We start from the raw sequence: 54,868 nt of genomic DNA, 5'->3' as shown, positions 1-54,868 counted from the left end.
CTCAGGCCGTCGAAGAGGAGTGCGGTGATGCGTACCGCGTCGGCTCGTCGGCCCTCGGTGGCGTGCATTCCGCAGGATGCCGCCCGGCGCACGCAAGACCGTCCTCCCGCGGACGCCGCCGAGCTGGAGCCCGGAAGCTCGTTCTGGCACCGGATGCTCGGCGACGCGATCGAGAAGTCGGCAACCCACCCCTTCCTGCGGATCGACGGATCCCCGGTGTTCGTGATCCAGCTGGCTCCGGAGCGTGTCCCGCCGCAATGGCCGGACGGCCGCTCCCAGCAGATGCACGTCGATCTGACGGTGGACCACCTCGTGGCCGCAGACCGGCTGGCGCTCGAAGCCGGCCCTCGTCGGCTGCGGCCCACGGACGGGGTCGATCCCTCGGCCGCCGGGGCTCCCGGGCGTACTCCAGCCCGGCCGGGCATCCATTCTGTATCCGCTCTGCCTGACCTGGACCCGCCTTTGCCCTGCCGATCCCGCGGCGCGACACAGTTTCCCCGGCGCACGATGATCTGCTCGCCTTCTTCGACGGGCGGGCAGTTCCGTGAGCGCGCCTACTGCTCGCCGGAGGCTGTGAACACGTAGGGGGCATGGACCACCCTGTCCATGCCCCCTGCGCAGGGCGGCCTACGGTGCGTCCACCACCGTGCCTGTCAGCACGGGACGGCCGGGAAGCGGTTCCGCGTTGTCGTCGGTCAGCGCGAGGCGTACCGACTCGGCCAGTCGGTCCGTCACCGTCGGCACGGTGAAGTCGGCGGTGGTGGTCCCGGCCGGGATGTCCGTCCACACCCACAGGTTCGCCCGGGAGAGTGCGCGCTCCGGGTCGGGGAGCTCACCGGCGTAGTCCATCAGCCACCGCGGGTCCACGTCCTTGGTGGACAGCTCGGCGCCCTCGGTGACCGGAAGCACCCGGACCGGCTGCGAGATGTCCACACCGGCGGGCTCGGAGAGGGTGATCCGCCACTTCAGCGTCCCTCCCTCGATCACCCGGTCCGTGACCGGCGTCAGGGTGACCGACGGCGCGGGGTCGTCGTTCACCGCGGTGACCCCGCCCCGGTACGAGCCGATGACGGCGCCGTGCACGGCCTTCGCGACGACGTCGTACTGCTCGTCGTAGCCGAAGCGCGTGTCGCCCTTCACCTCCACGGGCAGCTCGATGGGGTCGCTGCCCGGTCGTACCGTGACCAGTTTGTCCTCGGCCTGTCCGGTGTCCGGGTCGAGGACGGAGAAGCGGACCTTGCCGCTGCCGTGCCCGGAGACCTGGACGGGGATGTGGTAGGTGAGGGTGCCCGAGTCACCCTCCTTGACGGTGAGTCGGCCGATGCCGACGCGCGGCAGCGTCGCGGCCCTGGCCACCGGGGTACCGGGGGCCCAGCCCCAGGCATCCATGAGCCAGGCCTGTCCTGACTGTGAACGCGGAGTCAGTTCAAGGGACTTGACGTGCCTCAGGTCGAGGCCGACGCGAGAGGCCGCGGTCAGCGGGACGCGCAGCTCGCGCGCCCAGTAGGAGGCGGTGCGCTCGGTGCCCGGCAGCCCGTCGAGCTGGACCCGGCCGAGCTCGGCCCGGCGGCCGTTGGAGTCGGTGACGGCCACGTCCAGCTCGGTGCCGGTCGTGTTCGGCGGCCTGTGGGTTGCCTGTGCCAGGGAAGTGTGCCCGCGCAGGACAGGAATCGGGTCACCGGGACTCCCCGCGCGGACACCGGCGGCTCTCACGACGGGCGGAACTCCTACTCTCCCTGGGGGACTTGGCGGCCGTGCGGTCGATGAGGCGATGGGGAAGGCCCGCGCCGGTATGACGTCACGGCCTTGAGCGGACCACGCCCAGCGTCACATAGCCCTCGCCGGGGCCAGGCGGCCGGTTCCAGGGCCGGGTCCGGAAGCTGTGGAGGCGTCCGCGTCCGAGGGCGAACCGGGGCAGCCGGACGCCGTACTCGGCGGCAAGGGCCTCCAGGGCACGGCGCTCGCCCAGCCGTTCGGCGTGCGGGTCGTCCCGCGGGAAGAGACGGTCCGGGTCAAGGGCGGCCGGCACGGACCCCCGTCTGCCGACCGAGGTCCCCCGGACGGTGAACGCGTACCGCTCCTCGCCGTTCTCCGAGACGGACAGATGGAAGACACCGGGACGGAGGGGGCCGGGCGGCTCGCTCCACACCGTCACCGCACGGGTGCCCCGGGAAGCGGCGACGCCCGGGGAGACGAACCGCTGCTCGTCGAACCTCCCTCCCGGCGCCGCCTCGAAGGCGAAGCTCCAGCCGGGGCCGGCCCGGCCGACGGCGGCCAGCGCCTCGTCCTCCCACGTCACGGTCCGGTTGCCGTGGAAACGCGTGCGCGAGTTCCACAAGGTCGTCGGCGCGTTCAGCACGGCGTCGTCGGGGGTGCCGATACGGCCGGGCAGCTCGGCCGGCGCCACCGACTCCACGAGGAGGAAGCGGTACGACGTCAGGAAGTTGCCGGGATCCCCTTCCGCCAGCCACGCCAGGCCCGGCGGGTCCAGGTCGGCCGCGGGAGCCGGCGCGTCGCCCCACTGTCCGGCCCGGGGCGTGGCCAGCAGTTCCCCGCCCCGCTCCGGGGTGATCAGGGGGCCAAGGAGCGGGTCGGCGCACAGGCCGACCGGCGCCAGGTGCTCGGGGCCGACCGGCCGCCACTCGGGCAGTGCGGCGCGCAGGGTTCGCCAGGCCGTGTCCCCGTCGCCCCAGCGCGCCAGCTCCCGCGCTTCCTCCACGGCACGGCCGAAGGGGCCTTCGGCGGTGTAGCGGAAGGTGCCGTCCCCCACCTGCCGCAGGATCTCGTCCGTCGCCTCGCGCACCTCGTCGGAGGCGCCCCCCAGGTGGCGGGCCGACAACGGGCGGTCCCGGTGATGCCGCACGTCCTCGGCCGCCAGCACGGCCAGAAACTCCGGCGCGTACAGCGGGTCCGCGGTGAGCCCGGGGAAAGACACCATGTACGTCTCCCCGAGCAACCGGCGGATCTGGTCGCGCAGCCCTTGCGCCCGGGGCCTGCCGTACTCGATCGCCTCCGCCAGGGACGCCGCGGCGCGCTCGTACCGCCCGCCCAGCGCGTCCAGCCGCGCGGCCTCGACGGACGCGTCCAGAGCCCTCGTCGTCGCGTTGACGAACTCCACCCCCGCACGCTTCGAGCGGCTCACCTGCAGTCTGTGAAACTCCCGGTACATCGCCTCCATGAACGCGCGGAACGACGCGTACCGTTGCGGAGGACTCGCACGCCACGACGCGTAGCAGTACACAGCCCACTCACCGGCGTCGTCCACGTCCCCCGGGTCCAGCAGCACGTAGACCGCGTCCGACTCCACGTCCAGCTCCAGCGCCCGCCCCCACATTCCGGCGAGCACCACGTCCTCGGGCGTGGGGTCGTCGTCCAGATCCCCGGGAAAGTACTCCGCCAGGCCCGCCGCGTCCTCGTGCCGGCGCACCGCGTCGGTACCGGCGAGCAGCCATACGAAGCCGCCCGCATGCCGCCAGCCGTCGCTCACCGCCAGAAACGTCCGGTACGAGGGCGGCAGCCGGTGCCCGAGCCGCTCCTCCAGGGCGCGGATGCGCTCCTCGGACGCGGGCGGGAACCCCAGCCGGCGCGTACGCAGAGGCTCCTCGTCCCGCTCGGGTCGCTCGCCCGCCGCTGTGCCGGGGTCTTGTGCGTCTGCCCATTCCTGGCTCCAGCGCGCCAGGAAGGACCGCCAGTCGGCCATGATGTCCGTCATGTCGGCGATCCTGCCAGCCACCACTGACAACGCCCCTGCGACGTCAGGCAGTTCGGGTCCGCAGAGCAGGCCTCGGGCCTGGAGCGCCGGAGGACCGGGTCCGGCATGAGCGGGTGCCTCGGGTGTCTCGGGTGCGACGGATGTCAGGCGCCGATGATCAGGGTGAGTCCGTAGACGGCGACCGCCAGGCACGCGCCGAAGCACAGCACCGCTGCCGCGGTGGCCGTCCGGTTGGCGCCGTGGGCGCGTTCTCCGCCCCCGCCTCCGCCCCCGCCCCCGCCACGGGGCCAGGTGGCGATTCCGAGGGAGAACAGCACGACCGTGAGCAGTGTGATCCCGAGGCTCACACCGCACACGCCGGCGAGGGTGGCCCAGTGGATGTCCATCGCCGCGTCTCCTTTCGCTGTCGGCCGGGAACGGCTTTCGCTCCCGGCCCGGAAGGCCCGGCTCTCACGCCGCAGGCTGCTCCACGTGCTCGGACGGCCGGGCGGGCAGTTCGTTGACGTTGTCCGGGGTCACGGGTCGGTGGCGCGACAGCGCCCAGAACCCGGCCGCCGCCGCGGCCGCGACGGCGGCCACCAGGGCCACGCCCGCGGTGCCGTGACCGGCGGTCCAGGCCGCAGCGCCGCCGACGGCCGCCGCCGCGGGCAGCGTGAGCAGCCAGGACAGCGCGATGCGCCCGGCCACGCCCCACCGCACCTGGGCCAGCCTGCGGCCCAGGCCCGCGCCCAGGATGCTGCCGGTGCACACCTGCGTGGTCGACAGGGGGAACCCCATGTGGGACGAGGCGAGAATCACGGCCGTCGCACTGGTCTCGGCCGCGAAGCCCTGCGGCGCCTCGATGTCGGTGAGCCCCTTGCCCATGGTGCGGATGATTCGCCACCCGCCCGTGTACGTGCCCAGCGCGATCGCCATTCCGGAGATGAGTACCACCCACCAGGGCGGCCCGGAGCCGTGGGCGAGCGCCCCGGTGGAGATGAGAGCCAGGGTGATGACACCCATGGTCTTCTGCGCGTCGTTGGTGCCGTGGGCCAGCGCCACCAGCGACGCCGAACCGACCTGCCCCCGGCGGAATCCGCGCCGCGCCTGGTCGTGGTCCGTCCGCCGGGTGATGACGTACGCGAAGTAGGTCGCCAGCAGGGCCACGACACAGGCGACGAGCGGCGAGACGATCGCGGGGATCAGGATCTTCTCGACGATCGCTCCGAACTGCACCGCGGATGCGCCGGCGCCGACCCACACCGCGCCGATCAGCCCGCCGAACAGCGCGTGCGACGAACTCGATGGCAGCCCGGCGAGCCAGGTCAGCAGGTTCCACAGGAGAGCGCCGACCAGCCCGGCGAAGATCATCACCAGGGACACCCTGGCGTCGTCCACGATGCCGCCGGAGATCGTTCTGGCAACCGCCGTGGACAGGAACGCGCCCGCCAGATTCAGCGCTCCCGCGACGGCGACGGCCACCCGCGGTCTCAGGGCCCCGGTGGCGATCGACGTCGCCATCGAGTTGGCCGTGTCGTGGAACCCGTTGGTGAAGTCGAAGGCCAGGGCCGTCAGGACGACCACGACGAGGAGGAACGAGACGGTACCCACGGGGGGACCTCCGAAGAACAGGACGGCCCCCGCGTCCGCCGTGCCGTCCCCCGCCCGGACGTCTTCAACGCTAGGCGGCTCCTCCCGGGCCCGCGACCGGGGGCCCGGCTCATGTGCCGGGCCCTGTCTGCCCCTCCGACGCCGTCGGAGCGGGCCCGGCCGCGCTCGTTGCCTGCCACGAACGGGTCGTCGTCAAGCCGTACGCGCACCGCTGCGTCTCGCGGTCCGTGGCGGACGAACTCCGCGCGGGCCGGGGCCTCGACCCCGTCGGCATCCCGACGGGGCGGCGCGCGAAGGGTTCGCGACCACCGATCCCGCGGCCCGCGCTGTCCGGCGCACCCGCCTCGGCCCGTACATCCTGACCGTCGGCCGGATCGGCCGACGGCGGCGCGTACCGGATCGTTCGAGGCGAAAGCGTGGCCGAGCGCGGTGGCGAAGGCCTCCTTGGGGGAGGGCCGCCCGCCACACCTGGACCGGAGCAGCCGCACGCCACCTGGCGTTCTACCGGTCGGTTACCGGCGGGTCACACCGTAGGGTCGGTTGACGAACGTCGATCTACGGAAGGGTTCACCACCATGGCGCAGGAAGTACGTGGCGTGATCGCCCCGGGCAAGAACGAGCCGGTGCGCGTCGAGACCGTCGTCGTGCCGGATCCGGGGCCGGGAGAGGCCGTGGTGAAGATCCAGGCATGCGGGGTCTGCCACACCGACCTGCACTACAAGCAGGGCGGCATCAACGACGACTTCCCCTTCCTGCTCGGCCACGAGGCGGCCGGGATCGTGGAGTCGGTCGGCGACGGCGTCACGGACGTGGCTCCCGGCGACTTCGTCGTCCTCAACTGGCGTGCGGTGTGCGGGCAGTGCCGGGCCTGTCTGCGCGGGCGGCCCTGGTACTGCTTCAACACGCACAACGCCAAGCAGAAGATGACGCTCAAGGACGGCACCGAACTGTCCCCGGCCCTGGGGATCGGCGCCTTCGCGGAGAAGACCCTGGTCGCCGCCGGACAGTGCACCAAGGTCGACCCCGCGGTCTCCCCGGCGGTCGCCGGGCTGCTCGGCTGCGGGGTGATGGCGGGCATCGGCGCCGCCATCAACACCGGCAACGTCGGCCGCGGCGACTCCGTCGCCGTCATCGGCTGCGGTGGCGTCGGCAACGCGGCGATCGCCGGAGCCCGGCTGGCCGGCGCCGCGAAGATCATCGCCGTCGACATCGACGACCGGAAGCTCACCACCGCCTCGAAGCTCGGCGCGACCCACACCGTCAACTCCACCTCGACCGACCCCGTCGAGGCGATCCAGGGACTCACCGGCGGCTTCGGCGCCGACGTCGTCATCGACGCGGTCGGCCGCCCGGAGACGTACAAGCAGGCCTTCTACGCCCGCGACCTCGCCGGCACGGTCGTCCTCGTCGGCGTACCCACCCCCGAGATGAAGCTCGAACTGCCGCTCCTCGACGTCTTCGGACGCGGCGGCGCCCTCAAGTCGTCCTGGTACGGCGACTGCCTGCCCTCCCGTGACTTCCCGATGCTCATCGACCTGCACCTCCAGGGGCGACTGGACCTGGACGCCTTCGTGAGCGAGACGATCGCCCTCGACGGGATCGAGGCCGCCTTCGAGCGGATGCACCACGGTGACGTGCTGCGTTCGGTGGTGGTGCTGTGATGAGCGCCCGGATCGAGCACCTTGTCACCTCGGGCACGTTCTCGCTCGACGGCGGTACCTGGGACGTCGAGAACAACGTGTGGATCGTCGGCGACGACCACGAGGCGATCGTCATCGACGCCGCGCACGACGCCGACGCCATCGCCGCGGCGGTGGGCGACCGGCGGCTGCTGGCCATCGTGTGCACCCACGCCCACAACGACCACATCGATGCCGCGCCCGCCCTCGCCGAGCGCACCGGCGCCACGATCTGGCTCCACCCCGACGATCTGCAACTGTGGAAGCAGACCCACCCCGACCGGCTCCCCGACGCCTGGCTGCAGGACGGGCAGGTGATCGAGGCGGCCGGCGCGGACCTGACCGTCCTGCACACGCCCGGACACGCCCCGGGCGCGGTCTGCCTCTACGACCCGGGCCTGGGCGTCGTCTTCACCGGTGACACGCTCTTCCAGGGCGGCCCAGGAGCCACCGGGCGCTCCTTCTCCCACTTCCCGACGATCGTCGAGTCCATCCGCGAGCGCTTGCTCACCCTCCCCGCCGACACGGTCGTCCGCACCGGGCACGGGGACTCGACCACGATCGGTGCCGAGGCCCCGCATCTGGAGGAGTGGATCGCGCGCGGTCACTGACCGGGCCGGGCCCGTCGCGATACACCAGCGAATCACGACAGGAGATGTCCGGCTTCCGCGGGACTCTCGTGGGGACACATGGGCGAAGGCAGCCCGTGAACGCCACGAGCACGGAGGTCGGACATGCCAGGGCCGTTGGACGGCAGGGTCGCGCTGGTCGCGGGCGCGACCCGAGGAGCGGGCCGAGGGATCGCGGTGGAGCTCGGCGCGGCCGGCGCCACCGTCTACGTCACCGGACGCAGCACGCGCGAACGCCGCTCCGAGTACGACCGCCCCGAGACGATCGAGGACACGGCGGACCTGGTCACGGCGGCCGGAGGCGTCGGCATCGCGGTGCCCACCGACCATCTGGTCCCCGCCGAGGTCGAGGCCCTGGTCGCCCGCATCGCGGGCGAACAGGGCCGCCTCGACCTCCTCGTCAACGACGTCTGGGGCGGCGAGAAGCACTTCGAGTGGGACACCCCGCTCTGGGAGACCGACCTCGACCAGGGCCTCGGGCTGCTGCGCCGGGCCGTCGAGACGCACGCGATCACCAGCCACCACGCACTGCCTCTGCTGCTGCGCACCCCCGGCGGCCTCGTCGTCGAGATGACCGACGGCACCGCCGAGTACAACCGGGACACCTACCGCGTCTCCTTCTTCTACGACCTCGCCAAGGCATCCGTCCTGCGCATGGCGTTCTCCCTGGGCCACGAACTCGGCCCGCGCGGCGCCACCGCCCTCGCGCTCACCCCCGGCTGGCTGCGCTCGGAGATGATGCTCGACACCTTCGACGTCAGCGAGGAGAACTGGCGGGACGCCCTGGAGCGCGTCCCGCACTTCGCCATCTCCGAGACGCCCTTCTACGTCGGCCGTGCCGTGGCCGCGCTGGCCGCCGACCCGGACGTCGCGCGCTGGAACGGCCGCTCGCTGTCCAGCGGGCAGCTCGCTCAGGAGTACGGTTTCACCGACCGCGACGGCAGCAGACCCGACGCCTGGCGCTATCTCGTCGAGGTCCAGGACGCGGGCAGGCCGGCGGATGTGACGGGGTATCGCTGAGATCAGGTGTGGTGCACCGGCTGCAGCGGCCAGCGAGCAGAGTGGCCCGGCGGCAGCGCCAGATCGTCCCGTACGGCCGCGTAGTAGCCCTCGCGTCCGGCGCGCTGCCGCTCCAACAGGGCCTGCCACGCCTGCGGGTCACGTGTCCCCTCGCGCAGGAACTGCTCCATCTCCATCACCCCGACCACCCACGTCCGGGCCCGCTCGACCACCTCCGGACTGCCCAGGAGGATCAGCGTCTCCCCGGACGGATCCCGCGCGAGGGTGGCCTCGGCCAGCAGCGGCTCGGCCTCCTCCGGGGACAAGGGGTGCGGGTGCGGGTCGTTGCCCAGGTACGACGCCACCCGGTATGTCAGAGTGACGCTCTTCTTCAGCGACCGCGCGTAGTCGGCGTACACCGAGAGCCGCCGTTCCTCCCACCGGGCCGCCCGCTCCCGTTGGAAACGGGCCCGATCGCCCCGAACGATCGCCAGATACGAGCCGAGGGCACCGATGACCACGCCGATCAGTGCCGGAAGTTGTTGTATGAACGCGGACATGGGCGCACGGTATCTGTCATGAGGCGCTTTGAAGGATACGGAGTTCTGATCACGGGCGCGGCCCGTGGCATCGGCGCGGCCACCGCCCGCCGGCTGGCCGAGGAGGGCGCTCAGGTGCTCGTCACGGACGTGGACCCGGCCGAGGCGGAGAAGACCGCCGCCTCCATCCGCGAACTGGGGGCGCAGGCCGAGGAGTTGGCGTGCGACGTGGGGGACCGGGCGGCGGTGGAGGCGGCCGTCGCATACGCCGTGGACTCCTTCGGCACGCTCGACGTCCTGGTCAACAACGCGTACGGGTGCTCTCCCGACGCCCCGCTCTTCGAGGACGAGACGGACGAGGTGTGGGCCCGTGACCTCGACCTCACCCTGACCGGCGCGTACCGCTGCAGCCGCGCGGCCCTCCCGCACCTGGTGGCCTCGGGCCGGGGCGCCATCGTCAACATCGGCTCGGTGAACGGCATCCAGGACTTCGGCAACCACGCCTACAGCGCGGCCAAGGCGGGTCTCATGTCCCTCACGCGCACCCTCGCGGGGCACGCGGCCCCCCGTGGTGTGCGGGTCAACCTGGTCGCGCCGGGTACGGTCCGCACCACGGCGTGGGAGGGCCGCGACGACGATCTCGCCCAGGCGTCGGGGGTCCATCCGCTGGGACGGGTCGGTGAACCGGAGGACATCGCGGCCGCCGTCGCCTTCCTCGCCTCCCGGGACGCGGCATGGATCACCGGGACCACGTTGTGCGTCGACGGCGGTCAACACGGCTTTCCGGAACGCGGTCCGACCGTGAGGGCGGCCGACCGCAGGACGGAGAACACCCTCTCGGTGTCGGCCTCCGTCGTACGCCAGTTGCTGAAGGCGGCCCGCAGCCCCTGCGTCCCCGCGTACACGGTCGGCGTCACGAAGGCCTCGCCCGAGGCCGCGACCGCCGCCGCCAGCGCGTGCACCCGCTGCCGCGTGGGCTCGTCCGCGAGGGTGAAACAGACGACGTTGAGCCGGACGGGTGCCAGGAGCCGCAACTCCGGTACCTCCATGATGTGGTCGCCCAGCAGTCGGGCGAGCGCGATGTTCCGCTCGACGATCTCGCGATGCCCCTCGCGTCCGTACGCCATCAGCGAGAACCACGCCGGGAGCGCCCGCAGCCGACGCGAGTTCTCCGGCGTGAGGTGCAGGAAGTCGGGGTCGCCGGTCGGCAGGCCCAGGTACGGGGACTCGTTGTGGAAGACCCGGACCTGAAGGTCCCGGCGGCGCGTGAACTGCACGGCCGCGTCGTAGGGGACGTTGAGCCACTTGTGCAGGTCGACACAGACGGAGTCGGCCGCGTCGAGCCCGTCGACGAGATGCGCGTACGACGGTGACAGCGCGGCGAAGCCGCCGAACGCCGCGTCCACGTGCAGCCAGAAGTCGTACCGCTCCTTGAGCGCGGCGATGGCCCGCAGATCGTCGAAGTCGACGGTGTTCACGGTTCCGGCGTTCGCCACGACGACCGCCGGGCGCCCGTCGAGCGCATCGAGGGCGGCGGCCAGCCGCTCGACGTCGACGGCCTCACGGTTCCCGGACAGTACCGGCACCGTACGCAGCCGGTCCCGGCCGATGCCGAGCACGGACAGCGCCTTGGTGACGCTGGAGTGCGGGGAGCCGGACAGCACGTCGACCGGTCCGAGCGCGGCGGCGCCTTCCCGTGACACGGACACGCCCAGCCGCTCGCCGAGCCACTCCCGCGCGATCGCCAGACCGACCGTGTTCGAGACGGTCGCGCCGGTCACGAACGCCCCGCTGTGCGCCTCGCCCAGTCCGAACAGCTCGCGCAGCCAGCCCACCGTCTCCCGCTCCAGCGCGCTCGCCGAGGATCCGCCGTCGCCGGACACGTTCTGGTCGTACGCGCCGGTCAGCCAGTCGCCGGTGAGCGAGGCGGGGGTGGCGCCGCCGGTGACGAAACCGAGGTAGCGCGAGCCCGCGGAACCGGAGAATCCGGGCGCCCAGCGCTCGGCGAACCGACTCAGCGCCCCCTGCGCGCCGTGCCCCTCGGCGGGGAGGGGCTCCGGGTCGGGCACCTTGCCGGAGTGGGCGACAGGCCGCCCGTCGAGTCCGTCCACCTCCCCGGCGGCGAAGTCACGGGCGGACTGCAGGAGCTCGGGAAGCCGGGAGAGATCGTCGGCGAGTGTGCGATGCATGGCGGCAGCGTAGGTCGGGCGGCGCACCCGGAGCCTGGTCCAATCCGGGGTAACTGGACTGCTCCCGATGTCACCGTTTCGTCGCAGACCCGACAGCCGTACAACGCCTGCGCCCCGACGTGGGTCTAGCAGGCGGAGAACAAGGGAAACACCGGTGAACACGCAGACAGAAGGGCCTGACATGGGGGACATACGCAGACGGGGTGCCGTCGCTCTGGGCATCACCGGACTGGTCGCGCCGCTGACGCTCGCGCTGGGCACGGCGCCCGCGCAGGCCGCGAGCTGCACGACACAGACCGGCCCGTACCAGAAGCAGGTGGAGAAGTTCCTCGGCCGACCGGTCGACGGCCGACAGTCGAGCGCCGACTGCAAGGCGATCCAGGCCTTCCAGACCAAGCACGGCATCACCCCGAACGCGGGCTACGCCGGGTCCGTCACCTGGGGCGTGATGGACCTGATGAACAAGCAGAAGGCCGTCGGCAACAAGCCCAACAAGGACGGCAAGTGTCCCGTCAACAAGGGCCGCATCGCCTGCGTCAACCTGACGCTCCAGCTCAGCTGGATCCAGGACGGCAGCAGGCTCGTCTACGGCCCGGTGCCGGTCCGCACGGGACGCGACGGCTACGAGACCCGCACCGGTCTGAAGAAGATCTACTGGCGGGACATCGACCACGTCTCGAACATCTACAACGTGCCCATGCCCTACAGCCAGTTCTTCGACGGCGGTCAGGCCTTCCACTCGGTCGGCCTGAGCATGTGGAACCCGCCCGGCTCGCACGGCTGCGTCAACATGACCACGACCACCGCCAAGAAGTACTGGTCGCTGCTGAAGAACGGCGACGACGTCTTCGTGTACGGCCGCAAGCCGGGCACCTGACGGCACCCGGCCACGCCAGGGGACCTCACGCCCCGGGCGCGTCCCCGAAGTCCGGGATCTCCAGCCTGACCCCGCCCTGCCGCGCGGACTCGTGCGCGACGATGCCCGGCAGGGTGTAGCGGGCCGCGACCCACGCGTTCACCGACGGCAGCGTCCGGGTGTTGACCGCGGTCACGAAGTCGTCCACCAGGAAGTGGTGGCTGCCCTCGTGCCCGTTGTGCAGGTGGTCGAACTCCCGGGGGAGCCGCGTCCGGTCGTGCACCGGCGCCGACCCGGACGTGAACGCGGCCCGCAGCGCCGGCGCGATGTGCTGGAGCGAGGGATCGTCCGCCGCCAGCGTCGGCTTGGGCTCAAGCAGCTCCGTGATGTCCTGCACCCCCTTCTTGTCCTGCCAGAAGCTCACCGTCGCGAGCTGTTCCATGCTGGCGTCGGTCCCGAAGAACCGGAAACGCGACTCCCGGATGTGCGAGGGATAACCGACCCGCCGGAACTCGTTCGTACGGAACGAGCCGCCGCCCGCCACTTCGAACAGCGCGGTCGCGTTGGAGAAGTCATTGCCGAACTGGCTGACCTCCTTGTCGAACACCCCGTCCCCGCGCTCGTCGCGCACCCCGATCGCGGACACGCTCACCGCGTGCGTACGCCAGGCGCCGAGCACCCCGCCCACCGAGTGCGTCGGGTAGAGCAGTGGTGGATAGCTGGCGGTCGCCTTCCAGTTCTCGCCGCCGCTGTACTGGTAGGCCTCGTAGAACCCGAGATCCATGTCGTGGACGTAGTCGCCCTCGGCGTAGAACAGCCGCCCGAAGGCGCCCTCGGCGATCTGGTTGCGGGCGTGCACCGTCGCCGGGTTGTACTGGCTGGTCTCGCCCATCATGTACGTCAGTCCGGTCGTCCGTACGGCGTCGATGACCGCCGCGATCTCGTCCCTGGTGATGGCCATCGGCACCGCGGAGTACACATGCTTGCCCGCCCGGAGTCCCTGGAGCACCAGCGGCCCGTGGGTCCAGCGCTGGGTGAAGATCGCGACGGCGTCCACCGCCTTCGACTCCAGCATCGCCTCGTACGAGGGGAAGGTGCCCGACAGCCCTTCGGCTGCCGCCAGTTCGTCGGCCCGCTCGGGGAGCAGATCGGTGACGTGGACATCGCCGACGCCGGGGTGGGCGAGGAACAGCTTCGCGAACTGGCCGGAGAACTGGCCGGCGCCGACGATGCCGAGAGAGAACGTCATCTGAGCAACATCCTTCACTGGTGGAGACTTCACGGGTCGGGCTCGTCCTGGACTCATTTACTTTTGATGCGGAACAATCAAGGCGTCAAGAGTCCTGTACGCATCCTTTCCGGCGAACTGCCGTGCCATAGAGTGGCGCCATTACTTCTGAGGCGAAAATAAATCTTGTGGGAGTCCTCATGACCACACGTGCCGAGGCCGGCTGGCCGCCGCTGAGTCCGGGTGAGCGTGCGGTGGTGATCGAGGTGCTCGTGCACGGACCGCTGTCGCGCAGCGAGATCGCGCGCCGACTGAACCTGTCGGCGGGCAGTCTCACCCGGCTGACCAAACCGCTGATCGAGTCCGGCCTGCTGATCGAGGCCGTCGAGTCGTGGGAGGGGGAGAGCGCGGGGGTACGGCAGGGACGTCCCTCGCAGCCGCTGGACATCGTCGCCGAGTCCCGCTCCTTCATCGGATTCAAGATCACCGAGGACATGGTCTACGGCGTCGTCACGACGCTGCGCAGCGACGTCGTGGCGCGTCATGACCGCCCGCTTACCACTCACATCCCGGCCGAAGTCGCCGACCTGCTGGCGGAGATGACCCAGGAACTCACCCGGTCCCTTCCCGCACCGGCCGGCATCGGCATCGGAGTCGGCGGCCGTGTCGAGAAACGATCGGTCGTCGCCGAGTCGGTCTTCCTCGGCTGGACGGACGTCCCGCTCGCCGAACTCGTCGAAACACGCACCGGGTTGCCGGTGGTCGTCGAGAACGACGTCGCCGCCCTCGTGGAGGCCGAGACCTGGTTCGGCGCCGGCCGTGGACTCGACCGCTTCGTGGTCCTCACCATCGGCGCAGGGATCGGCTACGGCCTCGTCCTCGGCGGCAGCCGGGTCGCCTCCGTCGAGGACGGGCGGGGCATGGGCCGCCGCTGGATCGTGAACCCGTACGGCCCTCTCACTCCCGAAGGAGAACGCGGCAGCGCCATCTCCCTGTTGACCATCCCCAGCATCCGCTACCAGGTCAGGGCCGCCACCGGCGAGGACCTGACCTACGAAGAGATCCTCGCCCGTGCCGCGGCGGGTGACCCGCTGCCGGCCCGCGTCCTCGACGAGGCGGCCCGCGCGCTCGGCACCCTCGTCGCGCAGATCGCCAACTTCGCCATGCCCCAGAAGATCCTGCTCGCCGGGGAGGGTGTCGGACTCGTCGACGTGGCGGGCCCGGTCGTCGAGGAGACGATCCTCACACACCGCCACCCGCAGGCCGATCGGGTCGACCTGGAGACGAAGGTCTCCGACTTCCACGACTGGGCGCGCGGGGCCGCGGTGCTGGCCATTCAGGTGCTGGTGCTGGGGACGGGGGAGGGACGGTCAGCAGGTGCGGAGGGTGATCCCACGTAGGACGAGTGATCAGGTTCACGGTCCGTAATGTCGTAAGGCGCACCTTTACTCACATCACCTTCACGCCAAGGCCCGTATGCTTCACATCATGTCCACCACTCCTGAAGCCGACTCCGTGCGGTCCGCCGCCGATGTCAACGAGGAGATCCGGGCCCTCTGGTTCAGGGCCGGTGGGACGCTGAGCATGGAGGAGCGGCGGGAGTACCAGCGGCTCGCCCTGGAGTGGGCGGAAGCCGCCCCCCAGTCGCCCACACAGGCGGCGTGAGCCCGCTCGGCCGCCCCGCGGGCCCGTGACGAACGGGGCGTGACTCCTGGTTGCGCATCTCCGCCCCGTTCCCCGTCCGCAGCCCCGGCCTCAGCCCCAACTCTGCGAGTACTGCCGCCGGTAGCGGTTGCGATCCTGTTCCGTGCGGATGTACCGCGTGGCGACCAGCGCGATGATGCTGCCGGCGATGACCAGCAGCCCCGGACCGATGTTCTTCGGGTCCGTGAGGCGGGTGAGGAGCGGCTCGGAGGGGCCCGAGCCGACCGCCTGGACCGAGCCGGGCGCTGCGGATCCCGGCACGACGGCCGCGCCTTGAGAGGACGCGGGGGCGGGGGACGACTGGGCGGTGGCTCCCGCCGCGCCCTGGGCCGCGGCCCCCGGTCCGGTCAGTTTCACCCCGAGCGCCGTGAGCGCCTTGGTGATCGGCTGGAAGAACGTCGTTCCGCCCGCGGTGCAGTCCCCGTTGCCCCCCGAGGTCACACCGAGCGCGATGCCCTCAGAGAACAACGGACCGCCGCTGTCGCCCGGTTCGGCGCACACATTGGTCTCGATCAGACCGGTCACAGTGCCCTCGGGGTAGTTGACCGTCGCGTTGAGCGCCTTCACCTCACCGTCGTGGAGTCCACTGGTGCTGCCGCTGCGGAAGACCCGCTGGCCGACCGTCGGATCGGCGGCGCCGATGATCTGGACGCCCTTGCCGCCCCCGATCGAGACGACGTTGTTCCCGGTGTCGTTCTGACCGTTGTTGTACTGGATGAGGGAGAAGTCGCTGCCGGGGAACGCCGTGGTGACCGTCTGCCCGAGCTGCTTGGCGCCCTGGTTGTCGCCGAACCAGACGGACCCGGCCGGCCCGCAGTGCCCGGCCGTCAGGATGAACTCGTTGCGCCCGTTGGTCACGTTGTAGCCCGCCGAACAGCGCCCACCGGTCGAGAACATCGGCAGGGCGGCGTTGAGCCGTGTGGTGAACGTGCCCTCGGTCCGTTCCATGCGGACCGAACTGCCCATGTTCTCGGCGAGCTTCTTCATCCGGGACCAGTCGGCGGCGGAGACGGTGCGGTCGGCCTGCACCACCACCTCGTTGTGGACATAGTCCATGGCCCAGGCGGTGCCCGCGACACGTGGCGCCGCCTTCAGCGCCTTGGTCACGGACTTGAGGTCCTCCATGCTGTGACTCACGACCTTGGGGCGGGCGCCCGCTTTCTTCACCTCGGCCGCCGCGGCCGAGTCGGTCACCGCGACCACGGGGCGCCCGTCGGCGGCGATCCAACTGCCCGCCGTACGGGAGGTACCGAGGGTCGACACCAGGCCCGCGCCCTTGCCCGCGGCGGCCAGGGTGGCGCTCTGGGGGGCACGTGACGCGGCGGACGGCTCGCTCGCCATGGCGTGCGTCACCATCAACCCTCCGCAGAGGACCCCGCCGACGGCCGCGAGTCGCGCCCCCCGTCGGACGATCCGTCGTCGTGCGTGCCTCATGCATGGGCTCCCGAAGCCGTACGGTGCGGCGTCGACGCCGCCGGGGCTCCGGTCGTGAGCCCTCCTTCCATACGTGCGCCCGTGCCCCCGCGTTCACCCTCGGCCGTTCTCCGGTTCAGGGTTTGCGGCCCACCCCGCCGAACATGGCCACTTCCGCCGGTTCGTCCCCGTCCGTCGCCTCCGGCCGCCAGCGCGAACAGGAGACGACACCGGGCTCCAGGAGATCGAGACCGTCGAAGAAGCGGGCGATCGCCTCGGGGTGCGCTGGGTGATCCAGGGTGTGCCGTGCTGGTTCCAGTAGGAGACGGCGGCATCCACGTCCGGCATCGCCGGGCTGGTGATCGTGTGCGAGAGGACCAGATGGCTCCCCGAGGGCAGCCCCTCCAGCAGTCGGCGCACGATGTCGTACGCCTCCACGTCGTCGCCGATGAAGATGACGACCCCGAGCAGCATCAACCCGACCGGCTCGCTCAGGTCCAGCGTCCTCGCGGCGCGTTCGAGGATGGCGTCCACATTGCGGAGGTCCTCGTCGAGATGGTCGGTGCGGCCCTCGGGGGCACTGGTGAGCAGGGCGCGGGCGTGCGCCAGGACCAGCGGGTCGTTGTCGACGTACACGATCCGGGCGTCCGGGGCGAACCGCTGCGCCACCTCGTGCGTGTTGTCCGCGGTCGGCAGGCCGGTGCCTATGTCGAGGAACTGGCGTGTTCCGCACTCGGCGACCAGGTGGCGTACGGCGCGTCCCAGGAACAGCCGGTCCGCCCGCGCGTAGTCGCCGATGCCCGGGTGCAGTTGACGGATCCGCTCCCCGGCCGCCCGGTCGACCTCGTAGTAGTCGCCACCGCCGAGCCAGTAGTTCCAGATCCGGGCCGTGTGCGGGCGCGTCGTGATGATCCGGCTGAGCACCTCCTCGGCGGGGAGGTTCGAGGCGGCCGGGTTCTCGGGCACGGAATCAGCTCCTGGGCAATTCCTGAGAGGACGTGGCAACCGGCAATGTAGGCGTCAACAAGTCGGCGGGAAAGGGAAGTTGCCACTCTCTTGTCGGCCGTACCAGTGGCAGCCCCGGGGCCTGCCATGATGTGCGCATGCGTGTGCTGATGCCGGTCCCCGACCACGACTTCGACGTCACCGAAGTGGCCGTTCCCTGGCGGATCCTCACCGATGCGGGGCACGAGGTCGTGCTCGCCACCGAGCACGCGGGAACCCGGCCGGCGGCGGACCCCCGGCTGCTGACGGGGGTGCTCTTCGGACAACTGGGCGCCGCCGAGGAGCCCCGGCGCTTCTACGAGCAGCTCACCGGGGCACCTGAGTTCACCACCACCGTCTCCTGGGCCGATGCCGACGTCATGGAGTACGACGGCCTGCTGCTGCCCGGCGGACACGCACCCGGCATGCGGCAGTACCTCGGCTCCACGGCGCTTCACCAGCAGATCGCCCGCTTCTGGGCCCTCGAACGGCCCGTCGGCGCGATCTGCCACGGCGTCCTGGTGCTCGCCCGCGCCCGCGACCTCACCACCGGCCGCAGTGTCCTGGCCGACCGGCGCACGACCTGCCTGCCCAAATACATGGAACGCACGGCCTACTTCACCACCGCCTGGCGCCTCGGCCGCTACTACCGTACCTATCCGGCGTACGTCGAGGACGAGGTCAGGGCGGCCCTCGCCGACCCGGAAACGCAGTTCGCACGCGGCCCCCGCACCCTGACCCGGCGCGGTACCGCCACCGACGACACGGACGCGTTCGTCGTAGAGGACCGCCGCTACCTCTCGGCCCGCTGGCCGGGTGACGCCTACCTCTTCGCCCGCCGCTACCTCGCCCTGCTGAACGGCACCGCCGAGCGATGACCGGGGCCTGTCCGCCGGGCAGGCCCTAACTGCGCAGGCGGCCGGCGACCTCCTCCGGCGTCAGGTACCTGTCGGTGTGCTCGAATTCCCGCAGGGTCCCCTTCCGGTCGGCGAGGAAGCCGGTGCGCACGAAGTCGTCGCCCGCGACCGCGTTGAGGAACCAGTTGGCGGCCGTGCGGAACCGGGCCGTGCCCGTGCGCAGCGCGTACAGGTGGTATCCACGGGCCACGACCTGCGCGGGCACGCCCTTGAGACCGATACCGAGCGGCTTGGACACCGCGTCGTGGCCGCCGAGGTCGACGACCAGGCCGAGGTCCTTGTGCTTGTACGGCGTCATGGGCTGCCCCCGCAGCAGCGCCGCCAGGTTCTTCGCCGCGTGCCGGCCCTGCCGGGCGGCGTGCTGGGCGGTCGGCGGGCAGTAGGAACCGTCGGCCCTGGCCAGGTCGGGCACGGCGGCCGCGTCGCCCAGCGCGAACACCCCGTCCAGTCCCGGCACCTTGAAGTCCGGCTCGACGAGGACCCGGCCGCGTACGGTTTCCGCGCCCAGCGAGTCGACCAGCGGACTCGCCGCGACACCGGCCGTCCATACCAGCGTCCGTGACGGCAGTACCCGGCCGTCCGTGAGGGTGATCTTGCCCTCCGTGACCGAGGCGACGGTCGTCTTGAGAGAGATCTCCAGTCCGCGCTCGCTCAACAGGCGCAGCGCACTCGCCCCGAGCTTGTCCCCGAGCTCCGGGAGCAGCTTGGGGGCGACGTCCAGCAGGTGCCACTTGATGAGCCCGGGATCCAGGCGCGGGTGGTAGCGCTTCGACGCGGCAGTGGTCAGGCGTTGCAGGCAGGCCGCGGTCTCGGCGCCCGCGTATCCGCCGCCGACCACGACGAACTGCAGTCGCGCCGCCCGCTCGTCCTCGTCCGACGTGGCCGCGGCCAGGTCGAGTTGGGCGATCACATGGTCACGCAGATACACCGCCTGGGCGAGCGTCTTCATCCCGCGCGCCTCGTCGAGGAGACCGGGGATGTCGAAGGTGCGGGTCACGCTGCCCGGGGTGAGCAGCAAGTAGTCGTACGACAGATCGACGAACTCCCCCGTGATCTTGCGTACGACGCACCTCTTGGACGCGGGATCCACGCCGATCACCCCGCCCGGCATGAACGTCGTGCGGCGCAGGATCCGGCGCAGCGAGGGGGCCACGGACTGCGGGGTGACGACACCGGCGGCGACGTGCGGCAGCAGCGGCAGATAGAGCTGGTAGTCGGTGGGGCTGACCAGGGTGATCCGGGCGTCGCCCGGTTGAAGTGCGTGCTCGAGCCCGCGTGCGCACTCGACGCCGGCGAACCCGCCGCCGACGATCACGATGTTCGGTGCGTCCATCCCAGCTGCCTCTCTCCGTGTGCCGACATCGCGGCCCGCCGCCCGCGAGCCCAGGCTCACACGGGATGACCCCGGGTGCCACCCAGCGCCGGAGGGGAGGACGGCGGCCACGAGTTCTTCTACCGATCAGTAACTTCCTCTTCCCTTTTCGTACATCCTTAGGCACGATCATCTGTCCAGCGGCGACGGTCGAGGCACCTCGCCGCTCCGACATGAAAAGGGGACGAGCATGACAGGACGCGGTGTGGGGCGCCGGATCGGCGCGGTCTCGGCGGTCGTGGCGCTGGGCATCGGGGGGACGGTCACCGCTGCGGGGACCGCCGCCGCGGCTCCGGCCCAGACGGCGGTGAGCGCGTCGGCGACGACGGCCGCGGTCGACTACGCCACCTGGCAGAGCGACGTCAAGGCGGTCATCGACCAGGCGCGGCCCTACGTCGAGCAGCGCACCGCGAACGCCGCCGGGCAGAAGCTGGCCCTCGTCTTCGACATCGACAACACCACGCTGGAGACGGACTTCCACCCGTGGTACGAGCTGCCGACCCCGGCGGTCAAGCCCTCGCTCGACCTCGCCCGCTTCGCGCGCTCCCGCGGCGTCGACATCTTCTTCATCAGCGCACGTCCGGGCATCATCTCGTCCTTGACGCAGTGGAATCTGACGAGCGTCGGCTACCCGGTCTCCGGTCTCTACACGCGCGACCTGCCCGACCTGTTCGACGAGGTCAGCGCCTACAAGACCAGCAAGCGCGCGGAGATCGAGTCGCTGGGCTACACGATCATCGCCAATGTCGGCAACAACGACTCCGACCTCGTCGGCGGCCACGCCGAGCGCACGTTCAAGCTGCCGGACTACAACGGCCAGCTGTCCTGAACGGGCGGCCTGGACTCCCGGCCCTGACTGCTTAGACTCCCCGCATGGACGAGACGAAGCTGGACGCGCTTGCTTCAAGCAAGTTCCTGCTGATCACGAGCTACCGCAAGAACGGTACGGGTGTGGCGACGCCCGTGTGGGTGGTCCGGGACGGTGCGGCGCTCGGCGCCTGGACCAGCGCGGACTCCTGGAAGGTGAAGCGGATCCGCAACCGGGCCGACGTTCTGGTGGGTCCGTGCGACGTGCGCGGCAATCCGACCGGCGAGCAGGTCCCCGCCACGGCGGAGATCCTCGACCCGGCCGCCACCGCGCGCTACCGACAGCTGATCGCCGGCAAGTACGGCGTCCTCGGCCGTCTCACCCTCTTCGGCAGCCGTCTGCGGCGAGGGAAGGACGGCACGGTCGGGGTTCGCATCTCCCTGACCGCGTGAGGAGAGGGTGAGGGCCCGACCACCGCCGGGCCCTCACCCCTTCCTGTCCGTGTCACCCGTAGAACGGTCCCGGAGTGCTCCAGGTCGTCGTTCCGAAGACATTCGGGTCGTCGATGCCGATGGTGATGTCGGAGACCTTGAGCCCGAACTGGGTCGGCGTCATGCCGTCAGGACAACTCACCTGTACGGGTGGGAAGTTCATGTAGAACTTCGGCCCCTCGTCCGAGTCGTGGTTCCGGTCCCAGGACAGGATGTAGTTGCTGTCCGGATAGAAGTAGTTGTCCAGGAGCTGCTGTCGCGTGGTGCGGACGACGAAACTCGTACCGTGGTCGAAGGCGCCGTCCGGGCGCAGACAGCCGAAGGTGCGCGCGGTGTCGGCGTACGCGGCGAATCTGCCGCCCACGCTGGTGAGTCCGGCCAGATAGCCGGGCTGGTTGCGCACGTTGTGCAGGACGACGTCGAGCCTGAAGCCGCCGCAGCCCGGGGTCGGGTCGTAGTCGTGGTAGACGACCAGGCATTTACGGTCGCCGAAGTAGGCGGTGGGGTCAGGGTTGTACGGCTGCGGTACCGTCTGCTTGTAGAACCTGACGGTGGCCGAGATGCCTCCGTCGGTCGATGCCGGGATGTCCACGTTGGTCGTGGCCCGAGCGGCGCCGGGCCCGGCCAGAACGAGAAAAGCCCCCGCGACCGATGCGAGGGCCGGGCGGCCCAGTACTCCGGGCACGCGCGTCTTCCCCATGAGCGATTCCCCCTCGTGCACGTGGTGCGCACGCACATGGGCCGTGCACGCACACGAACAGTGACAGGCGCACGCTGGCGTCCCTCGGTCGGCCGATCCGGCGATCGCGCCAACGCTCACAAGCGGAACGTATGCCTGGTCGTCCGGTGGGTGGGGTTGTCGGGGGCCTGTCGGGGTTGTCGGTGACCTGTAGGTGATCTGTCAGCCGCGGTTGCGACCTTGGAGCCGTCCCGTCGCACCCAGCACCAGGAGCCTGCCCCATGTCGTCCATGTCGTCCATGTCCCGTACCTGGCCGTGGGATGTCCGTCGGCTGCCGCGTGCCGACGGCAGCACCTTCCTGATCACCGGCGGCAACGCGGGCATCGGGTATTTCGTCGCCGAGCAACTCGCCGGGACCGGGGCCACCGTCGTCCTGGGCAGCCGGGATCCGGCGAAGGCCGAAGCCGCCATGGGGTCGATCCGATCCCGCGTCCGCGGTGCGCGGCTGCGCCGTCTCCGGTTGGACCTCGCCGATCTGGCGTCGCTCAGAACCTCGGTGGACTCGCTGGATACGGAGCGCCTCGACGCGGTGGTCTGCAACGCGGGGGTGGCGCTCGACGAGCCGCCGCGCCGGTGGACCGGGGACGGCAACGAGCTGATGTTCGGAACCAATCACCTCGGGCACTTCGCGCTGACCCGGTGGCTGGCGCCGCTGCTGTCGGCCGCACCGACGGCTCGCGTCGTGACGGTCGGCAGTTTCGCGGCGCGGTCCGAGCGGCTGGACCTGGACGATCCGCAGTCCGGCAGGGACTACCGGCCGAAGCGCACCTACGGGCGTTCGAAGCTGGCGCAGATGACCTTCGGATTCGAGCTCGACCGCCGTCTGCGGGCGGCAGGCAGCTCGGTGCTGAGTGTGGTGGCTCACCCCGGCGGCGCACTGGACTCCCTGACCCCTTCCCGGCCGCCGGTGCACGTGCGCAGTACCGGTGAACGGCTGCGCGGCCTGCCTGCCGGCCTCCTCGTCCAGGGCAAGGAGGCCGGTGCGTGGCCCGTGGTGCGGGCCGTTCTCGACCCCAGGGTGGGAGGAGGGCAGTTGTGGGGGCCGACGGTCTTCGGCCTGCGCGGCGAACCGAGGCTCGAACCTGTACGGGACCACTTCGCCGACGCCCTGGTCGCGGCCCGGCTGTGGGACCTCAGCCGCGACCTGACGGGAGGCGAGCCCAATTTCGAGCCGCGGTAGACCCACGCGAGCGGGACGACCCGGCCGCACGGCTCCGCTCCTCAGCGGGTTTCGTAGCCGGTCCAGGCGTGGAGCTTGTCGGGGTTGAGGACCATCCACACGTCGGTGATCAGTCCGTCGTGGATGTCCACGGCGAGGACGGCGATCGTGGTGCCGGCGATGCGGACGGTGACGCCGGGGGTGCCGTTGACATCCTCCTCGACGAGTTCCACCTCGGGTTCGTTGCGCATGAGGCCGAGGAAGAGGCGGGCGACCTTGTCCCGGCCGATGATCGGGCGCAGGGCGGCACGGACCTTGCCGCCTCCGTCACTGCGTGACTCGACGGCGGGGTCGAGGAGCGCGACGAGGGTGTCTAGGTCGCCGGTTCGGCAGGCGTGGCGGAACGCGGTGACGATCTGCCGGTGTTCGTCTGCGGTACTGCTGCCGGGCCGCTGGTCGGCGATGCGTCGGCGGGCTGAGGAGGCGAGCTGGCGGCAGGCGGCGGGGGTGCGGCCCACGGTGTCGGCGATCTCGGTGAAGGGCATGCCGAAGATGTCGTGGAGGACGAAGGCCACGCGCTCCGCGGGAGTGAACGAGTCCAGGACCACCAGCATCCCCATGCTGACCGACTCGTCGAGGGTGATCCGGTCGGCAGGGTCGGCCCAGCCCTCATCGCCTGCGCTGGTCCACGCGGCACTGTGCCGGACGGGCTCGGGCAGCCATTCACCGGTGTACTGCTCGCGGCGGACGCGGGCCGAGGTGAGGTGGTCCAGGCAGATCCGGGAGGCGACCCGGGTCAGCCAGGCCAGCGGTGCGACGATCGCCTGCTGTTCCTTCTCGGGCAGGCTGTACCAGCGGGCGTAGGTTTCCTGGACCACGTCCTCGGCGTCCTGCAGGGATCCGAGCATGCGGTAGCCGAGGTTGAGCAGGCGGCGGCGTTCGGCCATGAGGCTGCCGAGGGTGGGGTCCTGGTCGGGTCCCAGGGGTGTGGACACGGGGCCGTCATCCTCCCTGGCGGGCGTGGTGGGCGTGGTGGGCGTGGTGGGCGTGGTGGGCGTGGTGGGCGTGGAGGGCGGTGTGGTGGGTGAGCCATTCGTCGAAGGTCTGGCTGCCGCGGGGGCCGGGTCCGGTGGGGAGCAGGCCGTCGCCGGTCATGGCCGTGCCGGTGGCGCCGGGCATCTTTACGGGCAGCAGCAGCCGGTGCTGGTGGCGGGCCCGCAGCAGACGTCGCGTCATGTCGACGACCTGTTCGACACGCGGTCCGGCGAGTTCGGGGGCCATGCCCTGGGCCGGGGCGGGGACGAGTTGTACGAGGTGCTGCGCGACCTCGCGGGCGGCGACGGGTTGGGTTCGCATCCGGGGTACGACCGCGAGCGGTCCGGGGACCCGGTCGAGGGTCTGCTGGGCGAACTCGTGGAACTGGGTGGCGCGCAGCACCGTCCACGGCGTCCGCCCGCTTCTCAGCACGTTCTCCTGGCGCAGTTTTCCCTGGTAGTAGCCGAGGCCGACCCGGTCGATCCCGACGATCGACAACAGTATGTGGTGGCGGACCCCGGCCTGTTCACCGGCGTCCAGGAGGGCGTGGGCGACGCGGTCGAAGAAGGCGATGGCCTTCTTGCCGCTCGTGGTGGTCACGTTGGTGACGTCGATGACGGCCTCCACGCCGGCCAGGGCCGCGTCGAGTCCGGTGCCGGTCACGAGGTCCACCCCTGTGGACCGGGCCAGTACCACCGGGTGGTGCCCGGCCGCCGTCAGTTCCTCGACCACACACCGTCCCACCAGTCCGGTACCGCCTGCCACTGCCACCCGCACGCCGGGCTCCTCCTTCGCGCTCACGCTGCCGTTGTCGCCGTTGCGGTTGTGGGTCATCGTGCGCGGTCCTGTCGTGCGGGGAGGGCGGGGAGCAGCAGCAGGGCCGCGAGCAGGATGAGTGCGGCGAGGAAGACCACGTTGAGGATCTGGTCGCGGGTGTTGTACATGTCGAGGTGCTGGACGTGGTAGCTGAAGTGCAGCACGTTGAAGAGCAGCCACACGGCACCTGTCGTCTGCACCAGCCGTGTGTTGTGCACGGAGCGCAGGGTGATGACGGTCAGGACGGCCAGGGCCAGGAACATGGCTCCGGCGTCCTTGGCGAGGTGTTCGTTGTAGGGGCCCAGCTGGGGCAGCCAGCTCAGTCCGAGGCCGGGGAAGTTCGCGTACCAGCTCGTCGGGGAGCAGTAGGCCCAGATGCCTGTGTACAGCCCGGTCACGGCCAGGAGACCGAGACCGGCGTACCTGATTTTCGAGTTCATACCTCTATGACGAGACAGCTCTCTCGAATGTGAGGGGGGTTGCCCCGCTCATATGAAGCCGGCCGGCGGCGACCGCCCGGGCGGCCACGACGAGGCCCACGGCGCAGGCACTGCGAGAGGGGTCCTCGGGGCATCCCCGGGGGTGTTGCCCGGCCGTCTCCGCGAGGGCGACGAACTTTCCGTGGCGGGCGGCGACAAGCTCGCCGACGCGCGCCACCTCGGCGGGGAGGAGCCGGCAGAGCGTGGTCGGCTTCACTCCGGACGGATGGTGCGTTCCGTCCCCGGCGACTTCGGGGCCGAGGCCCCGGATCCGTCGGCGATTTCCCGCACGCGGTCCCCCGACGCCGAGGCGGCTCCGAAGACGTCCCGCGTTGAACAACCAAGCCGGGACCATGACTTCATCTGAGGCTGTCAGGTCATGGACAAATCTTCAACCAAGCGTCTCCCGGTCCGGTCAAAGGGTCTACCCGCATAGACGCTCCCAGTGCTGTCATGCCCACGACCGCCCGGAACTCCTGCCGGGCACCACATCGGGAGACCCCCACGATGTCCCGCATATCCCGCCCCCTCATCACCTCCCTGTCCGCCCTCGCCCTCGCCGCCGCCGGCATCACCGTCGCCACCGGCAGCGCTCACGCCGCGACGTGCAGCCAGGCCTACCTTCCCCTGCCGGACCCCGGCTGCCAGCCCGGTGCCCTCAACCCGGACGTCACCCAGTCCACCATCGACTCCACGATCTGTGTCTCCGGCTGGACCGCGACCGTACGGCCCTCCAGCTCGTACACCACCGCTCTGAAGAAGAAGCAGATCGTCGAGTACGGCTACACCGACACCAGCACTTCGGACTACGAGGAAGACCACTTCGTGCCCCTGGAACTCGGCGGTGCCCCGAAGAGCGAGCTCAACCTCTGGCCCGAGCCGCAGTACGGCACCAAGACCGCGGCCAACAAGGACACCGTCGAGAACAAGCTCAAGAAGGCCGTCTGCGCGGGTACGGTCTCGCTCTCCGACGCCCAGGACGCCATCATCAACGACTGGACCACCGCTCTCTCCGACCTCGGCCTCAGCTGACGCGGCATCCCTCGCGGCGCGGCCGAACAGACTCGCCGGGCCCGATCCCTCCGTGGATCGGGCCCGGCTTCCTTGTGTCACCGATCGGGCGGGGCTGGGGGAGTCGACCGGATGTGTTCTGCGCGAAGAGTTGACTAGAAAGCGCTTACCCCTTACGTTTCCCGTTCAGCAGCCTGACCCGCGCCTGGCATCTCATATGTGAGACATCGGATCTCCGAGCCGCATCACCTGGGAATGTGCGCACTCCCTGGAGCTGAAGATTCTCGGTGTGAGCGTCATGAGCGCCTCATGCTGTTCGTCATCGTGTACATCGTTCGTGTACATGACCTGCGGCACTCCCGAAGGGACGCACCCGCATGCGTACTCGCCCCCCACGAACACGCACCCGCAGACTGGCCCTGGCTACGGCCACCCTGGCCGCTACCACCGCTCTCACCCTCCCGTCGTCCGCCTCGGCGGCCGACACCTCGCCGGTCGGCTTCGGTGCCGGGACCACCGGCGGAGGGGGAGCCACCGCCGTCACCGTCTCGACCCTCGACGCCTTCAAGGCGGCCGTCACGGGCGACACCGCCAAGGTGGTGCGCGTGAACGGCCCGATCATGCTCAGTGGACAGGTCGACATCGGCTCCAACACCACCGTTCTCGGAGTGGGTTCGGCGTCCGGCTTCACCGGCGGCGGACTGCGGCTGAAGAAGGTGACCAACGTGGTCGTCCGCAACCTGAACATCAGCAAGCCGCTCAAGCCGGCCGACGGCATCACCGTGCAGGCGTCGACGAAGGTGTGGATCGATCACAACTCCTTCTCGTCCGACCGTGACCACGGCAAGGACTACTACGACGGTCTGCTCGACATCAATCACGGCTCCGACTACGTCACCGTGTCCTGGAACACCTTCAAGGACCACTACAAGGGCTCGCTCGTCGGTCACAGCGACAACAACGCGAGCGAGGACACCGGGCATCTGCGGGTGACGTACCACCACAACTGGTTCGACAACGTCAACTCCCGCATCCCCAGCCTGCGCTTCGGCACCGGCCACTTCTACGACAACTACGTCGTCGGGGCCGACACCGCCGTGCACTCCCGCATGGGCGCCCAGATGCTCGTCGAGAACAACGTCTTCCGCACCACGACGGTCGCCGTTAAGACCAACCGTGACAGCGACGTCGACGGATACGCCAACCTGCGCGGCAACGACCTCGGGGGAGCCGCCACCGAGATCTCGCAGGTGGGCACCTTCACCGCCCCGCCCTACAGCTACACCGCCGAGCCCGCCTCGAGTGTCGTCGCCTCGGTGACGTCCGGCGCGGGCGCCGGAAAGCTCTGACCGCCCCCACGTTCAGAAGGAGGAATCGGGACATGACCTCATCAGCACGCCCGCGCGCCCGGCGGCGCGCCCTCACCGGCTACCTGGCCGCAGCCGGCCTGTCGACTGTCATGATCATGGCAGACGGTGGCCTGTCTCCGGCGAGTGCCGCCACCTGGCCCACCGCGAACGGCAGTCAGGCGGTCTCGGCCACCATCTCGGTCTCCGGTACCAAGGACTACGGGATGAAGCGGCTCTACGGCACCGGCGACCTGGGCTCCGGCAGTCAGGACGAGGACCAGGGACCGATCCTGGAGCTGGCCGCCGGTACCGTTCTGAAGAACGTCATCATCGGCGCCCCCGCCGCGGACGGGATCCACTGCCTGGGCAACTGCACGCTGCAGAATGTCTGGTGGGAGGATGTGGGCGAGGACGCGGCGACGTTCCTGGGCTCCTCGTCGTCCAACGTCTACACCGTCTCGGGCGGCGGCGCGAAGGAAGCCAGCGACAAGGTGTTCCAGTTCAACGGCGCCGGAACGCTGAACGTCTCGAACTTCGCGGTGCAGACCTTCGGTACGTTCGTCCGCTCGTGCGGCAACTGCAAGACGCAGTACAAGCGGGCGATCAACCTCAACGGGATCGAGGCCACCTACAAGGGAAGCAAGCTCGTCGGCATCAACACCAACTACGGCGACAGCGCGACCCTCAAGGCCATCAAGATCGTCGGGGATTCCAGCAAGAAGATCATCCCCTGCCAGAAGTACATCGGCAACAACACGGGGGCCGAACCGACCACGAACGGGACCGGCCCCGACAGCACGTACTGCAAGTACGCGACGTCCGACATCACGTACGGCTGAGGGTTCTCTCCGGGTGACTGGCGAACCGGCAGCACGCGCCGGTTCGTTCGGTCACCCCACGTCAACTCCAGCCGCGATAGGGACCGTCGACGAGCTGGAAGACCGGCTGGTTGCGCACCGGATCCTGGACGGTGGAGAGCTGGACACGGTCGCCGCTGTGGACGTCGGCGGGCGCGCCCATCACCCGACCGCGCACGGTGAACCCCTCCGTCATCTCGATGAGGGAGACGTTCCGGGCCGCCGGGGTGTTGCGGTGGACGACGGTGGAGTGGCGTACGACGCCGGCCCCCGCGCTCGTCTCCGTCCGCAGGTCGCTGCCCGCGCAGACCGGGCAGAGAAGGCGGTGGTACATCGCCGTCCCGCACCAGCGGCACCGCTGGAAGAGGAGAGCGTCCGAGGTCGACGTCCCGTTCGGCGCGGAGTCGCTGCCGAGTATGTCCGTCGCGGGTCCGACGCCCGGATGAAGGGCGATTCCTGAGTGGTACACGTGTCATCTCCCTGCACTGGGCCGGAGTCTGAGGTGCCCGGAGCGCCGCGCACGAGCCACAGAGTATGGCACTGAGTGCCACACGTAAAGGCACTCGGTACCCTCAAATGAGGAAGCGGGTGCGATTCGGTGTCTCACTCCTGGTTGAGCGCGGACTCGATCTCCCGTACGACGCGCCACATCGGTGCCCCGCGCCGCGAGATCACGACGACCACGTCCTCCTGCTCCTCGGCCCGTGCGTGACCGTCCCCGGGGGAGCTGCCGAACGAGGCCTGTACGTATCCCAGCGCGTGGTCCACGGCCGTGTCGGGATCGCTCTGTCCGTCCGAGCGCAGCCAGGAGCGCAGGGCGTTGTTGTGTGCGGCGACCACCGCCGCGGCGATGACGTCGGCCTGCAGGGTGCCGTCGGGCCGGCCGGCGAAGCGGTCGCGCAGATACTCCGCGAGGGCGCGCTCGTAGCGCCAGACGACCGACAACTCGTACGCGCGCAGACCGGGGACCTTCTTGGTGAGGCGGTAGCGCTGCACGGAGAAGGTCGGGTTCTCGGCGTACATGCGCAACACCAGTCGGGCGGCGTCGCACACTCTGCGTACCGGCTCCTCCTCGCCGGTGCCGGCGCCCAGGAACGCCGTCATGTCGGTCAGGCAGCGCTCGTGGTCCGGGAAGACCACGTCCTCCTTGGAGGGGAAGTAGCGGAAGAAGGACCGTCGGCCGACCCCGGCGAGCGTGACGATGTCGTCGACCGTGGTCTGCTCGTACCCGCGCTCCAGGAACAGCTGGAAGGCCGCCGCGACCAGCGCGTCCCGCATGGGCGGCTTCGCCGTCGTCGTGTCGGCGGTGTCGCCGCCGCGGGGTTCCTCGCTCATGGACGGAACCTAGCATCGTGTGGACAGTGTGGCACTCAGTGCACATGAGCGAGGGAACTGAGTTCCCCCGGTGAAGGCGCTGGTCGATCGCGTGCCCCGTCGGCATAGGCATCGGCATAGGCGTCGGCGTCTGCGCTCGGCCTGACGCGGGCGACTGCGGACCGGCCGCCGTCGAGCCGCCGCGGAATCGCTGAGTCCCTGTGTGTCGGAAATATGGCTGCACGTGAACTCATTGTGTTTTCAAGGAGGTTGACGGCTCCTGCACGGTGATCGACCATGTGGTCGAGCTGTGGCCCATGTGACCAATGGGCCCAGTGTTTCTTCGATCACTCATCCCCGGTGCGGCCCCCGGCCGCTTTGCGCTGCCCTGCCGCCGACGAACGGGTCTTGGATCATCAAGATGGGATCTGCATGTCCATAGCGAGACGCGTCACCCTTCGCTGCCTGCTGGGGACGGGCGCGGCGGCCCTCGCCTTCTCCGCGGCCACCACCCAGCGCCTGGCCGCGGGTACCCCCGGTGGAGGAGACGGCTGGGGCGGCGGCAACAGCGCCTACAAGCCCGGCCAGGGTGCCGGTACGGTGACCGCGGCGGATCGCTGCGAGTTCTCCCTGGACGGGACGGACTTCTACGACTGGGTCCGCGTCGACGACCAGAACCTGAAGCCCACCGAAGACGGCAAGGTGCACGTCAAGGTGCGCGTGGCGGTCGACGCCGGGTCCTGCACCGCCTCCCTCGCGGCGTACCGCACCCACGGGGCCACCTTCAAGACCTCCGGTGAGCAGGTCTTCCACGACTTCGACAGCGTCAAGGCCAAGCCGGGCGAGACCGACTCCCTCGACCCGGCGGGCATCGTCGAGCAGGCCAAGGTGATGCGAGAGCGGTACGGGTTCGACTCGTTCAAGCTCAAGGGCGGAGCGGTGCCGACGGTTCCCTCCCGTCCGCCCCGAACTTCCTCGTCCCACGCGACGGCACGAAGACCGGCGCCCGGCATGTTGAGCCGCAGCCCCGTCGAGCCGGAAAACATCAGAAAATCACCATGGCACGACTCCCTCGTCGTCGAACAGTTGGCCGGTAGGGCCGTCGTCGGGCAGAGCCGCCAACCGGATGGCGATCACCGCGCCCTGCTCAGGGGTCTGAGTACCGCTGAACCCGTTGAGGTCGGTGGCCACGTAGCCGGGGCAGGCGTTGTTGATCAAGATGTTGGTGTCGCTCAGCTCCTTGGCGTACTGGATGGTGACGGCGTTGAGATAGGTCTTCGTCGGCGCGTACGCCCCGCTGATCCCTCCGAGGTCGACACCGGGCGTGGACTGCAGGGCCAGAGAGCCGACATGGCTGGACTGGTTGACGATCCGCGGGTGCGCCGAGCGGCGCAGCAGCGGCAGCATCGCGTTGGTGACCCGGATGACACCGATGACGTTGGTCTCCACCAGCCGCCGCACGGTCGCGAGGTCGACGGTTGTGGGCTCCTCCGGCCAACCGCCCGCAGCGCCCGCGTTGTTGACCAGCACGTCAAGGCGTCCCGCTCGCTCCTCGATGAGCTGCGCCGCGGCGGTAACGCTCTCGTCGTCGGTCACGTCCAAGGGCACGCCGAACGCGTCGGCACCCGCCGCGCGCAGTTTCGCCACGGAGTCCTTCCTGCGCTGCTCGTCTCGAGCGCCGACACCGACGCTCCAGCCCAATGCGCCCAGCCCCGCCGCGATCTCGTACCCGATTCCCTTGTTCGCGCCGGTGACCAGCGCGATTGTCTTCTCACTCATGACAGCGAGCATGGCCGCGCTTCGACCAGACACCAACACCGTCTCGGTAATGCAGCAATACCCGCGCGACATCGATCGACCGTCCGCCGGAGTTACTGTGAACGCATGGAGATACGCGAGTTGCGGTACTTCGTCGCCATCGCCGAGGAACTGCACTTCGGGAAGGCTGCCCAGCGTCTGGAGATAGCCCAACCACCCCTGTCCCGTGCGATCGCCAGGCTCGAACGACAGCTCGGGGTCACGCTGCTGGAGCGCACCAGTCGCAAGGTCTCGCTCACCGAGGCCGGGGCCGTGCTGCTGTCCGAGGCGCGCGCGATCCTCAGCGCGGTGGCCGCAGCCGAGCGGCGTACCCAGCAGGCTGCGCAGAGGCGCCCCCGTCTCGTCCTCGCCGTCAAATCCGGCACTGCCGGCGAGTTGCTGGCCAAACTGCTCGACGCCTACCGCGCGGAGCCCGGGGCGGCCACCGTCGATCTGTTGCTCTGTGAGGCGCATCAGCAACAGAAGTTGCTGGAGGATGGGCAAGCCGACGTGGCTCTGCTGCACTTGCCATTCGATTCGACGGTCGGGCTCGACACCGAAACCCTGTACACCGAAGGACAGGTGGCGATCCTGCCCACCTCTCACTCACTTGCGGGCCGCTCTCATCTCCGGGTGGCCGAGGTCACCGCATTGCCGGAACTCCCGATGGCTCGCTGGCCCGATCCTGGCGGCAGCTACCCGGAGGGATCAGGTGCAGAGGTACGGAACCTGACACAGCTCCTCCAGCTGATCGCGCTCGGCCGTACCACCGTGATCATGCCCGAGTCCGCCGGCGCCGACCTGCGCCGGGATCTCACCGCCGTGCCGGTCCTGGACGCTCCGCCCGTGACAACGGTGATCGCCTGGCCGTCGCAGAGCCGACTTCGCGCGGTCGCCGACCTGATCCGCGTCGCAATACGTCTTTGAAGGCCCTGTACGTCAGTGCCTGCAGTGCTCGGGGCGCACACTTCCTGGCCGCGCGCATGTGCCACGGTCCAGTAGCGTCACGGAATCCCGAACTGCGGGCGTTGAGGGACGCGTCATCGAGCTGCTCGTGTCCGCAGAGCTGCGACGGACCAGTCGATCACCGGGGCGAGGCGTTCCGGTACCGGCCAGTCGTTGATCAGCGCGAGCAGCTGGAAGTACTGGTCCCGGCGCGGATCGCCTGCGGCTTCCAGGCGGTGCAGCAGCCACCGGTGCAGCTCGGCGTCATCGGGGCGGCCGTGGTCGAGCGCGCAGTCGGGGTCGAACATCCTGCCTCGGCAAGCAGAAGGACGGTTCTCGGGTGGTCGCCGATCCTGAGGCAGACTCATGACAGAGTCCTTGCAGCTCATTGGCTATGCGTCGGCACGGTATTGATCGCGACAGGTGTGGCGCAAGGCGTATCGGCCAGCTTCACTCATCCAGGGGCCATGGGAGCGCTTACTGGCTGATCCCGGTGTTACCCGGTTGAGACGTGGGCAGTCGTTTCAAATCTTGCTGACCCCAGAACTGGGGGTGGTACGACCGATGGCTTGGCCTATCGGTTTGATGGCGGTCAGGTTCCGCTTGAGTGGTCAGGCCATGCCTGACTCGTAGGCGGCGATGACGAGCTGGACTCGGTCGCGGGCATCGAGCTTGGTCAGCAGACGCGCCACGTGGCTCTTGGTGGTGGCCATGCTGATGTACAGGTGGGCGGCGATCTCGGCGTTGGACATGCCGCGTCCGATAAGGGTCAGAACTTCGCGTTCGCGGTCGGTGATCCCCTTGATCTCACGTTGGCGTCGGGCGTGGACGGCGCCCCGGCCGGTGAACTCCTGGATGAGGCGGCGGGTGACGCCGGGTGCGATCAGGGCGTCGCCGGCGGCGACGACGCGGACCGCCGTCACGATGTCGTCCAGCACCATGTCCTTGATCAGGAAGCCGCTTGCGCCGGCGTGCAGCGAGGCGTAGACGTTCTCGTCGTCGTCGAAGGTGGTAAGGACGACCACGCTCGCCTGGGTTTCTGTCTTGATAAGCCGGGTGGCCTCGATGCCGTCCATGACGGGCATCCGGATGTCCATAACGACGACGTCTGGGTGGAGATTGGTGGCCAACTGGACGGCCTCGGCGCCGGTCCCGGCTTCTCCGACGATCTCGATGTCCGGAATGTCATTGATCAGCATGCGAAGTCCGGCGCGGACTACTGGCTGGTCGTCGGCGAGGAGCACGCGGATCGTCATATGGGCAGCCTAGCCGCGACCCGGAAGCCGCCTTCGGTCTGCGGTCCGAAGCTGAAGTGGCCGTTGAGCAGGGCGATGCGCTCGCGCATTCCGGCGATTCCGTAACCGTTGTGCGTGCTCGTGGTCGCCGTGGCGTGTCCGTCGTCGGTGATCTGGATGGACAGTTCCTCCTCCTCGTAATCGACGCGAACGAGACAGTGTGCGGCGCCTGCGTGACGTACTACGTTGGTCACCGACTCCTGGATGACGCGGTAGGCGGCGAGTTCGATCTCGCGCGTGAGTGGGCGTCGTCGGCCATGCCACTGCACCTCGAGCCGCACCCCGGCGTCCGCCGCCGTCGCCGCCAGCCGGTCGACGTCCTCAATGCCCGGTACCGGGGTGGATGACACTGGTTCTGAGTCGGCCTCGCGAAGGACGCCGAGCATGCGCCGCAGCCCGGTCAGCGTCTCCCGGCTGGTTTGCTCGATGATGCCCAGCGCCTCGCGCACACCGTCCGGCTGGCTGTCGACGGCTCGCTTTGCCGCACCGGCTTGGATCGCGATGGCACCGATGCTGTGGGCCACTATGTCGTGCATCTCCCGGGCGATCCGCAGCCGCTCGGCCTGGACCGCCTGCGTCGCAGCCTGTGCCCGCAGGGCCTCGGCGTGGTCCTGCCGCAGTCGGATCCAACTGCCGAGGATCCAGGCGACGGCGGTGGCCACGACGAGGACCGACCACGGACCGGTGAGGACCTCGAAGGCTCCCGATCCGGGCACGAAGGCCGTCGCGGCCAGCACCCAGACGGCCAGCACGCCCGTCACCGCTGCGGCGGCGGCCTGGCGCGAACGGGTGACGGCTATATAGAAGACCAGGACGTCCGCCGCGAGGAACAAGGGCCACGTCGTGTCCCCGCACACCCGGGCCGCGACCGCCTCAGTCAGCAGCACCGCAAGGACCGGTGACGGTCGGCGGCTCGCCCAGCCGACCGGCCATGCCATCAGCAGAGCCATCCCCGTCAAGGCCCAGCGCCCGATGTGAACGAAGTGACCGGACGGCAGGAAGACCGGGTGCGCGGGCTGAGGCATCGCGGTGTAGAGAACCAGCGCGAACGCGGGGACGGCGCACCAGCCGAGTGCCGTCAGCGGGTCCGGCGACAACCGGCGCAGCAGAGCCGCGGGCAAAGGGAGGCGATGTCGCACCAGGCGATGCTATCCACCGAGGTTGAGGGTGGTATCGGCCCGTGGTCTGCATCCTGTGGGCTGACACGGCGGGAGCCCGCGGGCTGATGTGACACTGCCCCGGTCAGCGACAGCCTGGACGGCGTGATCGAAATCAACCAGCTGACCAAGCGCTACGGCAGCGTACTGGCCGTAGACAATCTGACCTTCTGTGTCCGACCCGGGCAGGTGACTGGGTTCCTTGGCCCTAATGGCGCCGGCAAGACCACCACGATGCGCATGCTTCTCGGCCTGAACGCCCCCACCAGTGGCACCGCGACCATCAACGGCCGTCCCTTCCAGGACTTCGGTACCGGCCTGTGCCACGTCGGCGCCCTGCTGGACGCAGGTGACGTCCACCGGGGGCGCACCGCGAAGGCACACCTGGCCGCACTGGCCCGCAGCAACGGCCTGCCCCGCCGCCGGGTGCAGGAGGTCCTTGAAATGGTAGGTCTGGGCGAGGCGGCCCGTCGGCGGGTTGGCGGGTTCTCGCTCGGCATGCGTCAGCGTCTGGGGATCGCCACCGCCCTGCTCGGTGATCCCCCGGTCCTGCTCTTCGACGAACCGATCAACGGCCTGGACCCCGAGGGCATCCGGTGGGCTCGCGAACTGTTCCGTCGCCTGGCCGCCGAGGGACGTACCGTGTTCGTCTCCAGCCACCTGATGAGCGAGATGGAGCACACCGCCGACCACCTCGTCGTCGTCGGCGGCGGCAGGCTACTCGCCGACGAGTCCCTCGCCCTCTTTGCGGCCCGCGCCAGCACCGCCGGCGTCACTGTGCGGACCCCCGACCCGGCTGTGCTGGCCGAGGTGCTGCGCACCGCGGGAGCCTCAGTGCTGTCGCAGGGCCGCGACGGCCTCACCGTTACCGGCCTCACCGCGGCTCGCATCAACGAACTCGCCTTCACCCACCGTGTCCTGGTCCACGAGGTCACCGCGCACGACGGAGCGCTGGAGGACGCCTTCATGGAACTGACAGCCGCCAGCGTCCGGTACCGCGCCTCAGCCACGTCCGAGAGGAGCACGGACCGATGACCGCCCTCTCGACGCCCCCCACAGCTACCACCCGACGCGGCGCTGCCGGACCTGCCCGCTGGCGCGATCTGCTCGGCGCCGAGTGGATCAAACTCTGGTCGCTGCGCTCGACCCCCATCGTGCTGGGCGTCCTCCTCGTCTTCTACCTCTACCTGGCCTACCGCGCCGCTCAGCTCGCCCACGACTCCTATCCGACGTGGCCCGCCTTCGCCAAAATCGACCCCGACCCCGCGCACGACGCCTTCGACTTCCCGAAGTTCCTCCTGCTGATGGCCACCGCCGGCACGGTCGGCGCGATGAACGTCGCCGGCGAACACGCGAGCGGACTGATCCGCATCACCCTTATCGCTGTGCCGGCCCGAGGCCGCGTGATGCTCGCCAAGGTCATGGTGGTGAGCGCCGTGTTGGCCGTCCTCGGCCTGCTCATCGGGATCGGGTGCTGGGGCATCACCCTGGCCGTCATCTCGGATCGGATCACCGGCTTCTCCTTCACCACCCCCGGCATCTGGCGTCTCATCGCAGGCACGACGGTCATGGTCCCGGTCTGCGGTTTGATCGGCATGGCCGTCGCCACGCTCATCCGCAGCACGGCCGGCACCGTCTTCGCCGTCCTCGTCTTCTTCCTCGTCGGTCCACTGGCCGTCAAGGCGCCCCTCCCTCTGCTGTCCGCCAATCAGCGGGCAGACCTGGGCAACACCCTTCCCGCATACGCCTGGGGCCGCCTGACGATCATGAGCCACGGGCACCTTGTCGAACACGTCTCCTCCGTTCCGGCGGCCTGGATCTCGCTCACCGTCTGGGCCATCGTCTCGGTCGCCGTCACCGTGACGGTCCTGCGGCACCGCGACGTGTGACGGCGGCACCGACGCCGGACACCCGACAAAGCACTCCTCTCCCGGACTGACACATGCGACGAGGAACCCTGATGGTCACAACTACCAGACCGACAACAGCCGCGACCGGTGCCGAACTCCGCGGCCGATTCCGCAACCTGCTCGCCGCAGAACGGATCAAACTGTTCTCGCAGCGCTCGACCTACGTCCTGCTGGCACTTGCCCCAGTGATCACCATCTGCGGTGAGTGGTTCACCTGCTCGGGTGTCCACTTTGTCAGCGCGTCGGCGCATGCCGCGTACGATCCGCTGAGAGGTTCCTTCAACTCCGGCACCTGGGGCTTCCTCATGGTCGGCGCCAGCATGCTCGGTGTCCTGGAGATGAGCAGGGAGTACTCCAGTGGACTGATCCGCACGACCTTCCTCGCCGTCCCGAACCGTCGGCGCGTCGTACTCGCCAAGGCAGTCGTCGTCGCGAGCGTGACGTCCGCCGTCGGCCTTGTCACGGCGATCACTTCGTTCATCACTGCCCAGACGATCCTGTCCGGCGACCAACTAGGCGTATCGATCAGCCAGCCCGCCGTCCTGCAAGGCTTCATGGCATCCACCGCAGTCCTGCCGGTATGTGCGGTCCTCGGCATGGCCATCGGCACGCTCATCCGCACCTCCGTGGCCGCTCTATTCACGGCCGTTCTAGCCCCGGTCCTGCTGGGCGCCATACCACCCAACAGCAACCAGTTTGCGGCCACTCTGAACAACTCCGCACCCCAGAACGCGTGGAATAACCTGACCAGCCTCGGCACCGAATGGGACCACGTCGGTTCCTTCCCTTTCACGGCACTCCAGTCCTGGGCCGCGCTCGCGTTCTGGCCGCTCCTCGTGCTTCTCGCCGCCGTAATCGTCGTGTGCCGCCGTGACGTGTGAGCCATGAACAGCCCCAATGTTCACGTCAATCGAGCCCTCGCGCCGGGCGCCGACGCAGGCCGTCGACAACTGGTGTGTCGGGGGCGTCCCGCTCGGCTTCAGCGGGCACCAATGCACCGGCGTGATCGCCGGATTCCTTCCGCCGATGTGACGTTTGAGCTGGTCGACGTCATCGGGCGCTCCGAAGCCGGACTCCCCGCCATTGTGGTCATGCCCCTGTTGCTCTTGCGGTGTTCAGTCTGCTGATCAGTTGGCGGTTGGCGGATCGTGCGGCCTGGAGGTCCTGACCCCGTTCTTCGAGCTGGCCGGTCAGTTCAACGACTTGCTGTTCCAGCGCGGTGATCCGGCTCTTGAGTTGTTCGATATCGTCCGGTGCTCCGAGGCCGGACTCCCGCCATGCTTGTTCACCGAGGAGTTCGGAGAGCTTGGTCTCCAGATGCCTGACGCGAGCGGCGAGGCGGCTACCGCGGTCCAGTGCGTTCGCCAGGTCGGCCTGCAGGGAGGCCCGGCTGACGAGGGGACCGGTGTCCTCGCCGGGCGGTTCGGCGCTGGCGGCGTGGACTTGGGCGAGCAGATCCTTGTGGCGGTAGAGGAAGGCGCGGTCGACTCCCGCCTGCCGTGCGATACCCGAGACGCTGATGACTGTTCCGGCTCGCCTGGCGGTGTTGATCGCCTTGATGACGCGCTGCCGGCGGCGGGCTGAGTCGGCCTTGCGGCCTTCGATCAGGGGGTTGGTGTTCATGCGGTCCGGTTCGGTCGGATGTCGGGCAGCGGCTGGCGGATGCGGGGCAGGCCGAGGTGGACGACGCTATTTCGGGCGCGTCGGACCAAAGTGGTGGCCTGGTCGATCTCGGCGCGTTCTTCGTCGGTGAGTTCGTCGACGGAGTCCTTCACGCGGCGGATCAGGCGGCGGACGCGGCTGCTCTCCTCGTCGGAGGGCAGGGCCTCGGCTTTCGCCCAGTCGTCTGCGTCAATCGCGGCCAGCAGCCGCTCACGGTTGCGCAGCAGATCGGCCAGGTAGGTCTCCAGGTCGGGCAGATAGGAGACGTCGGTGCGGAAGTGGCCGCAGCCGACGCAACGGAAGCGGACGGGGCAGTCCTGGCCGTTCGCGGCGACATTGGACGGCTCGCTGCAGACCCCGTAGGGAACGGCAACTTCGCCGACGGCTCGCCGGAGGTGTTCGGTGTCCAGCAGGGTCTTAGCCTGCCTCCAGATACGGTTGCCGTGCCGATCGAACTGCATCTGGGTGACCCGCTCGATCGCTTCCCGGCGGCGCTGTTCCCCTACTAATGGTGACGTGGGGTATTGGAACTGTCCGAATGCCTGCCTCGCCATCCGTGGCCGGGACGTGCTCGACGACTGTCGATCATGACTACCACTGGTCGCAGTACTCGATGTGGATCTCGCGGGCGTCGCCAAGGATGCCGTCATTCGAGTGGAGCTCGGTGCAGAAGTACGGATAGCTGGGGTGGACCGGAACATAGCTCGGTCCGTTGCGGGCGACATCAAGGAAGTGCCGAGCGGTCTCTCGGAACACCTTCGCGCTGCCGGTCATGAACAGTGTCTCGGCATGAAGGTGCTGTGAAATAGGTCGCGGTTCTCCCGGTAGTGACGTGCTGCCCAGTCGACTGCGGCGTTGTCGACAGGGTCTGTGTCGGGCAAATTCACGGTCTGGGGACGGCCGGCGCCGAGTCGACTCCTCACCTGCTTCCAGGAGGAGGGGGCGAACTGCAGTGAATGGTGCAAGAGCACGAGGTCGAGCTGGAAGCCGACGTCGTCCGGTACTTCCCTGACTGGCGGGCGGTTTGCCCGCATTGGCAGGTGAATCAGCGAACGAGGCGAGCGTGCGGCGAGCATCCACAATCCGGCGATGCGTCGGGCGGCGTCCTGGTCGAGATAGACGTCCAGGTGCCGATCGTGGTCGATGAGTACTGCATGGCTCAGAGGCCGCGCAGGCCGGATGACTCTGAACTCGTCGGCTCCCAAGCGGGCCTGGTGGATTACGACCGGCAGCTTCATCGGTTCTCCGTTGCGGTGCGTCGGCTGACTTCGTTGGCATATGTGGCCCAGTCGCCCGCGGAGAGACGTTGCCAGGCGACGGCGACGTCGGTGTGGATGCCCAGGGTGCGGGCGAGGATCGCGGCCGGGATCTCGGTGGCGAGCTGGAAGAGAGCGGTGCTGCGGGCCTGGTTGGGCCGGATCCCGAGCTGGTTCAGCCGCTGGGTCAGCTGTGTGGTGCTGATCGGCCGTCCGGGCTGGCCGCCGGGGAAGAGCCATGGAGACGGGGTCAAGGCCCCGATGGTCGCGTGACCCTTGCGGTTCGCGGCAACCATGCGGGCCAGTGCGGCGACAGGCTCGGGCAGCTGAACGGGGGCATCGCCGAGACGGAGATGTACTTCCTGAGCGCCGACCTCGACGTCCTCGATGGTCAGTCGGTGGATCGCCGATGGCCCTTGTGCGTAGAGGAGGAGAAGCAGTCCTGCGAGGCGGTCTTCGGGTTTGAGGGTGTCGTCGTGCAGGAGTCGGCGTGCGACGTTCCACCGGTGCTCGTCATCGAGTGGCTGGGTGGGGCCGTTCCAGCGGACAGCGGGGACGTGGACGGTGGTGAGCTTGTTGGTGCGGGCCCAGCGGACGAAGTGCCCGGCTGTGTGGCGGTAGGTCGCGGAGTCGTCGGTGAGCCACTGGTCGAGGTTGGCCTGTCGGCACGTCTCCAAGGTGAGGTCGTGAGCCTGTAGCCAGGTAAGGAAGGCGACGGCCGCGTGGGTGCGTTGACGCGTTGATGCGAACTGCTGTGGGGTCAGGGGGCGGCCGTTGCTGCGTCGGCGTAGTCGACGGACCAGGTGCCATATCGCGTACTGGTGAAGGACTTTGCGCTGATCGGGGTCTTGCTGTGATGCGAGGAGGCCGGTGAGGCACCGTTCGAGGCGGACCATGTACTCGTCCCGCTCGGGCAGGGCACCGACGCCGACGAGGACTTGGCGGAGGTGGGCGAGGGGCGGGCTGTCGGGCAGCTCGTCGAGGGCCTCGTGAGTCAGGGCTCGTCTGCCGGCCGCGAGGTCGGCCAGGACCGGAGACACGGACGGCTTGTTCAGCCACCGATTGGCGGTGAGTGGGTGCTCGGTGGTGACGATGTTGTTCCGCAGGGCTTGGAGACCGGGGTGGAGGGCATCGGACGGAGGGCCCAGGAGCTCGTTGAGGCGCCGATTGATGAGACAACGAGCGCACTGACCGGGGTGCGGGTAATCGGGCTCGTTGCAGGTGGGGCAGGTGTGCCAGACCTCAGGCGCGGTGCAGCCCAGGCAAAGGGGCTGGTCGAGAGTGCCGGAGACGACCGCCGCGATGCCGCCGCAGGCCGAGCACGGCGCGGAGTGACGCTGGCAGTCCAGGCACCATGGCCGACCCGTAGTCCGGGAGGTGCCGCAGGGTTTCTCCGCGTTGCAGATACTGCAAGTCGCGGTGGGCAAGGAGGGGCAGCTTTGGCAGAGCGGGCCGTCCGGTGTGCGGGTGTTGACGACCCTTCGTCGGCCGCAGTTGATGCAGGTCTCCAGGTTCGCCGGGTCGCTGACCAGGCAGTTCGGACACACTGGCCGGCCTTGGTCGTCGCGGGTAGCGGGCTCTCGGCGGGCTCCGCATCCCGAGCACTCCTCGATGCGGGAGTGGGAGATGCACATGCGGCAGACCCGCTTCCCGTCCAGAGGCTTGTCGATGCGTACGACTCTGTGGCAGCCGGGGCAGGACGGCTGCACGATCCCGGCGATGCCGGCCTCGTGCAGCAGGTCGATCAGCTTGAGGATCGCGCGGTGGGGTGCGAGGTGGCCGTCGCCGGTCAGCAGAGCTGGGTGGGATTCCAGGGCCCAGGCAAGTTTCCGCTGGTAGGAGGGACGAGGTGCAGATCGATGGACCGCCTCGGAGACCGTCTCCCGTTCGGCCTGCGGATCCAGTTCAGCGATCAGGGCGCCGATTACTGCGATGGGGTCACGTCCGTCGTCGTCCGGGCACTTGCCGCATCGCGGCCACCCGGCCCGGTCGCGTGAAGCGACCCGGCGGGTGTTTCCGCAGGCAGCACACGGCTCGGGCTGGTGGCGCCCGCAGTTCCAGCAGTACCAGTCCTGGCCGCGGCGCTGGAGCGTTCGTATCTGCCTGCCGCATTCGGCGCAACACGGCGGCGAGACCGTCTGAGCCCCGGCCTCACGCAGGGCGATGAGCAGGTCGCCGACGGCCCTGGGCGCCGGCGAGCGACCGTCGGTCAGCACGCGAGGATGCTCAGTGACATGTGCCGCGAGGAGGCGTGACTTCGAGCGTCCGCCCGCGATGCTGGCGACCACGGCACGGATCCGGTCCGGCTCCAGTTGATGTTCGATGGCCGCGACCAGGTCCGCAATGAGCCCGATCGGGTCGGAGACGGCCCGCTCGGGGTGCCCGGGTGCGGTCACGGCCGCTCGAAACCGCTGATGCGGGCTCGCTTGGGTCGCAGGTCACCGACGCCTGCCCCGGCACCGACAGCCTTCTTTGTTCGGGTAGCGGTTCCGGCACCCGCCGCGGCGGTCGGCTCGATGAGGTCGTCCATGGTGCAGTTGAGGATGTCGAGCAGGGCCATGAGGATCTTCAGGCTGAGCCGCTCGGGGCGCTCGACAACGAGCCGGTAGACCTGGCTGGACGACAGGGTGATGCCCCGTTTGTCCAGTAGCGGGATGAGGTCGGTGGTGGAGAAGAGCCCTCGGTCGGCCATGATCTTGCGCAAGTGCCAGTGGTAGTCGAGCTTCGCGGCCATCAGCGGTCCTTGTTTGCGCCCCGCTCAAGCCGGGCGACCTGCCCTTCGCCGGCGGCTGCCGGCTGCTGGGCCGGCCCGGCGCGGGCGGCATGGGCGTGGTCTACCCGACCCGCTCGGCGGGCGGCGCGCTTCGTGGCGGCGTACAGGAAGCGCTTCGGGGTACGCCCCGTCGAGCGCTTCGCGGTGGAGGCGTACTACGCGCTGCTCTTCGTCGCCCAGGGGCTGCGCGAGCTGGGCAACGTCGAGGTCGAGCAGGGTGTCGCCACCAGTGTGGCAAGGCCGGCCGCCGCCGACCCGGCGAGCATGGCCATGGCGCGCACCGTTCCGTCGGACATGAGCTGCCACTTGGTCCGGGCGCCGCTGCCTCAGTTCCAGATGTCGAGCAGCGTGCCGTCCTTGCCCTGGCCGCCGGGCGCATCGATGCAGCGGCAGGAGACGTGGCTCCAGATCGAGACGGGCTCGTCCGGCGCCTTCTCGTCCACGGTCGTGGGCTGCGTGGCCAGGTGGAATGCCTGACGGTTCACCATCTCCTCCGTACGCCGCCGTCTCGACCTCTGCGGCAATACCTGAACGGCGAAACCCATCAGGACCCCGTCATCGCAGACGGCGTACCACCGGCGCAGTCACGGAGTGCCACGGTTCGCGCGCATTCCGTGAGTCATCCTGGCGCCCGGCGAAGTGATGATCCGTTGCAGCCGCGGATACCGGTGCGCCGGGAGCCGGTCTCAGCGTATGACCAGGTCTGAGAGCGCGATATTTCCCTGTTTCTGCGGTTATTTCTTGATCGCCCTATGCTGATGCCGTGAGGACTCGGGCAGTCGACGGCCGGTGCTGAGCCGGCGGGAGGCGGGCTTCCATGACTGAGCGGTTCAAAAGGTCGGGGTTGATAGGCGAGCTGTCGGCCGAATTCGCGGGCACCATGATTCTCATCCTCTTCGGTTGCGGCGTGGTGGCCCAGGTGGTCGCCGGCGGAGCGCTCACGACTCCGCCGGGTGGCCTCGGAAACCACGACAGCATCTCCTGGGCGTGGGGCATCGGTGTCACCATGGGTGTCTACGTCGCGGCACGGCTGAGCGGCGCGCATCTCAACCCCGCGGTGACCGTCGCCCTGGCCGCGTTCAAGGGCTTCCCGTGGAGCAAGGTGGCGCCCTACGCGCTGGCGCAGACGGCCGGCGCCTTCGTGGCGGCCCTCCTCGTGCGGTGGAACTACACCGAAGCGCTGGCGAAGGCCGACCCCGGTCACACCCTCAAGACGCAGTTCGTGTTCTCCACGCTCCCCGCGAACGGCAACACGAACCTGCCGGTCTACGAGTGGGGCGCGTTTCGTGACCAGGTCATGGGCACCGCCATTCTGCTGCTGTTGATCCTGGCCATCACGGACCTGCTCAACACGCCCCCTGGCGCCAACCTGGCCCCGTTCATCATCGGCCTGGTCGTCGTGGGCATCGGCATGGCCTGGGGTACCAACGCGGGCTACGCGATCAATCCGGCACGTGACTTCGGTCCCCGTCTGGCCAGTTTCCTCACGGGGTACGGCGGGGCATGGCGAGATCAGTACGGGAACTTCTACTTCTGGGTGCCGATCCTCGGTCCACTGGCCGGCGGTCTGGTCGGCGGGGCCCTGTACAAGTTCTTCGTCGGCCAGTTCCTGCCGACAGCGGAGCCGGAGCCCCCGGGCCGCATCCCCGCTCCCAAGGACTGACAGCTACGAAACGGTGGCACCCCATGGCCGATTTCGTCGGCGCGGTGGACCAAGGGACCACCAGTACCCGATTCATGATCTTCGATCATGCGGGCAACGAGGCGGCGAAGCATCAGCTGGAGCACGCCCAGATCCTTCCGCGCTCCGGGTGGGTCGAGCACGACCCGGTGGAGATCTGGGAGCGCACCAACTCCGTGATGCAGAACGCCCTGAGGCACGGGAACCTGTCCCCGACCGACCTGGCCGCGATCGGCATCACCAACCAGCGGGAGACCACCGTTGTCTGGGACCCGCGCAACGGCCGCCCTTACTACAACGCCATCGTCTGGCAGGACACCCGCACCGACTCCATCGCCGCGGCCCTGGAACGCTCGGGCCGGGGAGACGTCATCCGCCACAAGGCGGGCCTGCCGCCGGCGACCTACTTCTCCGGCGGCAAGATCCAGTGGATCCTGGAGAACGTCGACGGCGTCCGCGAGGCAGCCGAGCAGGGACACGCCCTCTTCGGCAACACGGACTGCTGGGTTCTGTGGAACCTGACCGGCGGCCCCGACGGCGGCATCCACGCCACCGATGTGACCAACGCCAGCCGCACCATGCTGATGGACCTGGAAACCCTCGACTGGGACGACGAACTGCTGGGCTTCTTCCATATCCCCCGGGAGATGCTGCCCACCATCAACCCCTCGTCCCATCGGGAGGCGTTCGGTGTGACGCGCACATCCCGGCCACTGCGCGCCGCCATCCCCATCAGCGGGGTGCTCGGCGACCAACAGGCGGCCACCGTCGGACAGGTCTGCTACGCGCCCGGCGAGGCCAAGAACACCTACGGCACCGGCAACTTCCTGGTGCTCAACACCGGCACGGAACTGGTCCGCTCACAGCACGGCCTTCTCACCACCGTGGCGTACCAGTTCGGAGACAGCCCGGCGGTCTACGCCCTGGAGGGCTCCATCGCGGTCACCGGGTCCGCGGTGCAATGGCTGCGCGACCAGATGAAGATCATCAGCAGCGCGGCCGAGAGCGAGACCCTGGCCCGCACCGTCCAGGACAACGGCGGCATGTACTTCGTCCCGGCGTTCTCGGGCCTGTTCGCCCCGTACTGGCGCTCCGACGCCCGGGGCGCGATCGTCGGCCTCGCCCGGTACAACGACAACGGCCACCTGGCCCGGGCGACCCTGGAAGCCATCTGCTACCAGAGCCGCGACGTCGTCGAGGCCATGGAGCAGGACTCCGGAGTCCACCTCGACGTGCTCAAGGTGGACGGCGGAGTCACCGCCAACGACCTGTGCATGCAGATCCAGGCCGATGTCCTCGGCGTACCGGTCAGCCGCCCGGTCGTCGCCGAGACCACCGCGCTCGGCGCCGCCTACGCGGCAGGGCTGGCCACCGGCTTCTGGCGGGACACCGACGAACTGCGCACCCACTGGCAGGAGTCAAAACGCTGGGAGCCCCAGTGGTCCGACGACCAGCGAGCGGAGGGTTACGCGGGCTGGAAGCAGGCGGTGGAGCGCACGCTCAACTGGGTCAAGGTCGAATAGCCGTCCGCACCACCGGCGGCCGGAGGACCACCGGCGGCCGGAGGACCACCGGCGGCCGGAGGACCACCGGCGGCCGCAGGACCGCCGGCGGCCGCAGGACCACTGGCGGCTGCTGCCGCGCCGCGAGTCCGCCGGGACGCGCCGGAGGTCGTCCTGCCCGCGTGCCGGGGGGACGAGGCCACCGCTGCTGACACGGCACGAACGCCGGCCGCGGAGGGGCTGCGTGTCTTGGCCGTCGCCTTGCGGCGCCTGGACCATGACGAGTCCGAGGAAGCCCTGGACCGACCGTTGGACGAGCCGGGGCTCGACATCGTCGGTTTCGTCGCCCTCGCTGACACTCCGCGCAGCGACGCCGCGGCACTTGTCTCCGGCCTCCAGAACGCGGGCGTACGGCCGGTGATGCTCACCGAAGACAGGTCCGAGACCGCCGTAGACCGGGAGCCTGGCGTCATCCGCTGCGTTCCGTAGGGCTAGGGCTATGCCTGGACGTCACGGTGGTCGACGTGCCGCAATGCGCAGAAGGCATACAGCCCTCCGACGGCGGAAAACGCCGGTTGTAGGGCCCCTTTGGTGCCTGCCCCAGTGCTGCAAGGTTCTTGTCCGTAACAGGTGCCGCTTACTGCCTGTTGGGATCTTTGAAGAAGATCACTCGATAGTGCATAAGGGCTGCCCGGGGTGCGTTCGGTGGCCAGACTCGAATCGCGTTGTGCCAAACACCGCTACGCGCTGCTCTGTGCCGACGAGCCAGCGAGCCAGCCGGCCGGCCGGCCGGAGCCAGGGCGGGCCTTGCCGCAGGAGGACATGCTGTGACACACCATGACGGCCGCAAGCCGGGCCTGACCGAGGACACGGTGGCCCTGGTGGCCGGCCTTGCCGATCTGGCGGTCTGTGGGCTGAGCAGCGCGGTGGGCGGCGTCCGCGGCCTGCTGCGCCGCGCCGATCTCGGGGACCTTCTGGTGGACGGCCAGGAGGAGGCCAAGGCGCGAGGCCGCCTGCTCCTGGACCGGCGTGCGGCCGCGCCGTCAGCTCACCTGGAGGTCCTCGCCCGCACCGTGACCGCTCGCAGCCAGGCGGAGAGCGGCAGTGAGTGAACGGGAAGAGCACGCCTTACTGAAGAAGCGCATCGACCAACTCCTCAGCGAATTCGTTACCGTGGAAGCACAGGCACTGGCCGATATCGATGCCTGTCTGGCGCCGGTCGCAGAGCAGCTTCACGCCGTGACCGGGCACGGCAAGCGGCTCAGGGCGGCGTTCTGCTACTGGGGCTGGCGCGGTGCCGGCCAGCCCGAGAGCGAGGCGCTGGTCCGCGCCGCCAGCGCGATCGAGTTGGTCCATGCGGCCGCCGTCGTGCACGACGACCTGATCGACCACAGCCGCACCCGGCACGGCCAGCCGACCGGGCACATCGCCCTGCGCAAGGTCCTCACCGGTCATGCGCGGCCGAAGGCCGGCGCCCGGTCCCTGGCCATGCTGGTGGGTGATCTGCTGATGTCGATGGCCGGGCAGCTGTTCACCACCTCCGGCCTGCCCGGCGCCTTCCTGAGCAGGGCCCGGCCTGTGTGGGCGGTTCTGGCCCGCGAACTGGTGGCCGGTGAGTGCCTGGAGGTCTTGCGCACCGGAGCCGAGCCGGACCCGGACGCATCGGTGAAGGTGATCCGTTATAAGACCGCCAAATACACCGTCGAACACCCTTTGCAGATCGGTGGCCTTCTCGCCGGCGCACCGTCGCGGCTGCTGCAGGCGTACAGCGACTACGGCCTGCCGCTGGGCGAGGCATTCCAGCTGCGTGATGACCTGCTGGGCCTGTTCGGCGATCCTGAGGAGACCGGCAAGGATCCGGCCGATGACCTGGCCGGGAACCGGCCCACGGCTTTGATGGCTCACGCGCTCACGTCCGCCACCAAGGCGGAACACGGCGAACTGCGCCTCCTGCTCGGTCAGGCGAAGCTCAGCGAGCAGCAGGTGGAACGGGCCCGGGAGATCGCTCACCGCACCGGGGCCGTCGCCCGCGTCGAAGACATGATCAATGCCCGGCTGGGTGAAGCACACGACGCCCTGGCCGACGCCGATCTGACCACCGAAGCACGCCGCGCACTGTCGGCCTTGGCGAGCGTCTCGGCCACCCGCACTCACTGACCGCCACCCCATCGGAGTAGCACGATGACCTACACCCAAGCGTCCATGGACGCCCTGCGCACCCCAGGGGACGAACTCGCCGACGCGACTGTGGCGGCACTCTACGAGCGCGGAGAGATCGGCAAGTTCAACACGCTCATGCGCTACGTCTCCACCGTCGGGCAGGACCTTCCTGAGGGGCTGCCCGATGTCGCCCGCGAGTACTTGAACGAGACCAGCACGCCCCCAGCCTGGGTGGACTGGGGTGAGATGGAGAAAGCACGGCTGTTCTTCATCGACAACAACGTGCACATCTCCACGGCGCTGTCGTTCGCCTCGATGCCCGCCTGCTACGTCGTGCCCCACGTGGCCAAGCTGCTGTCGGCCACCCACTCGCTGAAGTACCCCTCCAAACGGATGGCTGAGACGGGCCAGTTCACCGTCTACCTCATGCAGCCCGGGGCGTTCGAAGCCGGCAGCCGTTTCATCCCCGCAGCCCAGAAAGTGCGGCTGCTGCATGCCTCCATCCGCCACCACCTCAAGCGGGAGGACCGCTGGGACACCGCCGCCCTGGGCACGCCGATCTGTCAGGAGGACATGATCGGTGGGCAGATGATGTTCTCCATCCAGGTCCTCGACGCCCTGCACCGCCTTGGCATCCACATGAGCAACGAAGGCGCCGAGGCGTACTACTACGCCTGGCGGGTGGTCGGCGCCATCCTCGGTATCGACCAGGACCATGTCCCCAAGGACCTGCAGGCAGCCCGCGAGTTCTCCGACCTGTACATGACCCGCCACATGGGCCCCAGTGAGGAAGGCACCCGGCTCACCCGCCAGCTCATCGACCTCTATGAAGAAGTCGTGCCCGGCACCTTCTTCGACCCGATCGTCTCCGCCCTGATCCGCTACCTGATCGGCGACACCTGCGCCGACTGGCTGCAAGTCCCCCGCACCACCTGGGACACTGTCGTCAAGGCCGCGCCCGCCCTGCTGGGACTGCTGGAAACCATTGAGGACGGCTCGCCCCTGGCGGCCTGGGCCCTTGACCGAATCGGACACCTGACCACCATCTTTGAACTGTCCTCCCTCACCCGCGGCCGCGTCATGCACTACGCCATCCCCGAACAGCTCAAGAACGACTTCGGAGTCAGCACCACCATCCTGCCCAAGAGCCGCTGGACCCCGCCATCGGCAACCATCAGCCAGTAGCGACAGCAACCTCCAGGGACACCGCGGCGCCCGCCGACAGCTATGCCCACACCCTTGGCTGGAGTGAAGTGGGCGGCGCGGACACGTCCGGGATCGGGGGAGCAGATGCGGTGCAGCTGGTCGAAGACATCGGCCTGCTGCTATCGCTCCAGCCTGCGCCAGCAGGTCTGCCCGGAGCCGAACCCCAGCTCCAGCGGCAGGGGCTGCCAGGCAACGTCGTTGTAGAGGATGTACAGGACGCCCTGCGGAGACAGCCGGTCCGGCACCGGTCGCGGACCCGGCGACCGTTCGGGCCAGGGGGCAGCAGCGGCTCGATCAGCGCCCACAAGTCCACGATCCATGGCCGTGTACTCACACCCTCCCGAACGGTCGAGTCGTCACACCGGTCATGCCGAATCAGGACACTTCAACAAGATCGTGTTACGAGCTCTATGGCATGCCGTTCAGGCGGGCCATGAGGACGGTGATGTCGTCGTGGTGGCCCTCGGGATGCTGGTGCCGCATCAGTGCCTCACAGGTTTCCTCCAGCGAGGAGCGCTGGGCGGCGAGTCTGCGGCCGAGCGCGCGGAGTGCCTCCTCGATGTCCTGCCCGCGGGTCTCCACCAGGCCGTCGGTGCACAGCAGGAGGAGGCTGCCGGGCTCCGTGAGCAGTTCCAGGGTGTCGAAGGTGACGCTGCCTACTCCGATCGGTGCGGCGACGGGGACCTTCAGCAGTTCGTTGCTGCCGTCGGGCGCCACAAGGACTGGCGGAAGGTGGCCGGCGCTCGCGAGGGTGGAGCGGTCGGTCGTCGGGTCGTAGACGCAGTACAGGCAGGTGGCCAGCTGGGAGTGGCCCAGGCGCTGCGCGAAGGCGTCGAGCTGGGCCAGTAGCCGCCCGGGCGGCAGGTCCAAAGTGGCGAGGGCTTTGACCGCTGTCCGCAGCTGCCCCATGACGACCGCTGCGTGCACACCGTGACCTGCCACGTCGCCGATGGCGAGTCCGACTCGGTGGCCCGGCAGGGGGATCACGTCAAACCAGTCGCCTCCGACCTGCGTGGTGCGACTGCTGGGGTGATATCGGTAGGCGATCTCCACCCCTGGCAGGCGAGGGGGCGGCGTGGGAAGCAGGCTGCGCTGCAGCACTGCGGATGCCGTTGTTTCGTCGCTGTGGATCCGGGCGTTGTGCAGGGCCACGGCCGCCCGCCCGGCCACCTCCTCACAGGCTGTCAGGTCCGCGGCGACGAAAGCGGGGCGGTCGGGTCTGCGCCCGAACACCACGAAGCCGAGGGCCCTACCGTGCGCCACCAGCGGCACCAGCAGGACGGAGGAGCCCTTCAGTACCAACCGGAGGGCCGGGTTGTCGAGCTCCGCCGGAAGTTGTTGCAGGACCTCATCTCCGACCTGGGGAATGAGGACTGGTTCGACTGCCGCAAGGAATCGGGTCATGGCTGTGCCGGTCGTGTAGACGAAGGTCTTCCCCGGGCGGAGTTCCTCCCGGCAGTCCGATTCCTCATGGTGGACTGCCGCCACGCGGTGCATCACCACCGCACCCTCCGGCCCCTGGGGCGCGAGGTCATCTTCCGACGCCACGACCCGATCGCACAGATGAACCGAAGCGAAGTCGGCGAACCCCGGTACCGCCCGGTCAGCCAGTTGGCTGGCCTGGTGCTTGAGATCCAGGGTTGTGCCGATACCGCGCACGGCGTCGCACAGGAAGGTCAGCCTGGCCGTGTCGGTGCTGGAGCCTGCGTCGGGTGTCGCTCGGCGATCGGAGCCCCGGAGCGTCAGAGCGCATCGTTGTGACTCTGGCGGCAAAGAGGCCCCCCTGACGTGTGCCGGGCGCGGCCGCGCCCCTGGGATGACAAAGACAACCGCCCCGAACCCAGCCCTCGAGACTGCCCACACCTTCCGTTATGACCCTATCGCCCCAGCTCAGCAGAGGCGTTCACTCACAGGGGTGGTCCGCGCCGGTGGATCGGCGGTGTGGTGACGGGCCTGTGAGGTCTGTATCCAGCCGGGTGTTCGGGGATGTAGACGGCTGCGTTCAGGTTGCCGACTTTGGTCTGGCCATGCCAGCACAGGGGCAGTCCGCTGCAACCGCCGCCGCAGTCCGGGCAAGGCTGGGTGACCTCGCCGACGCGCCGGCCGGTGACGACGATGGCCTCCCGCCTATCCCGCAGGCCGCGGTCGTGCAGGTCGTAGCCGTCGGCTAGGTGCTGCAGGTTGACCTCGTCCGCCAGGGCCCGGGCGACCTCTTCGGGGAAGAGGATGCGGCTGCGGGGCATGCACGGGCCGTCGACCGGCATGGCGGCGATGAAGGCGCGGTCCAGGCCGATCTGCTCGGTGCTGCCGCTGGCCAACGCGCCGCGCAGCACGGCCCGGCCGTGGTTGAACACCACCCGGCGCATATTCTCGGTGACCTTCGACTTCTTGCAGTCCAGGCGGGCCTGGCCGCGGAAGGCGAGGCAGAGGCGTTGACGGTTGCGCAGGTCCGGGACGAAGCGGTGGGCGTGCTCGCCGCTCAGTACGGAGGGTGCGTGGCCGCCGCCGGGCGCCTCGGCATCCAGAAACGCGGACAGTTCGGCGTGGGCGCGGCGCACGAAGTCCACCGGCCTTCCACGCGGCCTGTCGCATCTCCCGGACCATGCGCTGGTGGTGGGCGCGACGGAAGACGGACGCCTCCAGGCCGGCCCCAGGGACATCACGTCGCGGCACTGTACCTACCCGGTGCGGTGCACCGGCAGACGCGTGCGGCAGCAGCCGCGGAGGGCAAGCCCGTCCTCGCAGGTCACCGGAACGGGGCGATCGTGCCGCTCGTAGGTGGCGAAGAAGTTCTCCGGCATCCGGGCCCCACCCGGCCGCCCGGTCCGGATGTAGTCGCGCTCGCGCTACCTCCCGCCCGTCACGAAAGCGCCCAAGGAGGTGGAAACTGGAATCTACCGACACGTAGCAATGCTTGTTCCAACTGCCAGATGAAGGAGAGGAACCATGACACGGGCAGTGGGAATCGACCTCGGCACGACGAACTCGGTGGTCTGCGTGCTGGAGGGCGGAGAGCCCACGGTCATCACCAACACAGAAGGCGCGCGGACCACCCCTTCAGTGGTGGCCTTCGCCAAGAGCGGCGAGGTACTGGTCGGCGAGGTCGCCAAGCGGCAGGCCGTCACCAACGTCGAGCGCACCGTGCGCTCCGTCAAGCGCCACATGGGCGACGCGCAGTGGCGGTTCCCGGAGAGCGGGAGCATCGACGGCAAGCGGTACACCGCGCAGGAGATCTCCGCGCGGGTACTGCAGAAGCTCAAGCGGGACGCGGAGGCGTACCTGGGTGAGGACGTCACGGAGGCGGTCATCACCGTTCCGGCGTACTTCAACGACTCCCAGCGCACCGCGACCAAGGAGTCCGGTGAGATCGCCGGGCTGAAGGTGCTACGGATCATCAACGAGCCCACGGCCGCGGCCCTGGCGTACGGGCTCGACAAGGAGAACGACCAGACCGTCCTGGTCTTCGACCTGGGCGGCGGCACCTTCGACGTGTCCCTCCTGGAGATCGGCGAGGGCGTGGTCGAGGTGAAGGCCACCAACGGCGACACCCATCTCGGCGGCGATGACTGGGACCAGCGGATCGTCGACCACCTGGCCAAGCAGTTCAGTAACCACTACGGCGTGGATCTGACCAAGGACAAGATGGCCGTGCAGCGGCTGCGGGAGGCCGCCGAGCGGGCGAAGATCGAGCTGTCCTCGTCCTCGGAGACCACAGTCAACCTGCCCTACGTCACCGCGTCCGCCGAGGGTCCGCTGCACCTGGACGAGAAGCTCACCCGGGTCCAGTTCCAGCAGCTGACGGCGGATCTGCTGGAGCGGTGCAAGACACCGTTCCACAACGCGGTCAAGGACGCCGGGATCGAGGTGTCCGACATCAACCACGTCATCCTGGTGGGCGGCTCGACGAGGATGCCGGCGGTGACCGATCTGGTACGGGAGCTGACCGGCAAGGACCCGCACAAAGGCGTCAACCCCGACGAGGTCGTGGCCGTGGGCGCCGATCTGCAGGCCGGTGTGCTCAAGGGTGAGGTCAAGGACATCCTGCTGCTGGACGTCACCCCGCTGTCCCTGGGTATCGAGACCAAGGGCGGCATCATGACCAAGCTGATCGAGCGCAACACCACGATCCCGACGAAGCGCTCCGAGATCTTCACCACCGCCGAGGACAACCAGCCCTCCGTGCAGATCCAGGTCTACCAGGGCGAGCGCGAGATCGCGGCGTACAACAAGAGGCTCGGCATGTTCGAGCTGACCGGTCTGCCGCCGGCCCCGCGCGGTGTCCCGCAGATCGAGGTGGCCTTCGACATCGACGCCAACGGCATCATGCACGTCACGGCGAAGGACCTCGGCACCGGCAGGGAGCAGAAGATGACCGTCACCGGCGGTTCCGCCCTGCCGAAGGACGACATCGACCGCATGATGCGCGCGGCCGAACAGCACGCCGAGGAGGACCGCCGGCGCCGGGAGGCCGCTGAGACCCGCAACCGAGCCGAGCAGGTCGCCTACCAGACAGAACGGCTGCTGGCCGACAACGCCGACAAGATCCCCGGCGACGTCAAGGGTGAGGTCGAGACCGCTCTGGCGGAGCTCAAGGAAGCCCTCAAGGTGGAGTCGGCCGACGCCGACCGCACCACCGCCCTGCGGCAGGCCACCGACAAGGTCACCGCCGCAGCTCAGAAGGTGGGCACCGCCATGTACGCCCAGGCGCGGACCCAGGGCCGGCAGGCCGCGGGCGGAGGCTCGGGCGACGGCGAGACAGGCGCAGCCGGGCAGGAAGAGGACGTAGTCGACGCCGAGATCGTCGATGACGACAAGCGGCAGGAGGGCACTGGATGACCCGGCCCAGCGACACCCACCGCCACGGTCAGCGTCCGCTGTCGATCGTCAGGGACAGCCGGCGGCGGGGCCAGGGAGAGAGCCTGGAACCCCACCGCCATGGCGCCATCGAGCCTGCCCCGCAGGCCGACCCCGCCGTGGGCGAAGCCGACGTCCTGCGGACACAACTGAGTAAGCGCACGGCGGAGCTGCAGCGAGTGACGTCCGAATACGACCACTACCGCATGCGGGTCAGCCGCGACCGGCGGGCAGTCGGTGAGACAGCCGTGGCCAACGTGCTCGCCGGCCTACTCCCCGTCCTCGACGCCATCGACCAGGCACGCAAGCAAGGAGAAGTCACCGGCGGCTTCCAGCGCGTCGTCGAGGTACTGGAAGCCGAACTGGCGGCCCTCGGGCTGAGGTCCTTCGGCACGCCGGGGGATCCCTTCGACCCCGCCCTGCACGAGGCCGTCTCCTGCACCCGCTCCGACCGTGTCGAACGACCGACCTGCACCGCGATCCTGCGCCCCGGCTACCGCGTCGGCGACCGGTTCCTGCGCCCCGCCCAGGCAGAGGTCACCGAACCGCCGGCCAGGATGTAACGCGCGGCCCATCCGCGCCGGCCCGCCCGGCCATCGCACCAGCCGCGACCTCAAGGCCACGCTGGACTTCTACGGGTCCGTACCGGGCTGGAAGTGCCGCAACGCCAGACTGAGCGACCGTTTCCCGACCGCGCCGACGGACGCCGTCGGATCCGTTCCGCGACGAGCTCGGCACTCAGCCCCGTACAGCCCGCGAGGGCCTCGGCGAGCCCTTCGTCGTCATCGAACTGGCGGGGC

General features: G+C 69.3%; 55 protein-coding genes and 4 pseudogenes. 29 read left to right on the top strand and 30 right to left on the bottom strand.

Going from position 1 to position 54,868, the window contains the following annotated elements:
* The first annotated feature begins 27 nt into the window (after window positions 1-27).
* A complete protein-coding gene (locus tag ABZ656_RS09560) occupies window positions 28-585 on the top strand; it encodes a VOC family protein (protein ID WP_360266178.1) in 558 nt (185 codons plus the stop codon).
* 42 nt (window positions 586-627) lie between these two features.
* On the opposite strand, the pseudogene ABZ656_RS09555 reads toward ABZ656_RS09560, so the two are convergent.
* From ABZ656_RS09555 to ABZ656_RS09540, 4 genes and pseudogenes are all read right to left on the bottom strand, one after another.
* A pseudogene (locus tag ABZ656_RS09555) lies at window positions 628-1,623 on the bottom strand (hypothetical protein); the annotation flags it as partial.
* 175 nt (window positions 1,624-1,798) lie between these two features.
* The gene (locus tag ABZ656_RS09550) at window positions 1,799-3,712 is read right to left on the bottom strand and encodes an SMI1/KNR4 family protein (protein ID WP_360266175.1); all 1,914 of its coding nucleotides are present in this window, start codon (window positions 3,710-3,712) and stop codon (window positions 1,799-1,801) included.
* Window positions 3,713-3,855: 143 nt separating this feature from the next.
* A complete protein-coding gene (locus ABZ656_RS09545; protein ID WP_360266172.1) occupies window positions 3,856-4,098 on the bottom strand; it encodes a hypothetical protein in 243 nt (80 codons plus the stop codon).
* Between the two features lie 64 nt (window positions 4,099-4,162).
* Window positions 4,163-5,302 carry an inorganic phosphate transporter gene (locus tag ABZ656_RS09540; protein ID WP_101402616.1) on the bottom strand — a complete coding sequence of 380 codons (1,140 nt, stop codon included), beginning with the start codon at window positions 5,300-5,302 and terminating at the stop codon, window positions 4,163-4,165.
* Between the two features lie 113 nt (window positions 5,303-5,415).
* On the opposite strand from ABZ656_RS09540, the gene ABZ656_RS09535 reads away from it, so the two are divergent.
* From ABZ656_RS09535 to ABZ656_RS09520, 4 genes are all read left to right on the top strand, one after another.
* Entirely contained in the window at window positions 5,416-5,664 is a 249-nt protein-coding gene (locus ABZ656_RS09535; protein WP_129592180.1) for a hypothetical protein, read from the top strand.
* Between the two features lie 213 nt (window positions 5,665-5,877).
* Complete coding sequence (locus tag ABZ656_RS09530) at window positions 5,878-6,963, top strand: S-(hydroxymethyl)mycothiol dehydrogenase (RefSeq protein ID WP_101402617.1); 1,086 nt, start codon at window positions 5,878-5,880, stop codon at window positions 6,961-6,963.
* On the top strand, window positions 6,963-7,592 hold the full coding sequence (locus ABZ656_RS09525; RefSeq protein ID WP_101402618.1) for an MBL fold metallo-hydrolase: 630 nt from the start codon (window positions 6,963-6,965) through the stop codon (window positions 7,590-7,592). Before ABZ656_RS09530 ends, ABZ656_RS09525 begins: the two co-directional genes overlap by 1 nt.
* Window positions 7,593-7,715: 123 nt before the next feature.
* Complete coding sequence (locus tag ABZ656_RS09520) at window positions 7,716-8,630, top strand: SDR family oxidoreductase (protein ID WP_101402619.1); 915 nt, start codon at window positions 7,716-7,718, stop codon at window positions 8,628-8,630.
* Window positions 8,631-8,632: 2 nt separating this feature from the next.
* Here the strand turns inward: ABZ656_RS09520 and ABZ656_RS09515 are convergent, their stop codons facing one another.
* Window positions 8,633-9,169: a hypothetical protein gene (locus tag ABZ656_RS09515; RefSeq protein WP_101402620.1), complete on the bottom strand. Its 537-nt coding sequence runs from the start codon at window positions 9,167-9,169 to the stop codon at window positions 8,633-8,635.
* Window positions 9,170-9,187: 18 nt separating this feature from the next.
* Here ABZ656_RS09515 and ABZ656_RS09510 point away from each other — a divergent pair.
* Window positions 9,188-9,919: pseudogene (locus tag ABZ656_RS09510) on the top strand (SDR family NAD(P)-dependent oxidoreductase); the annotation flags it as partial.
* On the opposite strand, the gene ABZ656_RS09505 reads toward ABZ656_RS09510, so the two are convergent.
* The gene (locus ABZ656_RS09505; protein ID WP_360266166.1) at window positions 9,919-11,337 is read right to left on the bottom strand and encodes an aminotransferase class I/II-fold pyridoxal phosphate-dependent enzyme; all 1,419 of its coding nucleotides are present in this window, start codon (window positions 11,335-11,337) and stop codon (window positions 9,919-9,921) included. The pseudogene ABZ656_RS09510 and the gene ABZ656_RS09505 sit on opposite strands and share 1 nt — an antisense overlap.
* Before the next feature lie 181 nt (window positions 11,338-11,518).
* Between ABZ656_RS09505 and ABZ656_RS09500 the strand changes: the two genes are divergently transcribed.
* Window positions 11,519-12,214: a L,D-transpeptidase gene (locus ABZ656_RS09500; RefSeq protein WP_101402622.1), complete on the top strand. Its 696-nt coding sequence runs from the start codon at window positions 11,519-11,521 to the stop codon at window positions 12,212-12,214.
* A gap of 25 nt (window positions 12,215-12,239) precedes the next feature.
* On the opposite strand, the gene ABZ656_RS09495 is transcribed toward ABZ656_RS09500, so the two are convergent.
* The gene (locus ABZ656_RS09495) at window positions 12,240-13,442 is read right to left on the bottom strand and encodes a Gfo/Idh/MocA family oxidoreductase (protein WP_101402623.1); all 1,203 of its coding nucleotides are present in this window, start codon (window positions 13,440-13,442) and stop codon (window positions 12,240-12,242) included.
* A 179-nt stretch (window positions 13,443-13,621) separates the two neighbouring features.
* Between ABZ656_RS09495 and ABZ656_RS09490 the strand changes: the two genes are divergently transcribed.
* Together ABZ656_RS09490 and ABZ656_RS09485 are read left to right on the top strand one after the other, a co-directional pair.
* Entirely contained in the window at window positions 13,622-14,821 is a 1,200-nt protein-coding gene (locus ABZ656_RS09490) for an ROK family transcriptional regulator (protein WP_101402624.1), read from the top strand.
* Window positions 14,822-14,897: 76 nt separating this feature from the next.
* Window positions 14,898-15,086: a hypothetical protein gene (locus tag ABZ656_RS09485; RefSeq protein WP_360266162.1), complete on the top strand. Its 189-nt coding sequence runs from the start codon at window positions 14,898-14,900 to the stop codon at window positions 15,084-15,086.
* Window positions 15,087-15,176: 90 nt separating this feature from the next.
* Here ABZ656_RS09485 and ABZ656_RS09480 read toward each other — a convergent pair whose 3' ends face one another.
* Complete coding sequence (locus tag ABZ656_RS09480) at window positions 15,177-16,559, bottom strand: S1 family peptidase (RefSeq protein WP_360266159.1); 1,383 nt, start codon at window positions 16,557-16,559, stop codon at window positions 15,177-15,179.
* 115 nt (window positions 16,560-16,674) lie between these two features.
* A pseudogene (locus ABZ656_RS09475) lies at window positions 16,675-17,504 on the bottom strand (SAM-dependent methyltransferase).
* 137 nt (window positions 17,505-17,641) lie between these two features.
* On the opposite strand from ABZ656_RS09475, the gene ABZ656_RS09470 reads away from it, so the two are divergent.
* Window positions 17,642-18,400, top strand: coding sequence for a type 1 glutamine amidotransferase domain-containing protein (locus ABZ656_RS09470; protein ID WP_101402628.1), 759 nt, complete (start codon window positions 17,642-17,644; stop codon window positions 18,398-18,400).
* A 25-nt stretch (window positions 18,401-18,425) separates the two neighbouring features.
* Here the strand turns inward: ABZ656_RS09470 and ABZ656_RS09465 are convergent, their stop codons facing one another.
* Entirely contained in the window at window positions 18,426-19,772 is a 1,347-nt protein-coding gene (locus tag ABZ656_RS09465) for an NAD(P)/FAD-dependent oxidoreductase (RefSeq protein ID WP_101402629.1), read from the bottom strand.
* A gap of 229 nt (window positions 19,773-20,001) precedes the next feature.
* On the opposite strand from ABZ656_RS09465, the gene ABZ656_RS09460 reads away from it, so the two are divergent.
* Together ABZ656_RS09460 and ABZ656_RS09455 are read left to right on the top strand one after the other, a co-directional pair.
* Window positions 20,002-20,640 carry an HAD family acid phosphatase gene (locus tag ABZ656_RS09460; protein WP_101402630.1) on the top strand — a complete coding sequence of 213 codons (639 nt, stop codon included), beginning with the start codon at window positions 20,002-20,004 and terminating at the stop codon, window positions 20,638-20,640.
* Between the two features lie 44 nt (window positions 20,641-20,684).
* Window positions 20,685-21,071, top strand: coding sequence for a PPOX class F420-dependent oxidoreductase (locus tag ABZ656_RS09455; protein WP_101402631.1), 387 nt, complete (start codon window positions 20,685-20,687; stop codon window positions 21,069-21,071).
* A 52-nt stretch (window positions 21,072-21,123) separates the two neighbouring features.
* Here the strand turns inward: ABZ656_RS09455 and ABZ656_RS09450 are convergent, their stop codons facing one another.
* Window positions 21,124-21,810, bottom strand: coding sequence for a hypothetical protein (locus ABZ656_RS09450; RefSeq protein WP_360266154.1), 687 nt, complete (start codon window positions 21,808-21,810; stop codon window positions 21,124-21,126).
* A gap of 269 nt (window positions 21,811-22,079) precedes the next feature.
* On the opposite strand from ABZ656_RS09450, the gene ABZ656_RS09445 reads away from it, so the two are divergent.
* The gene (locus tag ABZ656_RS09445) at window positions 22,080-23,030 is read left to right on the top strand and encodes an SDR family NAD(P)-dependent oxidoreductase (RefSeq protein ID WP_360266222.1); all 951 of its coding nucleotides are present in this window, start codon (window positions 22,080-22,082) and stop codon (window positions 23,028-23,030) included.
* A gap of 41 nt (window positions 23,031-23,071) precedes the next feature.
* On the opposite strand, the gene sigJ is transcribed toward ABZ656_RS09445, so the two are convergent.
* The 3 genes from sigJ to ABZ656_RS09430 are packed head-to-tail and all read right to left on the bottom strand — an operon-like array spanning window position 23,072 to window position 25,300.
* Entirely contained in the window at window positions 23,072-24,004 is a 933-nt protein-coding gene (gene sigJ, locus ABZ656_RS09440; RefSeq protein WP_360266151.1) for an RNA polymerase sigma factor SigJ, read from the bottom strand.
* Between the two features lie 7 nt (window positions 24,005-24,011).
* Window positions 24,012-24,878, bottom strand: a complete 867-nt coding sequence (locus tag ABZ656_RS09435; RefSeq protein ID WP_360266148.1) for an NAD(P)H-binding protein — start codon at window positions 24,876-24,878, stop codon at window positions 24,012-24,014.
* Entirely contained in the window at window positions 24,875-25,300 is a 426-nt protein-coding gene (locus ABZ656_RS09430; RefSeq protein WP_101402633.1) for a hypothetical protein, read from the bottom strand. The genes ABZ656_RS09435 and ABZ656_RS09430 overlap by 4 nt, the downstream gene beginning before the upstream one ends.
* 546 nt (window positions 25,301-25,846) lie before the next feature.
* Here ABZ656_RS09430 and ABZ656_RS09425 point away from each other — a divergent pair.
* From ABZ656_RS09425 to ABZ656_RS09415, 3 genes are all read left to right on the top strand, one after another.
* A complete protein-coding gene (locus ABZ656_RS09425) occupies window positions 25,847-26,371 on the top strand; it encodes a hypothetical protein (protein WP_101402635.1) in 525 nt (174 codons plus the stop codon).
* Between the two features lie 356 nt (window positions 26,372-26,727).
* The gene (locus ABZ656_RS09420; RefSeq protein WP_360266141.1) at window positions 26,728-27,699 is read left to right on the top strand and encodes a polysaccharide lyase family 1 protein; all 972 of its coding nucleotides are present in this window, start codon (window positions 26,728-26,730) and stop codon (window positions 27,697-27,699) included.
* 32 nt (window positions 27,700-27,731) lie between these two features.
* The gene (locus ABZ656_RS09415; RefSeq protein ID WP_101402637.1) at window positions 27,732-28,538 is read left to right on the top strand and encodes a pectate lyase; all 807 of its coding nucleotides are present in this window, start codon (window positions 27,732-27,734) and stop codon (window positions 28,536-28,538) included.
* 61 nt (window positions 28,539-28,599) lie between these two features.
* On the opposite strand, the gene ABZ656_RS09410 is transcribed toward ABZ656_RS09415, so the two are convergent.
* From ABZ656_RS09410 to ABZ656_RS09400, 3 genes are all read right to left on the bottom strand, one after another.
* Entirely contained in the window at window positions 28,600-28,974 is a 375-nt protein-coding gene (locus tag ABZ656_RS09410; RefSeq protein ID WP_360266219.1) for a zinc ribbon domain-containing protein, read from the bottom strand.
* A 185-nt stretch (window positions 28,975-29,159) separates the two neighbouring features.
* On the bottom strand, window positions 29,160-29,834 hold the full coding sequence (locus tag ABZ656_RS09405; RefSeq protein ID WP_180362396.1) for a TetR/AcrR family transcriptional regulator: 675 nt from the start codon (window positions 29,832-29,834) through the stop codon (window positions 29,160-29,162).
* Between the two features lie 1,089 nt (window positions 29,835-30,923).
* Window positions 30,924-31,661, bottom strand: a complete 738-nt coding sequence (locus ABZ656_RS09400) for an SDR family oxidoreductase (protein WP_360266138.1) — start codon at window positions 31,659-31,661, stop codon at window positions 30,924-30,926.
* A 93-nt stretch (window positions 31,662-31,754) separates the two neighbouring features.
* On the opposite strand from ABZ656_RS09400, the gene ABZ656_RS09395 reads away from it, so the two are divergent.
* On the top strand, window positions 31,755-32,594 hold the full coding sequence (locus tag ABZ656_RS09395; protein WP_101402642.1) for a LysR family transcriptional regulator: 840 nt from the start codon (window positions 31,755-31,757) through the stop codon (window positions 32,592-32,594).
* A gap of 113 nt (window positions 32,595-32,707) precedes the next feature.
* Here ABZ656_RS09395 and ABZ656_RS09390 read toward each other — a convergent pair.
* The 3 genes and pseudogenes from ABZ656_RS09390 to ABZ656_RS09380 form a co-directional block, all read right to left on the bottom strand.
* Window positions 32,708-32,890 (bottom strand): annotated as a pseudogene (locus ABZ656_RS09390) (MerR family transcriptional regulator); the annotation flags it as partial.
* 333 nt (window positions 32,891-33,223) lie between these two features.
* Window positions 33,224-33,868 carry a response regulator transcription factor gene (locus tag ABZ656_RS09385; protein ID WP_101402643.1) on the bottom strand — a complete coding sequence of 215 codons (645 nt, stop codon included), beginning with the start codon at window positions 33,866-33,868 and terminating at the stop codon, window positions 33,224-33,226.
* Entirely contained in the window at window positions 33,865-35,046 is a 1,182-nt protein-coding gene (locus ABZ656_RS09380) for a sensor histidine kinase (RefSeq protein WP_360266133.1), read from the bottom strand. Before ABZ656_RS09380 ends, ABZ656_RS09385 begins: the two co-directional genes overlap by 4 nt.
* A gap of 123 nt (window positions 35,047-35,169) precedes the next feature.
* On the opposite strand from ABZ656_RS09380, the gene ABZ656_RS09375 reads away from it, so the two are divergent.
* The 3 genes from ABZ656_RS09375 to ABZ656_RS09365 all read left to right on the top strand — a co-directional run bounded on the left by ABZ656_RS09375 (window position 35,170) and on the right by ABZ656_RS09365 (window position 37,855).
* Window positions 35,170-36,099, top strand: a complete 930-nt coding sequence (locus ABZ656_RS09375; RefSeq protein ID WP_180362229.1) for an ABC transporter ATP-binding protein — start codon at window positions 35,170-35,172, stop codon at window positions 36,097-36,099.
* Window positions 36,096-36,953 (top strand): ABC transporter permease, encoded by an 858-nt coding sequence (locus ABZ656_RS09370; protein ID WP_101402645.1) that lies wholly within the window; start codon window positions 36,096-36,098, stop codon window positions 36,951-36,953. The genes ABZ656_RS09375 and ABZ656_RS09370 overlap by 4 nt, the downstream gene beginning before the upstream one ends.
* Before the next feature lie 71 nt (window positions 36,954-37,024).
* Complete coding sequence (locus ABZ656_RS09365) at window positions 37,025-37,855, top strand: ABC transporter permease (protein ID WP_101402646.1); 831 nt, start codon at window positions 37,025-37,027, stop codon at window positions 37,853-37,855.
* A gap of 208 nt (window positions 37,856-38,063) precedes the next feature.
* On the opposite strand, the gene ABZ656_RS09360 is transcribed toward ABZ656_RS09365, so the two are convergent.
* Genes ABZ656_RS09360 through ABZ656_RS09335 form a run of 6 tightly spaced genes read right to left on the bottom strand, consistent with a single transcriptional unit; the run spans window position 38,064 to window position 42,626 of the window.
* Window positions 38,064-38,597 (bottom strand): DUF6262 family protein, encoded by a 534-nt coding sequence (locus tag ABZ656_RS09360; protein WP_101402647.1) that lies wholly within the window; start codon window positions 38,595-38,597, stop codon window positions 38,064-38,066.
* Window positions 38,594-39,190, bottom strand: coding sequence for a hypothetical protein (locus ABZ656_RS09355; protein WP_360266127.1), 597 nt, complete (start codon window positions 39,188-39,190; stop codon window positions 38,594-38,596). Before ABZ656_RS09355 ends, ABZ656_RS09360 begins: the two co-directional genes overlap by 4 nt.
* Before the next feature lie 37 nt (window positions 39,191-39,227).
* Window positions 39,228-39,410, bottom strand: a complete 183-nt coding sequence (locus tag ABZ656_RS09350; protein WP_360266124.1) for a hypothetical protein — start codon at window positions 39,408-39,410, stop codon at window positions 39,228-39,230.
* The gene (locus tag ABZ656_RS09345) at window positions 39,407-39,874 is read right to left on the bottom strand and encodes a hypothetical protein (protein ID WP_360266121.1); all 468 of its coding nucleotides are present in this window, start codon (window positions 39,872-39,874) and stop codon (window positions 39,407-39,409) included. The genes ABZ656_RS09350 and ABZ656_RS09345 overlap by 4 nt, the downstream gene beginning before the upstream one ends.
* Window positions 39,871-42,288, bottom strand: coding sequence for a site-specific integrase (locus tag ABZ656_RS09340; RefSeq protein ID WP_360266118.1), 2,418 nt, complete (start codon window positions 42,286-42,288; stop codon window positions 39,871-39,873). The genes ABZ656_RS09345 and ABZ656_RS09340 overlap by 4 nt, the downstream gene beginning before the upstream one ends.
* Window positions 42,285-42,626, bottom strand: coding sequence for a helix-turn-helix transcriptional regulator (locus ABZ656_RS09335; protein WP_360266115.1), 342 nt, complete (start codon window positions 42,624-42,626; stop codon window positions 42,285-42,287). Before ABZ656_RS09335 ends, ABZ656_RS09340 begins: the two co-directional genes overlap by 4 nt.
* A 132-nt stretch (window positions 42,627-42,758) precedes the next feature.
* Here ABZ656_RS09335 and ABZ656_RS09330 point away from each other — a divergent pair, with 132 nt between their 5' ends.
* From ABZ656_RS09330 to ABZ656_RS09300, 7 genes are all read left to right on the top strand, one after another.
* Window positions 42,759-43,142 carry a hypothetical protein gene (locus ABZ656_RS09330; protein ID WP_360266112.1) on the top strand — a complete coding sequence of 128 codons (384 nt, stop codon included), beginning with the start codon at window positions 42,759-42,761 and terminating at the stop codon, window positions 43,140-43,142.
* Between the two features lie 340 nt (window positions 43,143-43,482).
* Window positions 43,483-44,328 carry an MIP/aquaporin family protein gene (locus tag ABZ656_RS09325; protein ID WP_101402652.1) on the top strand — a complete coding sequence of 282 codons (846 nt, stop codon included), beginning with the start codon at window positions 43,483-43,485 and terminating at the stop codon, window positions 44,326-44,328.
* A gap of 23 nt (window positions 44,329-44,351) precedes the next feature.
* Complete coding sequence (gene glpK, locus ABZ656_RS09320) at window positions 44,352-45,869, top strand: glycerol kinase GlpK (RefSeq protein WP_101402653.1); 1,518 nt, start codon at window positions 44,352-44,354, stop codon at window positions 45,867-45,869.
* A gap of 228 nt (window positions 45,870-46,097) precedes the next feature.
* Entirely contained in the window at window positions 46,098-46,337 is a 240-nt protein-coding gene (locus tag ABZ656_RS09315) for a hypothetical protein (RefSeq protein WP_360266108.1), read from the top strand.
* Between the two features lie 338 nt (window positions 46,338-46,675).
* Window positions 46,676-46,960: a polyprenyl synthetase gene (locus tag ABZ656_RS09310; protein ID WP_101402656.1), complete on the top strand. Its 285-nt coding sequence runs from the start codon at window positions 46,676-46,678 to the stop codon at window positions 46,958-46,960.
* Window positions 46,953-48,005, top strand: a complete 1,053-nt coding sequence (locus ABZ656_RS09305) for a polyprenyl synthetase family protein (RefSeq protein ID WP_360266105.1) — start codon at window positions 46,953-46,955, stop codon at window positions 48,003-48,005. The genes ABZ656_RS09310 and ABZ656_RS09305 overlap by 8 nt, the downstream gene beginning before the upstream one ends.
* A gap of 24 nt (window positions 48,006-48,029) precedes the next feature.
* Window positions 48,030-49,193 carry an oxygenase MpaB family protein gene (locus tag ABZ656_RS09300; protein WP_360266102.1) on the top strand — a complete coding sequence of 388 codons (1,164 nt, stop codon included), beginning with the start codon at window positions 48,030-48,032 and terminating at the stop codon, window positions 49,191-49,193.
* Window positions 49,194-49,333: 140 nt separating this feature from the next.
* On the opposite strand, the gene ABZ656_RS09295 is transcribed toward ABZ656_RS09300, so the two are convergent.
* The 4 genes from ABZ656_RS09295 to ABZ656_RS09280 form a co-directional block, all read right to left on the bottom strand.
* Window positions 49,334-49,534, bottom strand: a complete 201-nt coding sequence (locus tag ABZ656_RS09295; protein ID WP_101402659.1) for a transposase — start codon at window positions 49,532-49,534, stop codon at window positions 49,334-49,336.
* Between the two features lie 88 nt (window positions 49,535-49,622).
* Window positions 49,623-50,762: a SpoIIE family protein phosphatase gene (locus ABZ656_RS09290; protein WP_129592182.1), complete on the bottom strand. Its 1,140-nt coding sequence runs from the start codon at window positions 50,760-50,762 to the stop codon at window positions 49,623-49,625.
* 359 nt (window positions 50,763-51,121) lie between these two features.
* Window positions 51,122-51,781 (bottom strand): hypothetical protein, encoded by a 660-nt coding sequence (locus tag ABZ656_RS09285; RefSeq protein ID WP_101402661.1) that lies wholly within the window; start codon window positions 51,779-51,781, stop codon window positions 51,122-51,124.
* A gap of 111 nt (window positions 51,782-51,892) precedes the next feature.
* A complete protein-coding gene (locus tag ABZ656_RS09280) occupies window positions 51,893-52,015 on the bottom strand; it encodes a hypothetical protein (protein WP_360266098.1) in 123 nt (40 codons plus the stop codon).
* Window positions 52,016-52,160: 145 nt separating this feature from the next.
* Here ABZ656_RS09280 and dnaK point away from each other — a divergent pair, with 145 nt between their 5' ends.
* Both dnaK and grpE read left to right on the top strand, forming a co-directional pair.
* Window positions 52,161-54,050, top strand: a complete 1,890-nt coding sequence (gene dnaK, locus ABZ656_RS09275) for a molecular chaperone DnaK (RefSeq protein ID WP_101402662.1) — start codon at window positions 52,161-52,163, stop codon at window positions 54,048-54,050.
* Window positions 54,047-54,631, top strand: a complete 585-nt coding sequence (grpE, locus tag ABZ656_RS09270; protein ID WP_360266094.1) for a nucleotide exchange factor GrpE — start codon at window positions 54,047-54,049, stop codon at window positions 54,629-54,631. Before dnaK ends, grpE begins: the two co-directional genes overlap by 4 nt.
* Window positions 54,632-54,868: the final 237 nt, after the last annotated feature.

This window comes from Streptomyces sp. NPDC007095 (assembly GCF_040634475.1).
Classification (GTDB): domain Bacteria; phylum Actinomycetota; class Actinomycetes; order Streptomycetales; family Streptomycetaceae; genus Streptomyces.
Note: the sequence above shows the minus strand (reverse complement) of the source record. Positions and strands in the feature narration are given on the sequence as shown.

Bases quoted from the DNA above. Each gene is read 5' to 3' on its own strand.
- ABZ656_RS09465 (WP_101402629.1), bottom strand. From the start codon at position 19,772: ATGGACGCACCGAACATCGTGATCGTCGGCGGCGGGTTCGCCGGCGTC.
- ABZ656_RS09560 (WP_360266178.1), top strand. From the start codon at position 28: ATGCGTACCGCGTCGGCTCGTCGGCCCTCGGTGGCGTGCATTCCGCAG.
- ABZ656_RS09295 (WP_101402659.1), bottom strand. From the start codon at position 49,534: ATGGATCGTGGACTTGTGGGCGCTGATCGAGCCGCTGCTGCCCCCTGG.
- ABZ656_RS09405 (WP_180362396.1), bottom strand. From the start codon at position 29,834: ATGCGGGACGCGCTGGTCGCGGCGGCCTTCCAGCTGTTCCTGGAGCGC.
- ABZ656_RS09430 (WP_101402633.1), bottom strand. From the start codon at position 25,300: ATGAACTCGAAAATCAGGTACGCCGGTCTCGGTCTCCTGGCCGTGACC.
- ABZ656_RS09355 (WP_360266127.1), bottom strand. From the start codon at position 39,190: ATGGCGAGGCAGGCATTCGGACAGTTCCAATACCCCACGTCACCATTA.
- ABZ656_RS09460 (WP_101402630.1), top strand. From the start codon at position 20,002: ATGACAGGACGCGGTGTGGGGCGCCGGATCGGCGCGGTCTCGGCGGTC.
- ABZ656_RS09470 (WP_101402628.1), top strand. From the start codon at position 17,642: ATGCGTGTGCTGATGCCGGTCCCCGACCACGACTTCGACGTCACCGAA.
- ABZ656_RS09545 (WP_360266172.1), bottom strand. From the start codon at position 4,098: ATGGACATCCACTGGGCCACCCTCGCCGGCGTGTGCGGTGTGAGCCTC.
- ABZ656_RS09365 (WP_101402646.1), top strand. From the start codon at position 37,025: ATGGTCACAACTACCAGACCGACAACAGCCGCGACCGGTGCCGAACTC.
- ABZ656_RS09550 (WP_360266175.1), bottom strand. From the start codon at position 3,712: ATGACGGACATCATGGCCGACTGGCGGTCCTTCCTGGCGCGCTGGAGC.
- ABZ656_RS09525 (WP_101402618.1), top strand. From the start codon at position 6,963: ATGAGCGCCCGGATCGAGCACCTTGTCACCTCGGGCACGTTCTCGCTC.
- ABZ656_RS09505 (WP_360266166.1), bottom strand. From the start codon at position 11,337: ATGCATCGCACACTCGCCGACGATCTCTCCCGGCTTCCCGAGCTCCTG.
- ABZ656_RS09300 (WP_360266102.1), top strand. From the start codon at position 48,030: ATGACCTACACCCAAGCGTCCATGGACGCCCTGCGCACCCCAGGGGAC.
- ABZ656_RS09455 (WP_101402631.1), top strand. From the start codon at position 20,685: ATGGACGAGACGAAGCTGGACGCGCTTGCTTCAAGCAAGTTCCTGCTG.
- ABZ656_RS09500 (WP_101402622.1), top strand. From the start codon at position 11,519: ATGGGGGACATACGCAGACGGGGTGCCGTCGCTCTGGGCATCACCGGA.
- ABZ656_RS09360 (WP_101402647.1), bottom strand. From the start codon at position 38,597: ATGAACACCAACCCCCTGATCGAAGGCCGCAAGGCCGACTCAGCCCGC.
- ABZ656_RS09350 (WP_360266124.1), bottom strand. From the start codon at position 39,410: ATGACCGGCAGCGCGAAGGTGTTCCGAGAGACCGCTCGGCACTTCCTT.
- ABZ656_RS09280 (WP_360266098.1), bottom strand. From the start codon at position 52,015: ATGCCGGAGAACTTCTTCGCCACCTACGAGCGGCACGATCGCCCCGTT.
- ABZ656_RS09450 (WP_360266154.1), bottom strand. From the start codon at position 21,810: ATGGGGAAGACGCGCGTGCCCGGAGTACTGGGCCGCCCGGCCCTCGCA.
- ABZ656_RS09420 (WP_360266141.1), top strand. From the start codon at position 26,728: ATGCGTACTCGCCCCCCACGAACACGCACCCGCAGACTGGCCCTGGCT.
- ABZ656_RS09425 (WP_101402635.1), top strand. From the start codon at position 25,847: ATGTCCCGCATATCCCGCCCCCTCATCACCTCCCTGTCCGCCCTCGCC.
- ABZ656_RS09435 (WP_360266148.1), bottom strand. From the start codon at position 24,878: ATGACCCACAACCGCAACGGCGACAACGGCAGCGTGAGCGCGAAGGAG.
- ABZ656_RS09415 (WP_101402637.1), top strand. From the start codon at position 27,732: ATGACCTCATCAGCACGCCCGCGCGCCCGGCGGCGCGCCCTCACCGGC.
- ABZ656_RS09515 (WP_101402620.1), bottom strand. From the start codon at position 9,169: ATGTCCGCGTTCATACAACAACTTCCGGCACTGATCGGCGTGGTCATC.
- dnaK (WP_101402662.1), top strand. From the start codon at position 52,161: ATGACACGGGCAGTGGGAATCGACCTCGGCACGACGAACTCGGTGGTC.
- ABZ656_RS09485 (WP_360266162.1), top strand. From the start codon at position 14,898: ATGCTTCACATCATGTCCACCACTCCTGAAGCCGACTCCGTGCGGTCC.
- ABZ656_RS09345 (WP_360266121.1), bottom strand. From the start codon at position 39,874: ATGAAGCTGCCGGTCGTAATCCACCAGGCCCGCTTGGGAGCCGACGAG.
- ABZ656_RS09490 (WP_101402624.1), top strand. From the start codon at position 13,622: ATGACCACACGTGCCGAGGCCGGCTGGCCGCCGCTGAGTCCGGGTGAG.
- ABZ656_RS09400 (WP_360266138.1), bottom strand. From the start codon at position 31,661: ATGCTCGCTGTCATGAGTGAGAAGACAATCGCGCTGGTCACCGGCGCG.
- glpK (WP_101402653.1), top strand. From the start codon at position 44,352: ATGGCCGATTTCGTCGGCGCGGTGGACCAAGGGACCACCAGTACCCGA.
- ABZ656_RS09335 (WP_360266115.1), bottom strand. From the start codon at position 42,626: ATGGCCGCGAAGCTCGACTACCACTGGCACTTGCGCAAGATCATGGCC.
- ABZ656_RS09385 (WP_101402643.1), bottom strand. From the start codon at position 33,868: ATGACGATCCGCGTGCTCCTCGCCGACGACCAGCCAGTAGTCCGCGCC.
- ABZ656_RS09395 (WP_101402642.1), top strand. From the start codon at position 31,755: ATGGAGATACGCGAGTTGCGGTACTTCGTCGCCATCGCCGAGGAACTG.
- ABZ656_RS09530 (WP_101402617.1), top strand. From the start codon at position 5,878: ATGGCGCAGGAAGTACGTGGCGTGATCGCCCCGGGCAAGAACGAGCCG.
- ABZ656_RS09325 (WP_101402652.1), top strand. From the start codon at position 43,483: ATGACTGAGCGGTTCAAAAGGTCGGGGTTGATAGGCGAGCTGTCGGCC.
- ABZ656_RS09520 (WP_101402619.1), top strand. From the start codon at position 7,716: ATGCCAGGGCCGTTGGACGGCAGGGTCGCGCTGGTCGCGGGCGCGACC.
- ABZ656_RS09445 (WP_360266222.1), top strand. From the start codon at position 22,080: ATGTCGTCCATGTCCCGTACCTGGCCGTGGGATGTCCGTCGGCTGCCG.
- ABZ656_RS09480 (WP_360266159.1), bottom strand. From the start codon at position 16,559: ATGAGGCACGCACGACGACGGATCGTCCGACGGGGGGCGCGACTCGCG.
- grpE (WP_360266094.1), top strand. From the start codon at position 54,047: ATGACCCGGCCCAGCGACACCCACCGCCACGGTCAGCGTCCGCTGTCG.
- ABZ656_RS09370 (WP_101402645.1), top strand. From the start codon at position 36,096: ATGACCGCCCTCTCGACGCCCCCCACAGCTACCACCCGACGCGGCGCT.
- ABZ656_RS09495 (WP_101402623.1), bottom strand. From the start codon at position 13,442: ATGACGTTCTCTCTCGGCATCGTCGGCGCCGGCCAGTTCTCCGGCCAG.